The sequence below is a fragment of the Steroidobacter flavus genome, assembly GCF_042651805.1.
Taxonomy (GTDB): Bacteria; Pseudomonadota; Gammaproteobacteria; order Steroidobacterales; family Steroidobacteraceae; genus Steroidobacter; species Steroidobacter flavus.
Genome location: NZ_JBHSDU010000014.1, coordinates 863,151 through 920,821, shown reverse-complemented (window position 1 = coordinate 920,821; position 57,671 = coordinate 863,151). Strand labels below are relative to the sequence as shown.

General features: G+C 61.7%; 46 protein-coding genes (2 of these 46 cut by a window edge). 30 read left to right on the top strand and 16 right to left on the bottom strand.

What is annotated here, in order from left to right; translation table 11 throughout:
- The 12 genes from ACFPN2_RS26570 to ACFPN2_RS26515 form a co-directional block, all read left to right on the top strand.
- Nucleotides 1-465, top strand: the 3' portion of a protein-coding gene (locus tag ACFPN2_RS26570; RefSeq protein ID WP_380602280.1) for a hypothetical protein. The gene continues 357 nt to the left of window position 1, outside the view; only the last 465 of its 822 coding nucleotides appear in the window; the start codon falls outside the window, past its left edge; its stop codon occupies nt 463-465.
- A gap of 531 nt (nt 466-996) precedes the next feature.
- Nucleotides 997-1,281 (top strand): hypothetical protein, encoded by a 285-nt coding sequence (locus ACFPN2_RS26565; RefSeq protein ID WP_380602278.1) that lies wholly within the window; start codon nt 997-999, stop codon nt 1,279-1,281.
- Between the two features lie 705 nt (nt 1,282-1,986).
- On the top strand, nt 1,987-3,495 hold the full coding sequence (locus ACFPN2_RS26560) for an aldehyde dehydrogenase family protein (RefSeq protein WP_380602276.1): 1,509 nt from the start codon (nt 1,987-1,989) through the stop codon (nt 3,493-3,495).
- 7 nt (nt 3,496-3,502) lie between these two features.
- A complete protein-coding gene (locus ACFPN2_RS26555; RefSeq protein ID WP_380602275.1) occupies nt 3,503-4,423 on the top strand; it encodes an alpha/beta hydrolase in 921 nt (306 codons plus the stop codon).
- Between the two features lie 35 nt (nt 4,424-4,458).
- On the top strand, nt 4,459-6,891 hold the full coding sequence (locus ACFPN2_RS26550; protein ID WP_380602273.1) for a TonB-dependent receptor: 2,433 nt from the start codon (nt 4,459-4,461) through the stop codon (nt 6,889-6,891).
- A 4-nt stretch (nt 6,892-6,895) separates the two neighbouring features.
- Entirely contained in the window at nt 6,896-8,380 is a 1,485-nt protein-coding gene (locus ACFPN2_RS26545) for an acetyl-CoA acetyltransferase (protein WP_380602271.1), read from the top strand.
- Nucleotides 8,380-10,518 (top strand): acyl-CoA dehydrogenase family protein, encoded by a 2,139-nt coding sequence (locus ACFPN2_RS26540; protein WP_380602852.1) that lies wholly within the window; start codon nt 8,380-8,382, stop codon nt 10,516-10,518. The genes ACFPN2_RS26545 and ACFPN2_RS26540 overlap by 1 nt, the downstream gene beginning before the upstream one ends.
- A gap of 4 nt (nt 10,519-10,522) precedes the next feature.
- Nucleotides 10,523-11,644, top strand: coding sequence for an NAD(P)H-dependent flavin oxidoreductase (locus ACFPN2_RS26535; RefSeq protein ID WP_380602269.1), 1,122 nt, complete (start codon nt 10,523-10,525; stop codon nt 11,642-11,644).
- Nucleotides 11,645-11,654: 10 nt separating this feature from the next.
- On the top strand, nt 11,655-14,003 hold the full coding sequence (locus tag ACFPN2_RS26530) for an acetate--CoA ligase family protein (protein ID WP_380602267.1): 2,349 nt from the start codon (nt 11,655-11,657) through the stop codon (nt 14,001-14,003).
- Entirely contained in the window at nt 14,000-14,782 is a 783-nt protein-coding gene (locus ACFPN2_RS26525; protein ID WP_380602265.1) for an enoyl-CoA hydratase-related protein, read from the top strand. Before ACFPN2_RS26530 ends, ACFPN2_RS26525 begins: the two co-directional genes overlap by 4 nt.
- A gap of 88 nt (nt 14,783-14,870) precedes the next feature.
- Entirely contained in the window at nt 14,871-16,508 is a 1,638-nt protein-coding gene (locus ACFPN2_RS26520; protein ID WP_380602264.1) for a flavin-containing monooxygenase, read from the top strand.
- Nucleotides 16,509-16,525: 17 nt separating this feature from the next.
- A complete protein-coding gene (locus ACFPN2_RS26515; RefSeq protein WP_380602262.1) occupies nt 16,526-18,649 on the top strand; it encodes a PQQ-dependent dehydrogenase, methanol/ethanol family in 2,124 nt (707 codons plus the stop codon).
- 2 nt (nt 18,650-18,651) lie between these two features.
- Here the strand turns inward: ACFPN2_RS26515 and ACFPN2_RS26510 are convergent, their stop codons facing one another.
- Nucleotides 18,652-19,524 carry an SDR family oxidoreductase gene (locus ACFPN2_RS26510; protein WP_380602260.1) on the bottom strand — a complete coding sequence of 291 codons (873 nt, stop codon included), beginning with the start codon at nt 19,522-19,524 and terminating at the stop codon, nt 18,652-18,654.
- A 53-nt stretch (nt 19,525-19,577) separates the two neighbouring features.
- Here ACFPN2_RS26510 and ACFPN2_RS26505 point away from each other — a divergent pair, with 53 nt between their 5' ends.
- Complete coding sequence (locus tag ACFPN2_RS26505) at nt 19,578-20,270, top strand: TetR family transcriptional regulator (protein WP_380602259.1); 693 nt, start codon at nt 19,578-19,580, stop codon at nt 20,268-20,270.
- Between the two features lie 14 nt (nt 20,271-20,284).
- Here the strand turns inward: ACFPN2_RS26505 and ACFPN2_RS26500 are convergent, their stop codons facing one another.
- Nucleotides 20,285-21,148 carry an SDR family oxidoreductase gene (locus ACFPN2_RS26500; protein ID WP_380602257.1) on the bottom strand — a complete coding sequence of 288 codons (864 nt, stop codon included), beginning with the start codon at nt 21,146-21,148 and terminating at the stop codon, nt 20,285-20,287.
- Nucleotides 21,149-21,152: 4 nt separating this feature from the next.
- Between ACFPN2_RS26500 and ACFPN2_RS26495 the strand changes: the two genes are divergently transcribed.
- Nucleotides 21,153-21,335: a hypothetical protein gene (locus tag ACFPN2_RS26495; protein WP_380602255.1), complete on the top strand. Its 183-nt coding sequence runs from the start codon at nt 21,153-21,155 to the stop codon at nt 21,333-21,335.
- A gap of 192 nt (nt 21,336-21,527) precedes the next feature.
- Here ACFPN2_RS26495 and ACFPN2_RS26490 read toward each other — a convergent pair whose 3' ends face one another.
- The 7 genes from ACFPN2_RS26490 to ACFPN2_RS26460 are packed head-to-tail and all read right to left on the bottom strand — an operon-like array spanning nt 21,528 to nt 27,554.
- A complete protein-coding gene (locus ACFPN2_RS26490) occupies nt 21,528-22,691 on the bottom strand; it encodes a CaiB/BaiF CoA transferase family protein (protein ID WP_380602253.1) in 1,164 nt (387 codons plus the stop codon).
- Nucleotides 22,688-23,764, bottom strand: coding sequence for an aminoglycoside phosphotransferase family protein (locus tag ACFPN2_RS26485; RefSeq protein ID WP_380602251.1), 1,077 nt, complete (start codon nt 23,762-23,764; stop codon nt 22,688-22,690). Before ACFPN2_RS26485 ends, ACFPN2_RS26490 begins: the two co-directional genes overlap by 4 nt.
- 9 nt (nt 23,765-23,773) lie before the next feature.
- Complete coding sequence (locus tag ACFPN2_RS26480; protein WP_380602249.1) at nt 23,774-24,550, bottom strand: SDR family oxidoreductase; 777 nt, start codon at nt 24,548-24,550, stop codon at nt 23,774-23,776.
- Nucleotides 24,547-25,551: a quinone oxidoreductase family protein gene (locus tag ACFPN2_RS26475; RefSeq protein ID WP_380602247.1), complete on the bottom strand. Its 1,005-nt coding sequence runs from the start codon at nt 25,549-25,551 to the stop codon at nt 24,547-24,549. Before ACFPN2_RS26475 ends, ACFPN2_RS26480 begins: the two co-directional genes overlap by 4 nt.
- Nucleotides 25,548-25,952 (bottom strand): MaoC family dehydratase, encoded by a 405-nt coding sequence (locus ACFPN2_RS26470; RefSeq protein WP_380602245.1) that lies wholly within the window; start codon nt 25,950-25,952, stop codon nt 25,548-25,550. Before ACFPN2_RS26470 ends, ACFPN2_RS26475 begins: the two co-directional genes overlap by 4 nt.
- Nucleotides 25,949-26,389 (bottom strand): hypothetical protein, encoded by a 441-nt coding sequence (locus ACFPN2_RS26465; RefSeq protein ID WP_380602243.1) that lies wholly within the window; start codon nt 26,387-26,389, stop codon nt 25,949-25,951. Before ACFPN2_RS26465 ends, ACFPN2_RS26470 begins: the two co-directional genes overlap by 4 nt.
- A gap of 1 nt (nt 26,390) precedes the next feature.
- The gene (locus ACFPN2_RS26460; protein ID WP_380602850.1) at nt 26,391-27,554 is read right to left on the bottom strand and encodes an acyl-CoA dehydrogenase family protein; all 1,164 of its coding nucleotides are present in this window, start codon (nt 27,552-27,554) and stop codon (nt 26,391-26,393) included.
- Between the two features lie 122 nt (nt 27,555-27,676).
- On the opposite strand from ACFPN2_RS26460, the gene ACFPN2_RS26455 reads away from it, so the two are divergent.
- The gene (locus tag ACFPN2_RS26455; RefSeq protein ID WP_380602241.1) at nt 27,677-28,084 is read left to right on the top strand and encodes a PaaI family thioesterase; all 408 of its coding nucleotides are present in this window, start codon (nt 27,677-27,679) and stop codon (nt 28,082-28,084) included.
- A gap of 4 nt (nt 28,085-28,088) precedes the next feature.
- Here ACFPN2_RS26455 and ACFPN2_RS26450 read toward each other — a convergent pair whose 3' ends face one another.
- The 3 genes from ACFPN2_RS26450 to ACFPN2_RS26440 are packed head-to-tail and all read right to left on the bottom strand — an operon-like array spanning nt 28,089 to nt 32,863.
- Nucleotides 28,089-30,812 carry a winged helix-turn-helix domain-containing protein gene (locus ACFPN2_RS26450; RefSeq protein ID WP_380602239.1) on the bottom strand — a complete coding sequence of 908 codons (2,724 nt, stop codon included), beginning with the start codon at nt 30,810-30,812 and terminating at the stop codon, nt 28,089-28,091.
- 39 nt (nt 30,813-30,851) lie between these two features.
- Entirely contained in the window at nt 30,852-31,643 is a 792-nt protein-coding gene (locus ACFPN2_RS26445; RefSeq protein ID WP_380602237.1) for an ester cyclase, read from the bottom strand.
- An 8-nt stretch (nt 31,644-31,651) separates the two neighbouring features.
- Nucleotides 31,652-32,863: a cytochrome P450 gene (locus tag ACFPN2_RS26440; RefSeq protein WP_380602235.1), complete on the bottom strand. Its 1,212-nt coding sequence runs from the start codon at nt 32,861-32,863 to the stop codon at nt 31,652-31,654.
- Between the two features lie 152 nt (nt 32,864-33,015).
- Between ACFPN2_RS26440 and ACFPN2_RS26435 the strand changes: the two genes are divergently transcribed.
- The 6 genes from ACFPN2_RS26435 (at nt 33,016) to ACFPN2_RS26410 (ending at nt 40,906) form a co-directional block, all read left to right on the top strand.
- On the top strand, nt 33,016-34,575 hold the full coding sequence (locus ACFPN2_RS26435) for an acyl-CoA carboxylase subunit beta (RefSeq protein WP_380602233.1): 1,560 nt from the start codon (nt 33,016-33,018) through the stop codon (nt 34,573-34,575).
- Nucleotides 34,575-35,690, top strand: coding sequence for an NADH:flavin oxidoreductase (locus ACFPN2_RS26430; RefSeq protein WP_380602231.1), 1,116 nt, complete (start codon nt 34,575-34,577; stop codon nt 35,688-35,690). Before ACFPN2_RS26435 ends, ACFPN2_RS26430 begins: the two co-directional genes overlap by 1 nt.
- A 37-nt stretch (nt 35,691-35,727) precedes the next feature.
- The gene (locus ACFPN2_RS26425; protein ID WP_380602229.1) at nt 35,728-37,473 is read left to right on the top strand and encodes an acetyl/propionyl/methylcrotonyl-CoA carboxylase subunit alpha; all 1,746 of its coding nucleotides are present in this window, start codon (nt 35,728-35,730) and stop codon (nt 37,471-37,473) included.
- On the top strand, nt 37,470-38,168 hold the full coding sequence (locus ACFPN2_RS26420; RefSeq protein WP_380602227.1) for an SDR family NAD(P)-dependent oxidoreductase: 699 nt from the start codon (nt 37,470-37,472) through the stop codon (nt 38,166-38,168). Before ACFPN2_RS26425 ends, ACFPN2_RS26420 begins: the two co-directional genes overlap by 4 nt.
- Nucleotides 38,169-38,171: 3 nt before the next feature.
- Complete coding sequence (locus ACFPN2_RS26415; protein ID WP_380602225.1) at nt 38,172-39,800, top strand: class I adenylate-forming enzyme family protein; 1,629 nt, start codon at nt 38,172-38,174, stop codon at nt 39,798-39,800.
- A gap of 323 nt (nt 39,801-40,123) precedes the next feature.
- Nucleotides 40,124-40,906: an SDR family NAD(P)-dependent oxidoreductase gene (locus tag ACFPN2_RS26410; RefSeq protein WP_380602223.1), complete on the top strand. Its 783-nt coding sequence runs from the start codon at nt 40,124-40,126 to the stop codon at nt 40,904-40,906.
- 147 nt (nt 40,907-41,053) lie between these two features.
- Here ACFPN2_RS26410 and ACFPN2_RS26405 read toward each other — a convergent pair whose 3' ends face one another.
- From ACFPN2_RS26405 to ACFPN2_RS26395, 3 genes are read right to left on the bottom strand one after another with little or no spacing between them, the layout of a single operon-like run.
- Nucleotides 41,054-41,836 carry an enoyl-CoA hydratase/isomerase family protein gene (locus ACFPN2_RS26405; RefSeq protein WP_380602221.1) on the bottom strand — a complete coding sequence of 261 codons (783 nt, stop codon included), beginning with the start codon at nt 41,834-41,836 and terminating at the stop codon, nt 41,054-41,056.
- Nucleotides 41,833-42,663: an alpha/beta fold hydrolase gene (locus tag ACFPN2_RS26400; protein WP_380602219.1), complete on the bottom strand. Its 831-nt coding sequence runs from the start codon at nt 42,661-42,663 to the stop codon at nt 41,833-41,835. The genes ACFPN2_RS26405 and ACFPN2_RS26400 overlap by 4 nt, the downstream gene beginning before the upstream one ends.
- The gene (locus ACFPN2_RS26395) at nt 42,660-43,817 is read right to left on the bottom strand and encodes an epoxide hydrolase family protein (RefSeq protein ID WP_380602217.1); all 1,158 of its coding nucleotides are present in this window, start codon (nt 43,815-43,817) and stop codon (nt 42,660-42,662) included. The genes ACFPN2_RS26400 and ACFPN2_RS26395 overlap by 4 nt, the downstream gene beginning before the upstream one ends.
- 98 nt (nt 43,818-43,915) lie before the next feature.
- Here ACFPN2_RS26395 and ACFPN2_RS26390 point away from each other — a divergent pair, with 98 nt between their 5' ends.
- The 5 genes from ACFPN2_RS26390 to ACFPN2_RS26370 all read left to right on the top strand — a co-directional run bounded on the left by ACFPN2_RS26390 (nt 43,916) and on the right by ACFPN2_RS26370 (nt 52,109).
- Nucleotides 43,916-45,259, top strand: a complete 1,344-nt coding sequence (locus tag ACFPN2_RS26390; RefSeq protein ID WP_380602215.1) for a spinster family MFS transporter — start codon at nt 43,916-43,918, stop codon at nt 45,257-45,259.
- A 90-nt stretch (nt 45,260-45,349) separates the two neighbouring features.
- Nucleotides 45,350-47,563, top strand: coding sequence for a TonB-dependent receptor (locus ACFPN2_RS26385; protein ID WP_380602213.1), 2,214 nt, complete (start codon nt 45,350-45,352; stop codon nt 47,561-47,563).
- Nucleotides 47,564-47,572: 9 nt separating this feature from the next.
- Nucleotides 47,573-48,778 carry an acetyl-CoA C-acetyltransferase gene (locus tag ACFPN2_RS26380; RefSeq protein ID WP_380602211.1) on the top strand — a complete coding sequence of 402 codons (1,206 nt, stop codon included), beginning with the start codon at nt 47,573-47,575 and terminating at the stop codon, nt 48,776-48,778.
- A gap of 4 nt (nt 48,779-48,782) precedes the next feature.
- Nucleotides 48,783-50,948, top strand: coding sequence for a 3-hydroxyacyl-CoA dehydrogenase NAD-binding domain-containing protein (locus tag ACFPN2_RS26375; protein WP_380602209.1), 2,166 nt, complete (start codon nt 48,783-48,785; stop codon nt 50,946-50,948).
- Between the two features lie 3 nt (nt 50,949-50,951).
- A complete protein-coding gene (locus ACFPN2_RS26370; RefSeq protein ID WP_380602207.1) occupies nt 50,952-52,109 on the top strand; it encodes an acyl-CoA dehydrogenase family protein in 1,158 nt (385 codons plus the stop codon).
- 107 nt (nt 52,110-52,216) lie between these two features.
- Here the strand turns inward: ACFPN2_RS26370 and ACFPN2_RS26365 are convergent, their stop codons facing one another.
- Nucleotides 52,217-52,570: a hypothetical protein gene (locus tag ACFPN2_RS26365; RefSeq protein WP_380602205.1), complete on the bottom strand. Its 354-nt coding sequence runs from the start codon at nt 52,568-52,570 to the stop codon at nt 52,217-52,219.
- A 623-nt stretch (nt 52,571-53,193) separates the two neighbouring features.
- On the opposite strand from ACFPN2_RS26365, the gene ACFPN2_RS26360 reads away from it, so the two are divergent.
- From ACFPN2_RS26360 to ACFPN2_RS26345, 4 genes are all read left to right on the top strand, one after another.
- Entirely contained in the window at nt 53,194-54,135 is a 942-nt protein-coding gene (locus tag ACFPN2_RS26360; RefSeq protein WP_380602203.1) for a hypothetical protein, read from the top strand.
- Complete coding sequence (locus tag ACFPN2_RS26355) at nt 54,132-54,800, top strand: peptidase associated/transthyretin-like domain-containing protein (protein ID WP_380602201.1); 669 nt, start codon at nt 54,132-54,134, stop codon at nt 54,798-54,800. Before ACFPN2_RS26360 ends, ACFPN2_RS26355 begins: the two co-directional genes overlap by 4 nt.
- Before the next feature lie 156 nt (nt 54,801-54,956).
- Complete coding sequence (locus tag ACFPN2_RS26350; protein ID WP_380602199.1) at nt 54,957-56,975, top strand: phospholipase C/P1 nuclease family protein; 2,019 nt, start codon at nt 54,957-54,959, stop codon at nt 56,973-56,975.
- 617 nt (nt 56,976-57,592) lie between these two features.
- Nucleotides 57,593-57,671, top strand: partial view of a formylglycine-generating enzyme family protein gene (locus ACFPN2_RS26345; protein WP_380602197.1) — the 5' portion only. Its footprint extends 794 nt past the window's final position; 79 of the gene's 873 nt are visible here — the first part of the coding sequence; it begins with the start codon at nt 57,593-57,595; its stop codon lies off the right edge, out of view.

The following is a 57,671-nucleotide window of genomic DNA, read 5'->3' as shown; positions in this document are numbered from 1 at the left end:
GTGGCGGCGCACGACAAGATCGGTCGCGAGCTATTGAGCTTCGACAAGGATCTGCTGCAGCGATATCGCGCGCTGATATCGGTCTGTCCCTATCGCAGTTACGACTTCATGCCGCCGAACCTCGATGTCACGTTTCCGCGATACTGGCAGCTGTCGCCCTCCGCCTATGCGGCCGTCAAACAAGAGATCGAGGATGCCGCCAATCGATCCGCGCAACAAATCCGCGGCTGGCCGAAAGCGCGTTGTTATGAAGCGCGCAACTTCGGCGCGACCATTCTATCCAGCCTCGAGCTGCGGCTGAGGCCGTATGGGGAGGCGGGATGGGAAAACCTCCCGGCGCAGGAATTCAATAAATCTCTCAACCATGTTTTCAACGTTGCCCTGACTTTCGAAGAGACCGTGCATCCGAACGTCAGAAAGGCGGTTGAGGCGAAATGGGCGGAGTACGATAGGAAGATGCGTTGAGAGGCGCCTCGCAACCTCACAACTGCAACCTCACACCCGCGCTCTCGGCAAACTCAACGCGGTCCAGTTAGCCGAAGCAGGCTGCCTGCTGAGCTACGAGGAGATGCACAAGCTCTTCTCATTGTGTGGCGAAATATACGCGCTGGAGTATCTTGGTCTCCGGTCCGATGGATCGAGCCAGGCTCGTTTGGAAGCAGCCGTTCGGAGGCACTTCCGAGTCGAATGCAGAATGCGAAGTTGGTTGCCGAAGATCGTGCCGAGGGCTGGAGTGCGGACAGATGGTGGTTCAAGGCATTATCCAACTAACTTGTTCAAGCTCGTATTGATTATCCGGATCTGGATGAGCGGTAGATCTTCGAACACGTGAAGTACTTCTGTTCGTTCTGAGCCATTTTCCACTTTCAGCTGTGATACCTGTGGATCGATGTGTGCTCAGATTGTGCTCAATCTTCGTGAGTAGCAGCCATGTCCAGATCAGTTATCCCGGCGGTGCCAACGCTTCCGCATGACTCCGTTCCGAGCAGTCAGACCATGAGCCGCTTCCCAACTATCCGCCATATGCTGAGGACCGCATTCAACGTAGAGGATGGATTATCCGAAGACGTGGCGATACGCTTCTATCAGCGATCTGCCACCCGCGGGGACCTGGAAAAGCTGAAGCAGGAGCTGCAACTGGCATTCGCCGCCCCCGACTTCTCCTGGAGGGAAATGCTCTCGAATCAGGAATACGAAGTATTCGACGTCGACTCGGAGGACGAGGCTCGCGAGTACGCGCGGAGAATTCTTTGGAAGCCGATTTTCTACAATGAAAGATGAGTCGAGGCGTACGTAGGGTGTGAAAGCAACTCCGTTCCCACCAAATTCCCAATGGTCCGGGACGATCATGTATCGAGCTCAAGTATTGGAGTTGTGAACGAATGTGTCGTTGTTCCGGCGGCAGAGGGAGCAACGCCTTCCGTTGTGCGTATCGGAGAGACTTTGGGCTACTCGATCACTGGCAAGATGGATGGCAAGTGATTGGAAGTAGCAGCGTTGGCTTTTGAAGACGACGTCCTGCTGCGTGAGTTCGGCTACCTCGATCAGAAGATGGTCAAGATGAACGTCGATCGGATCGACGTGAGCTTTCTGTAGTACCGCCTATTTCCGTCGTAGGCCTGTTGATGGCGAAGCCTTCGTCAGCTACGTCGAGCGACCCGCCCAGGTCAATGCACTTCCACCAACCCAACGCACCTATCGAAAGATAGCCGCCCAGCCGCGCCAACACGCCGGCTGAGCGCGTCCTCCAAACATTCAGTTTCATCGAGAAAATCCCTGTTTCGCCGCGTCGATGTCGACGACTATCAAAATTGCATCGCGTTATACTTTTCTTGACCTGGCCGATGCAGATGAGTTAGAAATTGACTCGTCGAAAAGACAACGAACGGATCACGCCATCGTCTGCGCAGAACGGACGAGGTCGGGACAGGGAAAGAGAGTCGTTGATTTGCCACTGGCAAGACGATGATCGGCGGAGGGGGAAAGATGAGCACGCGAGCAGTCGGATCATTGCTGCAATCGTCGGCGGCACGACGCTTCCTGGAGCGCGAGCATGGCTTGCTCGTCGGGGATGTGCGTCCTGGATCCATCACTGGCGAGCGTTTCGAGACACGCAATCCCGCCACCGGTCAGGTCATCGCCACCGTGGCGAAGGCGGGCAGCCAAGATATCGATCGAGCCGTCGGCGTTGCGCGCGTTGCGTTCGAAAGCAACGAATGGCGCGGCATGTCAGCGGCTGCGCGAGCCCGGTTGCTGTTGCGATATGCCGATCTGCTCGAACAAAACATGGAAGAGCTGGTCGAGCTCGAAGTGCTCGACAACGGCATGCCGAAGGGCTTCGCGCAGTGGGGCGTCAGCGCTTCCGCCGCGTGGCTTCGGCACTTTGCGGGAATGACGAGCCGTGTGATCGGTCAGAACACGTCGGCGGTAACGTCCGGAGACGGCGCTCGATTCCATTCTTATTCGGCGCTGGAGCCGGTAGGCGTTGTCGGCCTGGTCATTCCTTGGAACGGCCCGATCGCCACCTTCATGATCAAAGTGGCGCCGGCACTCGCGGCCGGTTGCACTTGCATCGTCAAGCCGGCCGAAGATACGCCACTCACGGCACTACGACTGGGCGAGCTGGTGTTGGAAGCGGGGCTTCCACCGGGTGTGCTCAACGTCGTGACGGGCTTTGGCGATGCCGGCGCCGCGCTCGTTGCGCATCCTGGCGTCGACAAGATTTCTTTCACAGGATCCACGGCGACCGGCAAACATGTCTTGAAGTCCGCAGCCGATAGCATCAAGCGCGTGACGCTGGAGCTCGGCGGAAAATCGCCTTGCGTGGTCTTCGACGATGCGGACATGGACCGGGCGATTCCGGGCGCCGCGATGGCGATCTTCGCGAATTCCGGTCAGGTGTGTTTCGCGGGCTCGCGTCTCTATGTGCAGCGTCGCTCGTTCGATCGCGTTGTCGAAGGCGTCGCGAACTTTGCAAAGTCGCTGAAGGTGGGCTCGGGGCTGGACGCGGAGAATCAGATCGGGCCGTTGATTTCCGGAAAGCAGCTGAAGCGCGTCGCCGACTACATCGCGCTGGGCGAGCACGAAGGGGGCAAGGTCGTCACCGGCGGTAGAAGCGTGAGTGGCGATGGATTTTTCATCGAGCCCACGGTCTTCACGAATCTCACCGCCGGGGCACGCATGGCGCGTGAGGAGATTTTCGGGCCAGTGGTCGTCGCGACGCCGTTCGACGATTTCGACGAAGTGGTCGCACTGGCGAACGACACGAACTACGGCCTCGGCGCCGGCATCTTCACCAGCAGCCTCGACAAAGCGCATACGCTCGCGAGCCGGTTGCGCGCCGGCAATGTTTGGATCAATTGCTACGGCGTGACGCATCCATCCATGCCGTTCGGCGGCTACAAAGAATCGGGCATCGGCCGCGAAATGGGCGACGAAGGCTTCAAGGCTTTTCTGGAATCGAAAGCCGTATACGTCGCGCTCGGCAATCCTTGAGGCTCGCGTGGCTCACTCCAAATCAGTCGCTCCGGATGTGCGTGCGTTCCTCGACATGATCGCGGGGCAGCCGCCGTTTCGCTCGCTCTCAGTAGCCGACGCGCGTGCCGCTGTACGTCAGCTGGCTGCCGCCGTCGACTTGCCTGCCGATCTTTCAGTCGAGAGCGAAGACATCGTGCTCGACATCGACCGCACTCGCCAACTGGCGGCGCGCGTCTTTGTCCCGCCGGGAATCGCCGTAGCGGGGCCGACGATTGTTTATTTTCACGGCGGTGGCTGGACCACCGGCGATCTCGATAGTTACGACAGCCTGTGTCGATCCATTGCGGCGTGCACGAAGCTGCGGCTGGTGAGCGTCGACTATCGGCTCGCGCCCGAGGCCACATTTCCAGCGGCCTACGAGGATGCGCTGGCCGCGACGAAGCTCGTGCTCGCGGCGGCAGGCACACGTGGCGTCATCGTCGCTGGCGATAGCGCAGGCGGCGGGCTCGCGGCCGCTGTCGCGCACGAGCTTCGACGCGAGGGCGGCGTGCTTGCTCAGTTACTGCTGTATCCAGTGGTCGATGTCGCAGGACGCGGCGGATCGTATTCGGAATGCGCCGCGGGCTTCCTGCTCGAAGCGGCCGATATGGAATGTTTCATCGACAGCTATGTGCCCGATCGAGCGCAACGGCGGGACTGGCGCTGTTCGCCGTTGCTCGCCGAATCGTTCGAGGGACTGCCGCCACTGGTGCTGCTCACTTGCGGCTTGGATCCGCTCAGGGACGAAGGGCGCAGCTACGCCGCGAGCTGCGCGAAGGCGGGCGTCGATGTGCATTTCATCGAGGCCCCCGGTCACATCCACGGCATCGCGATGCTCAGGCGCGCGATCCCGTCGTCGCAGGGAATCATCGATCGCGCGTGTGCCGGACTGATGACACTGCTCTAGGCGATACATAAGTCAGCTGGAATGGGGGAGTAATCGTGAACATCAAGAACAAATTCAGATCGCAGCGGGCCGGTGCGTTGATCGCGTCGGCCGTGGCATGCGCGGTGGGATCGGCGCCGATCTCGGCACCGCTAGCGGCCGAAGGCGGTTCGGCCGACGCGCCGCTGGAAGAAGTCATCGTGACGGCGCGCCAACGAGAGGAAAGCCTGCTCGAAGCTCCCGTCGCGGTATCGGCGGTCACTGCCGAACAGCTGACGACCTTCGGCTCGAGAGATGCCCGCGATCTGGCGCGACAGGTCCCGTCACTGGCAATCGATCGCTCCTCGAGTGGCGGCGGTGGCGTCATCGTGCTGCGTGGTATCGGCTCCTCGCCGTCGAACGCCGGCTTCGATCAGGCCGTTGCGGTCAACGTCGACGGCGTGCAAACCGGTCGGGCTCGTATCATCGATTTCGGCATGCTCGATCTGAAGCAGGTCGAAGTGATGAAAGGTCCGCAAGCGCTGTTCTTCGGTAAGAACAGTCCGGCGGGCGTCATCAACATGACCTCGGCATCGCCGACCAGCAGCTTCGAAGGTTACGTTCGCGCGGGCTACGAGTTCGAAGCTGACGAATACATCACCGAGGGCGTGGTCTCCGGTCCGCTCACGGATTCCCTGTCCGGCCGCGTCGCCCTGCGCTACAGCGAGATGGACGGCTGGTTGAGAAACACGGCAGGGCAACTGAACAGCTCGCCTTTCGCCGGCCCCAATAATCTGCCGCAGGCGCCGGACACCGATCGGCCCGGCGACAAGAATTTTCTCGGTCGCGTCAGCCTCGCGTGGAATCCGGACGGCAGTCCTTTCAATGCCGAGCTGAAGCTCGCCGGCATGAAGCACTCCGACGACGGCCCGTCCGCGGGACAGGAAGTTATAAATTGCGGTGCTTACGCCACGCCGGTCGTCGTCTACGCCGGCATTCCCACGCCGGCTGTCGATCCGTACGGCGACTGTAAGCTCGACGGCAGGTATTCGAACGGCGGCTTGCCCAACGGCTATGCCAACAATTGGCCGACCGCCGAACAGTTCCCGTACACCGACACCAAGATGACGCTGGGCAGTCTGGCCATCAATTACGTCGGAGATCGCTTTGGCGCAGCGTCCGTGACGGGCTACTTCAACAGCGACACCCAATACTTCGACAACTACGATGGCACCGTCTACATGGCGTACGACGCGGCCGAGCATGAGAAGTTCGAATCGCTGAGCCAGGAGGTGAGGTGGTTCTCGAAGTTCGACTCGCCGCTCAACTTCATGCTCGGCGCGTACTATCAGGACACGACGCTCGATTTCACCAACACCGTGCTGATCGCGCCGTTGCCGGTCGATGCCGCCACCGGGAAATATCACACCTGGGAGAAGCCGGGCAGCACCAAGGGCGAGACGATCTCCGCATTCAGTCAGCTTACCTGGGACATCACGGATCACCTGGAATTGGCAGGCGGCGTTCGCTACACGCACGAGGAGAAGGACTCGTGGATGACCAACGCCTGGGTGCATCCGCCCCTCTCGGGCACGGCACTCGCACCTCAAGGCAAGATGTTCACGGACAACTTCAAGGACGACAACCTGTCTCCTGAAGCAACATTGACCTGGCGGCCCACCGCGGACTTCACTGCATATGTCGGTTACAGGACCGGTTATAAGTCCGGCGGCTTCGGCATCAGCACGAATCTGGTGCCGGCGACCATCACCGTCGATTCGATCCGCTTCAAGTCCGAAGAGATCGACGGCTTCGAAGGTGGCGTGAAATCGCGATTGCTCGATGGCCGCGTGGTGCTGACGAGCAACGTGTACACATACGATTACACCAACCTGCAAGTCACAGCGTTCAACGCGGCGACCACCAGCTTCATCATTTCGAACGCGGCCTCGGCCACGATCAAAGGCATCGAGGCTGAGGTGTCTGCGAAGCCGCTCGACTGGCTGACGCTCAACGGCGGGGCGGCGTACAACAAAGCTCGCTTCGACGACTACCTCGCGCAGTGTTGGGGTGGGCAGACCGCGGCCCAGGGATGCAACGTTCCGAACGGCAACGGCACGTTCTCCTGGCAGCGCTCGGGTCAGCCGCTGTCGCGTGCCCCGGATTTCACAGCGAATGCCGGCTTCGACGCCAAGCTGCCGCTCGGTGCCAACTACACGTTCACCATCGCCGGCAACGCGCGCTTCAGCGACGACTACATCGCTGCGGACAACGGCAATCCGTTCGGCGACCAGTCGGCGTTCTGGCTGTTCGATGCGAATCTGAGCTTCGGTCCCGCGGACGAGCGTTGGCAGCTCTCGTTGATCGGCAAGAACCTCTCGAACGAGTTCTACACGTCGTATGTCGCCGAAAAGCCGGGCTCGCCGGCCGCGGCGGGATCGACCGTGCAACTGCTCGGGCTCGCGAACCGCAGCCGTCAGGTGCTGTTCCAGGGCCAGTTCAAGTTCTGATCCGATGCAAGCCAACAGGATTCCGGTCATCGTCGGCGTCGGTCAGATCAACGATCTGACCGATCTCGACGTCATCGATCTGATACGAGCCGCATTGGCAAACGCAGATCGCGATGCGGGCGGCGGCGTGCTGACGCAGCTCGACTTCCTCGGGGTCGAGAATCACATGAGTGGCAGTGTCGCGCCGTGGCCGGGCACCGAGCCGTTCCTGCCGCCTCTGATCGAGGCGGCGGGGCTGACACCGAAGTCTTCGTTACTCACACCGCAGCCCAGCGGGGACGGTCCCGTCTATCTGTTGAATCACGCGGCCAATCTCATCGCGTCCGGAGAAATCGAAGTCGCTGCATTGGTGGGCGGCGAAGCGCTGCGCACTGCTGCGAAACGTAGCGCCGCGGAGAGCGGAAAGTCGCAGAACGCCATGCGACAGTTGCTCGACGCGACCGTCAAGCCGTTCTTGCGCAAGTACGGGCTGACGACGCCCACTGACGTTTATCCGTTGTATGAGTCGGCCACGCGAGCCGCGTGGGGACAAAGTTTCGCGGAGGCGCGACACGAAACCGGCGCAATGTGGGCTGCGTACTCGCGCGCCGCTGCCGAGAATGACGGAGCAATTATTCGCGAGCCGCTGACGGCCGAGCAGATTGCGACGGTGTCCGATCGCAATCGCATGATCGCGTTTCCATACACCAAGCTCATGGTCGCGAACAGCGCGGTGAACCAGGGGGCCGCTGTACTCGTCACGAGTCTCGATCGCGCGCGTCGCATGGGCATCGCCGAGGATCGCATCGTCCATGTCGGTGCTGGCGCGGCGGCCAGCGAAAGCGAAGATTTCCTCGCGCGCGATTCCTATGTTCACTCCCGCGCGATGGAGGTCTCGATCGGCAAGACGCTCGAGCTCAATCGACTTCGTGCCACCGACCTCGATTACGTCGAGTTGTATAACTGTTTTCCGTGCGTCGCAAAGATGGCCCGACGCGTCCTCGACTGGCCGCTCGAGCGCTCGCCCAGCGTGTATGGCGGGCTCAGTTTCGGCGGCGGTCCCATCGGCAATTGCATGATGCACGCCATCGTCATGATGACTCGCAAGCTGCGCTCGGGCGGCAAGCACGGCTTCATTTTCGCGAATGGCGGCTTCGCGACCCACAACCATTCGATCGTGCTTTCTCGCGAACCCACTGCGACGTTACCACGCGATTTCGATTTCGAAGCCGATGCACAGAGTCGTCGCGGACCCGCGCCGGTATTCGATGAAGAGTATGTGGGGCCGGGGCGCATCGAAGCCTATTCCGTGCCGTACGGGCGCGATGGGCGCCCGAGTTTCGGCACGATCGTCGCGCGTGCGCCCGACGAGCGGCGCTTCGTGTGTCGCGTTCCCCAGGACGATCAGGCGGGTCTGCAGTTCCTCGTGTCGGGCGAGGTCGAGCCTGTGGGGTCGCACGGCGTCTGCGTGCAGGCGGACGACGGATATCGCTACTGGAGGCGGATGTGATGAAGCAGGACGAGCATTCGGAGCTGCTCGCAGAATCCATTCGGCGCATGCTCGCAGGCGAAGCGCTCTGGTCCAACGTCATCGAGCAGGGGCTCACCGGTTTCTTCTCGGGCGAACATTCCGATTCGCTCGCGGACTTGCTCATCGTGATGACTGAGATGGGGCGGCGTGCGTCGGTGCTACCCGTGCTCGAATCGTCGATTGCAAACCGATATGGCCGCGGACTGACTGCGTCGAGCTCCCGCCTGGCGCTCGCGGTCGGTACCTTCGGTAGAAAAGAACATTCCGGCAATCTGGTGTTCGAGCCGGAGCGGGTGCTGGGCATCGCGCGCTTCGTCGAAGGCGCGGCCGACGCAGACGAGTGGCTGGTACTCACCGACGACCGTTATCTATGTGCTGTGAAGCGCGGCGCCGAGGGCGCATCGCTGGAGTCGACGCCGGCCCTTGCGCCTGGGTTCGCCAATCTGCATCTCTGGTCGCCGGCACGCGCGCGTCAGTTGACGTCTGAACAATGTGCCGAGCTCTTGGCTATCGTGCGTCTCGGTTGGGCGGCCCGCGCCTATGGTGCCGCGGTGGAAGGTTTTGAGTCGTTCCTTCGTTACGGCAAGGAGCGCAAGCAGTTCGGACAACCCATCGCGTCGTTCCAGGCGCTCCAGCACAAGATGGCAAATAGCCACATGGCGCTCGAAGGCTGTCGCTTGCAGCTCGCCGCTGCAGGCCGCGCGCACGATGAAGGCGCTGCGAACTGGCGTGCGCTGGCGGCGTCCGCAACGGCATTTGCCGCCGGCTCGTTGCGTAAAGTCGCGTTGGAGACTCAGCATTGTTTCGGCGCCATTGGATTCTCGGAAGAGCATCCAGCGCCGGCGTTGTTTCGGCGGGTGCACGCGGATCTGGTACGCCTCGGCGGCGTGGGCAAGGCGAGGACGGACGTTGCCGACTTTGTTCTGGAAGACGCAGCGGGCGTCGATGCGCTCTTCAGTCACGCCGACGATCCTGTCGCGCTGTTCCGTGCGCGCTTTCGCGCGTGGCTTGCGAAGAACTGGTCGTCGCAAGAGCGAGATGCATCGCGGGCCCGCTCGGTCGGCGATCGTGTCTGGGATCTGGAGTTCGCCGGGCGATTGGGCCGTGCGGGATGGAGCACGCTCAACTGGCCGAAAGCCGCTGACGGGCTCGACGCAACTCCGTTTGAACAGCTTGCCTACGCCGAAGAACTGCTCAAAGCCGGCGCCACCGATCATTCGCTGATCTGCAGTTGCCGAATCATGGCGCCGGAGATCATCGCGCACGGCTCGCAGACATTGAAAGAAACGCTGCTGCCAGGGATGCGCGCCGGCACGGTGACCGGATGCCTCGGCTACAGCGAGCCCGAGTCAGGTTCCGACCTCGCCAGCTTGCGAACACGCGCGGTTCGTGAGGGCGATACATACATTGTGAACGGGCAAAAGATCTGGACCACCGATGGCCAGCGCGCTTCGCACATGCTGTTGGCGGCGCGGACGCATCCAGATCCAAAGATGAGACATGCGGGCATCAGCCTGTTCATCGTGCCCATGAACACTCCCGGCATCACCGTGCATCCAATGGAAGCGATGTATGGACAGAAGTTCTGCAGCATCTTCTTCGACAACGTGCGCGTGCCGGTCGATTCGCGACTGGGCGAGGAGAACGCGGGCTGGTCGATCCTCGCGGGCGCGCTTGCCAACGAACGTATCGCGATGGGTGGCCTCGCTATTCGAGTGCAGGCACTGCTCGGGTCGATCGCACAGTCGGTGCGGCAGCGGCCGCAGCTCAAGCAGGAATCGCTCACCCGCGATCGCATCGGGCAACTCGCGGCGGAGATGGTCACGAGTCGTTTGCTCGTCGCGCAGTCGCTTGCGCCTACGTCGACGGGCCCCGCACAGCTTGCGCAAGCTGCGATGGCCAAGGTTTTCGCAAGTGAGCTCGCACAGTCGGTGTGCGAGTCGGCGCTCGATCTGCTCGGCACGGCTGCGCTGCTCGGTCAGGGCACGTCCGAGGTCCCGGCCGACGGCGAGATCGAGCTGCTGCTCCGGAGCACCATCATGTACGTGGTCGGCGGCGGCAGTAACGAGATTCAGAGAAACATCATTGCGCAGCGTGGTCTGGGAATGGGGCGATAAAACGATGGAACCTATCAAGAGTCTGGTCGGCGCGGAATTTCCGCTGTTCGCTTTCAGTCACTGTCGAGACGTCGTTGCCGCCGTCAGCCGTGCCGGAGGTTTCGGTGTGCTCGGTGGCAGCAGCTTCACCCCGGAATCGCTCGAGCGGGAATTGAAATGGATCGATGAGCATGTGAACGGGATGCCGTACGGAATCGACATCCTCGTGCCAGAGCATCAGTCCTTCGGGCCGGCAACGGACATGGCCTCACTCGCTGCGCAAGTCCCGAAGGAACACATCGACTTCGCTGTGGGGCTGTTACGTAAGCACGGCATCACCGTGCAACCCGAAGACGTGGTCGACAAGTTGCCGCCCGCGACGCTGCCGGAAGTGGGCGAGGCGCTGATGGACGTCGCGTTTCGTCATCCGATCCGGCTCATCGTCAACGCGCTGGGCATCGCTCCGCCATCGATGATTGAGCGTGCGCGGCGCCATGGCATTCCGGTTGGCGCACTGGTCGGCGCGAAGGAACATGCGGTCCGTCAGGTGAAGGCGGGCGTGGATCTATTGATCGCGCAAGGCGGAGAGGCGGGCGGTCATTGCGGTGAGGTCTCGACGCTCGTTCTCGTGCCCGAAGTGCTCCGCGCGATCAAGCCCATTCGCGACGTTCCCGTGCTCGCCGCGGGCGGCATCATGAACGGCGCGCAGATGGCCGGCTGCATGGCGATGGGGGCTGCCGGTGCGTGGACCGGCTCCGTGTGGCTCGCGACTGCCGAGGCGGAAACGTCCGAAACATTCAAACAAAAAATGATCTCTGCGAACTCGCGCGACACGATTCGCTCGAAGTCGCGCACCGGCAAGCCGAGCCGTCAATTGAAATCGAGCTGGCACGACGCGTGGGACGGGCCGGACAGTCCCGGCGCGTTGCCGATGCCCATCATGGCCATGATCAGCATTCCCACGTTTGCTCGCATCGACAAGGCGGCGGATTCAGGCAACGCGGCCGCGAAGGAACTCGTGAGTTATTGGGTGGGCCAGGGCGTCGGCCTCATCGATGCCGTGCGTCCCGCTGCCGCGGTAGTCCGCGAGTTCCAGCAGGAGTTCGCGGATGCGGTCGAGCGGTTGGCGGCGACGATTGAGAGTTGAGGTGCGCGAGATGAATGCCAGCATCGATGAATCCAGCGTCGGCAATTCCAGCCCCGATGGTTCGCGCGCCGACAGTAGCCACACTGGTAGCGGCCGAGCAGACAGCTCTCACGGGCGTGAGCATCGGCTGACCAAACTGTTTCGTCCGCGCAGCATCGCGCTCGTCGGCGCGACTGAGAAGTCCGCGTGGACCGGCTTCATCATGCAGAACCTGCGCGACTTCGCGTTCGACGGCTTTGTATGTGCCGTCAATCGCAACGGTGTCGACGTCATGGGCCTCAAAGGTCATCGATCCTGTCGCGATATCGGGCGCGATATCGATGTGGCGTTTATCTTCGTGCCGCAAGCCGCGGTCATCGAAGCGCTCGAGGATGCGGCTGCTGCGGGCATTCGCAATGCTGCCATTCTCACCTCGGGCTATGCGGAGATCGGCGAGCAGGGTGCGGTGTTACAGCAGCAACTGCTCGACAGGGCGCGCGAGCTCGGAATGAATATCTGGGGGCCGAACTCGCTCGGTTATAACAACGTCAGCGCTCGCACTCCGGTGTCGTCTGTGCCGGCGGTGCTGCCATTACTCGCTCCCCGCATCGCTATCGTTTCTCAGAGTGGGGCGACCGCGAGCGAGCTCAACGAGTTCGCGCATAGTCAGAATATCGGCACCAGCTTCGTCGCGGCGACTGGCAATGAGGCGCAGCTGAGCCTCGCCGATGTGATCGATTATCTCGTCGATGACGACGACACGCGCGCGATTGCTGTGTTCGCTGAATCGATCCGCAATCCGGCCGTCTTCGCCGCGGCGGCGGAGCGCTGCCGCGTGCGGCGCAAACCCGTCGTGATGCTCAAGATCGGTCGCAGTGAGCTCGCGGGTGAGGTTGCGAAGGCGCACACGGGATCGCTCGCTGGTAACGACAAAGTCTTCGATGCGATCTGCGAACGGCTCGGTGTGATTCGCGTGCATTCCGTTGAGGATCTGATTGTCACTGCTGGCCTGCTCGCAGCGACCGGTCCGCTGCCCGCGCCGGGGCTGGGTTTCATTTCAATCTCGGGCGGCGCGTGCACGCTCGTTGCGGACGGGGCGGAAGCTGCTGGCGCTAATGTTCCTCAGTTTCCTGCCGAGACGACGGCTGTTCTGAAGACTTTGATTGCGGACTTCGCCTCTTCGATGAATCCGCTCGATGTCACGGGCGCGGCGGTTCGCGATCCCTCTTTGCTGGAGCGGCTGATTCCCGTTGCCGCCGCCGCGCCCGGCATCGGCATCGTCGGAGTCAATATCGGCGTCCCGACCGTTGAAGGGGCAGTGGCGCTGCCGGCGGGTCTCGCTGCCATCGGGCGCGCGGTGAAGAAAATAAGTAAGCCGGCTGTGATGGTGCTGACGACCGTCAAGACGCTCACTGACGTTACTCGGCGCATGATTGCGGAACACGATCTGCCACATGTGGTGTGCGGCATCGATCCGATGTTGCGAGCTGTGGGTAAGGCGGCGTGGTGGTCACAACGAGTCGCAACGCCGTCACAATCGCTACTGTTGCCGTCCGCCGATGCTCGAGCCGCCCTACCTGCGCCGGTTCTCACGAAGACGCGCGATACCGCGACCATGCCTGGCCGTTCGAGCGAGCGCGGCGGCACGTCTATGTCCGGCCTCTCGAGCGAGCGCGGTGCTATGCCCATGCCTGGCCTTTCGAGTGAGCGCGGCGGCACGTCCATGCCTGGCCTCTCGAACGAACGAGCGGTCCTCGACTTTCTCGCAACCCACGGTGTGCCGGTGATCCCGGCGAAGATCGTCCGCTCGCGTAGCGAAGCGGAGTCGCTTGGAATGAGCGGGCCGCTGGCGTTGAAGATTCTCTCGCCCGACATCGCGCACAAGACCGAGGTCGGTGGCGTGCGGCTCAATGTCGCTGCGGCCGAGGCCGCCACCGCCTACGACGAAATATTGAAAGCCGTGAAGTCCCACAAACCCGAGGCGCGAATCGAAGGGGTGATTGCTTCACCGATGCGACAGGGTGGAGTCGAACTGCTCGTCGGTGTCCGGCACGACCCGACCTGGGGTCCAACGATAACGATCGGCTTCGGCGGGGTACTGGTCGAGCTATTGGCGGACGTTGCGATCGCGGCGTTGCCGGTCGAGCGCACCGAAGTGCTCGACATGCTCTTCCGCCTGCGTGGCCGAAAGCTCTTGCAAGGCTTTCGAAACTCCGCCGCGACCGACCTCGATCGCCTCGCCGACGTCATCGTAAACATCGGCAACGCCGCGCTTGCGCTGGGCCCGAAGCTCGATTCGCTCGAAGTCAACCCGTTGCTCGTGAGGGGCAATGAGATCGAGGCGCTGGATGGATTGGTTATCTGGAGATCCGAGGCATGAGTAACGCAGTCGAAGATGAGGTCCGGTTTGAGCGCATCGACGAGCACATCGCGTTAGTGACGTTGAATCGTCCGTCCGCGCGCAACGCGGTGAATGGCGCTGTCGCACTGGCGATCGAGCGTTTCACAAAGCAGATCGAAGAAGACAAATCGATTCGCGTTGCGGTCCTCGCGTCGACGGGAGACGTCTTCTGTGCGGGCCTCGATCTCAAGGCAGTGGCCGCCGGGAAAATGTGGGAAACAGTGACACCGGACGGCGGCTTCGCGGGCTTCGTGTACGCGAAGAAATCGAAACCCTGGATCGTCGCTGTGCAGGGCCCCGCCGCGGGAGGCGGCGTGGAGATCGCATTGTCGTGCGACATGATCGTGGCGAGCGAAGCGGCGAGCTTCGCGCTTCCCGAGGTCAAGCGGGGACTCATCGCTGGCGCCGGAGGCGCGTACCGCATCACTCGGGGGCTGTCTCGAGCCCTCGCCATCGAGATGGTCGTGACGGGCGAACCGCTGAGTGCAAAGCGTGCCTACGAGGCCGGCCTCATAAACCGTATCACCGCGAAGGGAGCGGAGCGCGAGGAGGCACTGGCCATCGCAGCCCGCATCGCTGCGAATTCGCCGATTGCAGTCCGCGAGAGCCTGCGTGTCACGCGATACGCAGCCGATCTTTGCGAAGCCGATCTCCGCGCCACGCAGGACGATGCCGTCAAGCACGTGCTCGCAGCGAGCGACTACCAGGAAGGCGCGAAGGCGTTCGTCGAGCGTCGCGCCCCCGTGTGGTCGAGCTGAGCGACCGAATCGAACAAAACACACCGGTGGGACCGAGCTGAGCGGCTGAGCCCAACAAATAGATTCGTTTATCGTCGAGAGAACCTGCATGTCTCAAGAGTCGTCGATCGAACCCGTTCTGGATGCACTCGTGCTTGGCGCGGGCTTCGCAGGGCTCCATGCTCTGTATCGCTTGCGCGAGAACGGGCTCAAAGTGCTGGCGCTCGAAGCCGCGCCCGACGTGGGCGGCGCGTGGTACTGGAACCGCTACCCAGGCGCACGCTGCGACGTCGAAAGCCTGGTGTATTGCTACACGTTCTCGCCGCTGCTCGATGAAGGTTGGCAATGGAGCGAGCGTTACGCGAAACGGGACGAGATTCAGGCGTACCTGAGCTGGGTGGCGAACAAGCTGGATCTTCGACGCGACATCCGCTTCAACTCCCGCGTCGTCTCCGCCGTCTTCGACGACCGGAAGAATCTGTGGACGATTCGCACGGAGCAGGGCGATACCTACCGTGCCCGACATTTCTTCTCCGCCGCCGGCCCGATCACGACGCCGATCATGCCCGATATCCCGGGGCTGAAAGACTTCAAGGGATTGGTGATCCACACCGCCCGATGGCCCGAGCGCTCACCCGACTTTGCAGGCAAGCGCGTGGCCATCATCGGCACCGGCTCCTCGGCAGTGCAGGCCATTCCAATCGTCGCGGAACAGTGCAAACAGTTGACGGTGTTGATGCGCACGCCGAATTTCTATGCGCCCGCGCGCAATCGCCCGTTGACCGCGGCGGACTACGAGTGGTGGGAAAAGAATCGCGAGCTGACGCGGCATCGGCTGCAGAACTGCCTGCGCTGGGGCGGCGGCGACATCATGCTCGACGATGCGATCAACGACGCGATGTTTCAGAAGGCCGGCGAGTTCACACCGGAGCGTCGACGCGAGATCTACGAAGCGCGTTACGCCAACGGTGGCGGCGTTGTAGGTTGGGCGTTCTGCGACGCCATGGCGGATCCCGAGGTGAACGAAGAGGCGGCCAATTTCCTGCGAGGGAAGATCGGCACGATTGTCACGAATCCTCGCATTGCCGAGAAGCTGACGCCACGCGGCTACGCTTACGGCACGAAGCGCTGCACGGTCGGCACCGATTTTTATGAAACATTCAATCGCGACAACGTCGAGCTCATCGACATCAAGTCCGAGCCGATCGAGCGCTTCACGCCCGAGGGTGTCGTGGTCGGCGGTCGCGAGATCAAACTCGATGTACTGATCTCGGCGTCCGGCTTCGATGCACTGACAGGAGCGCTGACCAGCATCGATCTGCGCGGCACGAGTAGCGAATCCTTGAAAGAGGGCTGGGCGCACGGCCCGCACTCGCATCTCGGTATCAGTGTGCATGGCTTCCCGAATCTCTACATGGTCGGCGGTCCCGGCAGTCCGTCGGTGCTGACCAATGTCGTCATGACGAACGAGATGCAGGTCGAGTGGATCGCCGCGCTGATCTCCCATTGCGAAAAACAAGGATTCCGACGTTGCGAGGCCACGCGCGAGGCGGAGGAGCAATGGACGCGTCACGTCAACGATCTGGTCAAAGGGACGCTCTGGGAGCATGCCAACAGCTGGTATGTCGGTGCGAATGTTCCCGGCAAGCCGCGCGTCATCCTCGCGTATGTCGGCGGCTATCTCACCTATCGAGAACGCTGCGAGCAGGAACGAAGTCAGGGCTACCCCGGCTTTTCCTTTAGCTGACTTGGGAAGATCGCATCATGAGCATTATAAGAAGCTGCGCGGCGCTGATCGTCGCGACACTGCTCGCCGGGTGCCAGCAGCAGAAAGCTCCTGAGCCGCGTACCTTCGCGAACGTCGACGATGCGCGCCTGGAGAGTGCAGAGTCGAATGCGGATGACTGGCTGAGTTACGGGCGAACTTATAACGAGCAGCGTTTCAGTGCTCTTGAGCAGATCAACGCTGGCAATGTCGGGCAGCTCGAGCTGGCATGGTTCCACGATCTCGATACCAATCGCGGCCAGGAAGCCACGCCCATCGTCGTCGACGGTGTGATGTACACGTCGACGGCGTGGAGCAAGGTGGTCGCACTCGATGCGGCGAGCGGCAAGGCGCTGTGGACCTACGATCCACAAGTGCCGGGCGCCACTGCGATCAAGGCTTGCTGCGACGTGGTGAATCGAGGCGTCGCGGTTTATCGCGGCAAGGTCTACGTTGGCACGCTCGATGGACGACTCGTCGCACTCGATGCCGGCACGGGCAAGGTGGTGTGGTCCGTCGAGACCACCGATCCGAAGGCCTCCTACACGATTACCGGCGCGCCCCGTGTAGTGAAGGGCAAGGTCATTATCGGCAATGGCGGCGCAGATATCTATCAAGTGCGCGGCTACGTCAGCGCCTACGATGCCGAGACAGGCAAGCTCGCGTGGCGTTTCTATACCGTGCCCGGCGATCCAGCGAAGGGCCCAGATAACGCCGCGTCGGATAAGGTGCTGGCCGAAAAGGCGCTGCCGACCTGGTTCGGTAAGTGGCACGAGTACGGCGGCGGTGGCACCGCGTGGGACTCGATCGTCTACGACCAGGAGCTCGATCAGCTGTACGTCGGGACGGGCAACGGTCTGCCATGGAACCGACGCATTCGCTCCGACGGCAAGGGCGACAATTTGTTTCTATGCTCGATCATCGCGCTACGGCCGAGCACGGGCGAATATTTGTGGCACTACCAGGTCAATCCCGGCGAGACCTGGGATTACAACGCGAATCAATCGATCACGCTCACCGAGCTGGTCATTGAAGGCCGCAAGCGCAAGGTGCTGTTGCAGGCCCCGAAGAACGGCTTCTTCTATGTGATCGATCGCGAGAGCGGCAAGTTGTTATCGGCACGCAACTTTGTTCCGGTGACTTGGGCCACAGGCATCGATCTCGAGACCGGTCGGCCGCAAGAAGTCCCCGAATCTCGCTACGAGAACACGACTTTCGTTGCGCAGCCGGGCGGCGCGGGCGCGCACAACTGGCATCCGATGGCTTTCAGTCCGGCGACGGGGCTTGCATACATTCCGGCCCAGGAACTGCCGATGGCCTATCGCGACGATCCCGCGTTCAGCGCACATCCGAAAACGCTCAACACCGGCATCGATTTCAGCCTGCTGGGCGCACCCGACGATCTCGCGCAACGCGCGGCGATTGCGACGATGTTGAAAGGTCGTCTGATCGCATGGGACCCGGTAGCGCAGAAGGAAGCCTGGCGTGTGGAGCACTCGGGCCCATGGAATGGCGGCGTCCTCGCGACCGCGGGCGATCTCGTATTCCAGGGCACGGCCGACAAGCAGCTCCAGGCATTTCGCGCGAGCAACGGTGAACGACTGTGGCACTACGACGTGCAGACGGGCGTGATCGGCGGGCCAGTGACCTATCGCGTCGGCGGTGAGCAATACGTCGCCGTCATGGCCGGCTACGGAGGCGCGGTGCCTCTAGCGCTGCCCGCACTGAAGCCCGCGTTCGCCGCGCCCAATGGCCGTGTGCTTGCTTTCAAACTCAAGGGCGGCGCGCGTTTGCCTGCATACACGCCAGTGCCGCTGCCAGCCGCGACGCCGACTAACGAACAATGGCCGCAGACACGCATCGACGAGGGGCGGGGATTATATTCCACCTATTGCAGCCGTTGCCATGGCGCTTCGTTGCTTTCAACAGGCATCCTGCCCGATCTGCGACGCTCGCCGATGACGGGCCATCAGGAATCGTTTGCGAACGTCGTTCTCAAAGGCGCGCTCGAGCCGCGCGGGATGATTTCATTTGCTGGCAGCTTGACGGCCGAGCAGGTTGAATCGATCCGCGCCTACGTAATTTCTTCCGCGCGAGTGCTTCAGAAGCAGGAAAGCGAGTAAACTCAATAGCCTTCGCCGAGGCGAGCAGGAACCATGCCGCCGTCGATACGCAGGTCAGTGCCGGTGATGAAGGACGCATCGTCTGACGCCAGAAATGCAGCTGCACGCGCTATATCCATCGCCGTGCCCCAGCGATGTAACGACGTTTGCTCGAGCACGATGCTCGCGGCCTGGCCGTGCTCGACCTCGTAGCGACCCATCGGAGTCCAGATGATGCCTGGAGAGATCGAGACGATGCGGGCGCCTTTTTTCGCCCAGGCCGCGGAGCGAAGGGCGGCCTCGCGGATCGTCGCCCGCTTCGACACTCCATACGCGGGGCCGCTCAGGCCGGAATATACGAACGAGCCATTCTGGCCCTGGGCCGCCGCGAGTCGGTTCAGATGCTGTTCCATCTTGCCGAGCAGTTCTTCCGGCGGTGTGTTCGATGTAAGCAAGGCATCGACCTCGCGATCGGCCGGCGCGAGATGGCCTGCGACGGACGCGATGAGCACGCCCACACTGCCTTTCGACAGGCGCGACTCGATGGCCCCGAGCAGCAAGCGGGTGCCAATCACATTCGTGCGCAGGATGCGATGCCATTCCGCCATGCCGGACGAGACACCCGCGGTGTGGATGAGCACACCGAGACGACCGTGCGAATCGATGGCCTGCATGAGCTTGTCGATCACGTCGGCGTCCGCCAGGTCTCCTGCCACGCAGTCGCGCACGATGTATCCTTCATCGCGAAGTTGCTCTTGCGTACGCGCGACTCGTTCCGCCGAAATGTCGGTGAGCAGCAGGTCGTGCGAGCCGCCGAATTCGCGGGCGCAGGCGATGCCCATGCCGCCGCAGCCGCCGGTCACCACCGCAAGTCTTCTGTCGATGGCTGGTTTCATGATGCCGTCCTTTGAAGTCGTAAGCTGAGTCGATCTCTATGCCGGAGTCCGTCGTGAAAAAAACCAAGAAAACTCCAGCCCGCGCCACGCGGAAGGTGCCTCGCACCTATCAATCCAAAGCGATGGTGGAGCGGCGGGCCCGCATCATCGCCGCCACGCTGGCAATCGTGGAGGAGAGCGGCATCGGCGCGGCGACCATCAGGAATGTCAGCGAGCGCGCCAACGTCGCGTTGCGCACGTTGTATCTGCACTTCGACAATCGCGAAACCATGATCGGCACGGCGATCAAGGAGTTCTTCTACGAATCCATCGCCGCGGAAGGTGCCGGCACCGGGCCGCAGAGCATCGAGGAAATCCTGAGCCGCATCGATCGGCTGACCCGAATCATCAAACGCAAGCGGGAATACTCGCGACAGCTCGCGCCGGTGTATTTTTCCTCGAGCCTGGACAGCGGCATCTATGGAATCCTGAGAGACATCGCGATCTCGCACGTCACGCCGTTCCTCGACAACCTCGTCGCCGGGGAGCGTAACCGGATCGGCAAGACTGAGCTGCTGCTCCTGCATACGCTGATTGCCAACGCCGAATATTCCATCATCGACGATGCGATGAACGGCCGATTGCCGGAGCAGAAGCTCGCCACGTTCCTGAAACTTGGCATGCTGGCGACCATCGCTGGTTTTATCCCCAATCCGCCGGAAGAGTTGCTTGCAACGATTCGGGAGTTGCGAGCGCTCGTCAGCTGAAGCTGCGGCCGTCATCACGGCGCGCCGACGCGGACGCCGGGAGGTGCCGGTGCGGCCGGATCGACGAACAAGTCGACAGCCAGCACTGCGGACGGATTACGCGAGTACCTGCTGAAATCCGTTACGCCCTCGGCATACAGGACTTCGTCATCCAAATAAAACTGTCCGGTGGCCGAGCGTGCCGGTCGACCGAAAATCGCATGAGCCGCGTCGGCCAGAATCTCCGGCGTACGTGAGCGCTCCATCAACTCTGCGCCGCCGGGCGCGAACTTTACCGCTGCCGTCGCAATCGTCGTACGTGGCCACAGCCCGTTGAAGGCGATTCCTTCGTTACGAAATTCTGCGGCCATGGCCATCATGTAAAGGCTCATGCCGTACTTCGATGCGGTATAGGCCGGATGCGCGGCGAACCATTCAGGGCGCAGATCGAGTGGCGGGCACAGTGCGAGCACATGCGGATTCGTTGCCGCCCGCAGGTGAGGAATACACAGGCGCGAGACCAGGAATGTGCCACGCGCGTTGACCTGATGCATCAGGTCGTAACGTTTCATGTCGGTCTCGAGTGTGCCGCTGAGGCTGATGGCCGACGCATTGTTGACACAGATATCGATGCCACCGAACCGGTCCACTGCCGCATCGATCGCAGCTTGCACCGATGCTTCATCGCGCACGTCCACCACGACCGGTAACGCGCGACCGCCGGCCGCCTCGATTTGTTCGGCAGCACTGTGAATCGTGCCTGCGAGCTTCGGATGCGGCTGCGACGTCTTGGCCGCAATCACGATGTTCGCACCATCCCGCGCCGCGCGCAGGCCGATCGCGAGGCCGATGCCGCGGCTGGCGCCGGTGATGAAGAGCGTTTTGCCTTTCAGGCTCATACGCTTGACGTTGCAGTTGCCGTTGCCATTGCCGTTGCCGTTGCCGTTGCAGTTGCCGTTGCAGTTGCAGTTGCCGTTGCCATTGCCGTTGCCGTTGCAGTTGCAGTTGCAGTTGCCATTGCCATTGCCATTGCCATTGCCGTTGCAGTTGCCATTGACGTTGCCATTGCCATTGCCTGTGCTCTAGCTCTAGCCCTGGCTCTAGCTCTCTAGCTCTAGCTCTACCCCTAGCCCTAGCCCTGGCGCTAGCTCTAGCTCTCTAGCTCTACCCCTAGCCCTAGCCCTAGCTCTACCCCTAGCCCTAGCTCTACCCCTAGCTCTAGCTCTAGCTCTAGCTCTAGCTCTAGCTCTAGCTCTAGCTCTAGCTCTAGCTCTAGCTCTAGAGCCGGCTGGCGCCGGCTAATCTTTCGATCGCCGGCGAGGGAAGGCCCCAGCGTTCACCTAACGCAGTCACGGCCTGCGATCCTTGCTCGGCATGTCGCGGATGTGAAGTCGGCGTTCCGCTGAAGCGAGGTGCGGGCGCATTCTGCAATTGACCGCCGACATCAACGAAAGCCTGGCGTGCCTGGTTGTGCGGATGAAAGGGCGCCTCAGACAACGACAGCACCGGCGCAAAACAAACATCCGTGCCTTCGAGCAAGGCACACCATTCATCGCGCGTCCGCTTGCGGAAGATCTCCGCCATGCGCGGCTTCATTGCCTTCCAAACATTCGAATCGAAGCCCTGCGCGCTGGTCATGCCGGTCTGCGCCATGTCGCTATCCGTCAGCTCCAGCTTCTGCATGAGCAGCGCGAAGAACTGCGGCTCGAGCGAGCCTATGCTGATGTATTTGCCGTCACTGGTTTCGTAGGTGTCGTAGTAGTGAGCCGCGCCCGACAGGATGCTGCTGCCGACGCCATCCGGATGGGTGCCACCTGCTTTGAAGCCGATGCTCATGGCCATGAGAGCGATGGCGCCGTCGACCATGGCCGCGTCCACGACCTGACCTTTTCCGGAACGCCGAGATTCGAGTAACGCGCAGACGATGCCGAATGCCAGCATCATTCCGCCGCCGCCGAAATCGCCAACGAGATTGAGTGGCGGGACCGGCTTCTCGCCGCTGCGCCCGATTCCATGCAGCGCGCCTGTGAGTGCGATGTAGTTGATGTCGTGCCCGGCGGCGCTGGCCAACGGGCCGGTCTGGCCCCAGCCGGTCATGCGGCCGTACACGAGCTTGGGATTGCGCTTCAAACAAACGTCCGGTCCGAAGCCCAGGCGCTCGGCGACGCCGGGGCGATAACCTTCGAACAGCACCTCGGCGTGCTCCACCAACCCCAACAGCATTTCACGGTGTGCGGCGTTCTTCAGATCGAGCGCAAGCCGCGTTCGATTGCGGGTCAGCGGCTCGAGGCGCGTATCGTTCGCGGTGCTGCGCTCGATAGTGAGCACGTCAGCGCCCATGTCCGCGAGCATCATGCCGCAGAAGGGGCCCGGGCCGAGACCGGCGACTTCGATGATGCGGACGCCGCTGAGCGGTCCGCCGCGCTGGGTTGAATGATTCATGAGATCGCGAGAAAGGCGTCGTGGTCGGCGATTGCAACGGCGAAGCGCGTGCAAACGCTTTCGATGGCATCTTCGGGCTGCGTGCCGGGCGGCACCACCGACCAGACCATGCCGTAAAAGAGCTGGGCTTGATACAACTGCCACGCGACTTCGAACGTCGGCGCTTCGCCACCAGCCTTGCGCAGCTCGTCCAGATAGTGGGCAAGCAAGTCGCGCTCGTGAATGCGGCGATCGGCAACGCCGAGGAAGCCGCACAGCGTGTACGCCACATCCCAGATCCACGGGCCTCGCATCATTCGCTGCCAGTCCAGGAACCCGATGCCGCCATCCGCCGGGAAATACATGTTGCCGAGATGGGGATCGCCGTGAAGAAAACATTCAGGCAGCTGATCGTTCATCGCCAGCATCTTGTGAATCGCATCGTGCACTCGCGGGCCGTCGCGCAGGGCCGGCGGGATGCCGCGGGAGCGTGGCATCGACATGGCGGCGTTCCAGCTCGCCGGCGCCATGAGTCGATCGATTACGCCATCGGTCCGCAGCGAGCCGCCGCGCTCGCCGAATCGTTTCAGGTCCGGGCTTTGCCACCAGCGTGCGTGCAGCTGTGCTTCCATGCGCAGCGTACTCGCGACCAACTCAGGCGGCGCGGGGTGAACAGGATCGCCGAACGACGTATGGCTCGCCAACAAGTCCTCCATGAGCACGATGCCCTGGCCAGCGTCGACATCGCTCTCGGCGAAATATGCTTTGGGACAGCGAACGATGCCGAGCGGCGCGACCTCACGATAGAACAACACTTCGCGCTGAAACGCGGCACGAATGTTCCTGGCGTATTCATGCAGCGCGCCTTTGATCCACATCGTCGCGGGCAACCGTGCCGCGTGGCCCGCCGCGTTGTAGTCGAGCAGCAGCCGGACTTTCATGCCGGTGCCGGCAATCTGCGTGCCGAAGAACACCGAGTTGACCTTGACGCCTGGATAACTGGAGGCGAGCGCAGCGGTCAGCCATTCGGCCGTAATGTCTTCCAACGAGGCGGGTAAGCGTTGCGCTGTCACGCTCTCGAGCATCGTGACCATCGGATCTCCTCAGCGGCAACCGCTCATGCCGCCGTCGACGTAGAGCTCGGCGCCCGTCATGTATCGACCGGCACGCGAGCACAGGAAAATACACAGGCCCGCGATGTCGTCCGCGTGGCCGAGACGGGCGAGGGGAATGCGCTCGAGCAGCTCGTGAGTTTGATCCTCGTCGCTGCGAATGTGCGCCGTCATCTGCGTGGGGAAGTAGCCGGGCACGACGGCATTGACGGTGATGTGACGTTCCGCCAGCTCCGCCGCCAGTACTCGGGATAGATGATGAATCGCCGCTTTGCTCGCTGAGTAGGAGAACGCATCGATGCGCTCGACTACGCTGCCGGCGAGCGATCCGATGTTGATCACTCGCGACGGATCGTCCTCAGAGCCGGCCGCCTGGAGCAATGGCAGCAACTCGCGAACGAGCGTGAACGGCCCTTGCACGTTCACGGCAAAGATCGGATTCCAGGCCTTGTCGGGAAACTGCTCGAGCGGCGCACCCCACGTTTTGCCGGCGTTGTTGATGACGGCATGCAGACGGGGCTCGCGCGATTTGATTTCATTGGCGAGCGCGACGGTCGCTTCCGCGTTCACCAGGTCGGCGGCGAGAGCGACGCAGTCGCCGAGTTGTCGCAACTCAGTCTCGGCGGCAGCGGCGGCGTCGGCCTTGCGAGAGGTGACATACACCTTCGCGCCGGCTCGTAACATGCCTTCGGCGATCATGCGGCCCAGGCCGTGCACGCCGCCGGTGATGAGGATGGTCTTACCGCGGATGTCGAATAGATTGCTCATGACATGCTGACGACGATCTTGCCCATGTCATGACTGCTTTCGAGTGCGAGCAGGGCGTCCCGTGCTCGAGCCAGCGGGAAGCGCTGATCGATGACCGGGCGCAACCGGTGCTGTGCCACGAACGCAATCATGTCCCGGAAATCCGACGGCGTGCCCATGGCGGTGCCGAGCAGCGTCGCATGACGTAGAAACAAATCAGGCGTGGAGAATTGAGCGTCGACGCCACCGGTCGAGCCGTAGATCACGACGCGAGCGCCCATGTTCAGACAGCGAACATATTGTGAGAGCGAGCTGGCGGGCGCGCCGTCGACGACGACATCGATGCCGCCGGCCAGCTTGCCGAGCGCCTTGCCCCACTTATCCTGCTTGTAGACGACACCGCCCGCGGCGCCAAGCTGCTCGGCCCGACGAATCTTCTCCTCGACGCTGCTCGTCACAAACACTTTGCCACCCATGGCGACCGCGAATACGCAGGCCGCGACGGCAACACCGCCGCCGATACCGGTGATGAGGACCGATTCGCCCGCGGCCAAGTTCGCTTTCACGCGCAGGGCACGCCAGGCAGTGAGGCCGGCAGTGGGAAGACAAGCGGCTTCTTCGAAGCTTAGCGAGGCGGGCTTATCCAACGCGTTCTCGACCGGCACACAGATATATTCTGCGAGCGTGCCCGGCAGCGGCATGCCATAGAGCGCGAAGTTCTTGCCCGGATATTTCGGATTGTCGCCCCAGCCCTGACCGGGATAGAGCACGACCTCGCGGCCGACCTGCGCCGAATCTACGCCAGCGCCGACGGCATCGATGACGCCCGCGCCGTCTGCCCCAAGACCCGAAGGCAATTTCATGCCGGGGTATTGACCGCGACTGATCCACAGCTCGCGATAGTTCAGCGACGCCGCTCGAAGCGCGACACGGACTTCGCCCGGGCCAGGCGTCGGCCGATCGATGTCTTGCAATTCGACCGAGCCGGGACCTTCGGACTTCGTGAGTATCAGGGCTTTCATGGGCTCGTTCCAAGAAGCAGCTGTGCCTGAGCGCTCACAGCGGGGCCGCGTCCGTCGACGTTGAGCCAGGTGTCACAAGAGATGCGGGTTCCGCCGTCTGCAATCGCAGTGACGCGTCCACCGGCTTCGACAGCGTCACCGCCAAAGACGTTGGCCAGGAAGCGGGCATCGAGCTGGAGCAACTGCGCTCCAGGAAACGCGGCGTGAAGCATATTGACGATGTACGCGAGGTTCGCCGGTCCTTGATTGATCACGCGATCGCCGAGGCCGAGCTTGGCCACCGCCGCGGGATCGAGATGAATCGGATTGGGATCGCGCAATGTTTCGGCCAGCCGTCGCATGTTCGCGGGACTGACGGCGTCGATGCGCCACGCAGGCAGGGCGTCGCCAATCGAGATCATGAGAGATTCCGCCGGGGCAGGATCCAGGTATTGGTCACTTCCAACACAGGTTCTCCGGAAGCGCGAGTCAGGGTGAGTCGGTATTCGAGCACGTCGATGACACCGAGCTTTTTGCTTTGCTTGCGGTTGAGGCTGAGGATCTCGCCGCTCACTCGATAAGTTTCATCGGTGCGCAGGGGGCCGAGGTAACGGGCGTTGCTGCTGCCGAGCATCGGGCCGTCCGCCGCGTCGAATTCACAAATCGCGAGCAAGCCGTCGACACTCACGCCCATGCCGGACTGCGTAGCGATGTATGAATAGATCTCGTGCGCGCGTCCATCGCTGGCCGGCTTCGTATGCAGCGCTTCGCACAGCGCACGATTCTCCTCGGCCGTGATCCGATATTCGCCGCCGGGCAGGCGGGTACCAGCAACGGCCGGCGGTTGTTCGCCGCTCATGTCAGAACGAACGCGGCAGGCCGAGGCTTTCGGCGACCACGTTGCGAGCCATCTCGTTGGTGATGGGGCCGATGCGCCACAGACGGGAGTCGCGCCAGTAGCGCTGCATATCCGTCTCCGCCGAGTAGCCCATGCCGCCGAGAATCTGAATGCCGAGGTCGGCGGCGCGATTCGCGTATTCGGAAGCGGTGATCTTCAGCATGCTCGACTCCATGTGAGCATTGCGGCCGTTGGTCTGTAGCCAGGCACAATGAAGCATCATCAACTCGACCTGCTGACGCCAGATGGCGATGTCGGCGATGTAGTGCTGCAGGGCCTGAAATTCGCCGATGAGCTTGCCGAACGCTTTACGTTGCTTGACATAGTCGAGTGCATCCTCGAGCACGCCATCCAGCACGCCCAGACAGAATGCCGACACCATGATGCGCTCGTTGTTGAGCGTGGGCAGCAGCATGTACCAGGCGTTGCCCGGCTCGCCGAGCACCAGCTCGTCGGGAACAAATACATCCTGGAAATGGACGGTGCACGAGCCCATCGAGCGCATACCGAGCTTGGGGAGCGGAGTGATCTTCACGCCCGGCGACTTGGTCGGAATCCAGAACAGGCTCACGCCGTGATGACGCTTGCTCACATTGCGGTCGGTGCGAGCGAGCACCAGCATGTAGTCGGCGACATGCGCCGATGAGCTCCAGATCTTTTCGCCATTGACAATCCATCCGCCATTACCGCGAACGCCCTCGGTGCGCAGGGCGCCGAGCACGTCGGTGCCGCCACCGGGCTCGGTGAAGGCGATTGCCGCTCGCAGCTTGCCGGCCGTGATCTGAGGCAGGAACTTTTCTTTCTGCGCGTCCGTGCCGTAGACGCCGATGGATTTGCCGCCGGCGAAGGAAGTGATGCCCCAGATCCAGGCCAGGCCGCCGAGCGAGCGCGCCAGCTCGCGGGCCAGGATCATTTGCATGAACAGGTCGCCGCCCTGGCCGCCGTAGCGCTCGTCGATGCCGATGCCGTGAAAGCCGGCCTCGGTGAACTTGTCCCACAGCTCGAATGGATATTTGTGCTCGTCCTGCTCGAGCTTGCGTGCCCAGCTCTTGGGCACTTCCTGGTCCACCCATTTGCGGACCATGTCGCGAAAGCTCAGATGTTCTTCCGATAGTTCGAAGTTCAACACGCTGATCCCGACCTGCGTAGTTGTTGCGATGGTTGCAGTGTCGAGGCGCCGGCGGGGGCCCATCACCTATCGAAAGATAGCGCTCCCGCCGGCCGCGGGATTAGGGTTTAATCGAGGCCATGAGCGAATCAGTCATGACTCTGGATGCGATCAACGAGCGCCTGGCCGCGGCGCCGTTCAATCGCTGGCTGGGCATTCAAGCGGTGGAAGTCTCACCTCAGCGAGCACAATTGCGCATGCCCTGGCGTGCCGAGCTGGAAGGTGGGAAAGGGATGACTCATGGAGGCATCTTCGCTTGCATGATCGACGCCGGTGCGTTTGCGGTCATCCTGGCCGCGAAAGGGCAGAGCGGCCCGACCATCGATATGCGAGTGGACTTTCACGCCAACGCCATCGAGGGCGACTTCACGATTACAGCGGAGATGCTGCGCGCCGGGTCCAGAATCGTCACCGTGGACGTTCGAGTCCACAGCGCGGCGGGCAAGTTGCTGGCGAGCGGCCGCTGCGTTTACGCGGCCGCCCGTTGAATTCTCACGAAGCGATCAACCCGAACTGCCGCGCTCGTTCCACGGCGCGTTGCCGGCGACGCGTGCCGATCTTGTCGTAGACCTGCTGCAGATACCATTTGATGGTGCCTTCGGTCATGCCGAGACGTTCCGCGACTTCCTTATTGCGCAGACCCGAAGCGACCAGACTGAGAATTTCCCGCTCGCGCTGACTGAACCGGCCGTACAGACCTTCGTCGGTGGTGGCGTCGTCGGGCGCTCGTTGCGGGCGAGGGTCGCCACCGTCGAACAGGTTCAGCAATTCATCGGCGAACGCGTCGGTGGGATGCGTCGACTCCGACGGCTCGACGGTTTCGAGCAGGGTCCGCATGATCGCGCCTTCGTCGATGAAGCTGCGGACGCATCGCACGTTCGCACCGTGCGTGAGCGCTTCGCGAAGCGCACGTTGGGCGGCGAGCTTGTTGCCACTGGTGAAGTGGATGCAGGCGAGCAGAATGTCCCAACGGACCAACGACAGCGTCGCGCCACGAGCCGCGCAGAAGCTGCGCCACTGACGTGCCACCGTCGTCGCTTCGAACAAATGATCGGTCGCGCACGCCACGCGTACCCAGATGATCGCGCGATATTCATCGCGAGTCGTCACGGCGTCGCCCGGCGTTGGAGCGCGATCTGTCACCGAGATTCCGTGAAGCGCCGCGTGACGCGTAGCTTCGTCGGGCTGACCGATCTCGATCAACAGACGCACGCGCTCGGCGAGCAAGGCCAGCTTCAAGCGTTCCAGGTCGCGCTCGACCGCGATGGTCATGCCATCGTCCAAAGTTTGTAGCGCTCCGGACATGTCGTTCCGAGCATGCAGGATACGCGTGCGAGTGACGAATGCGGAGACGAGCTGATCGACGAATCCGTAACCCACTGCCGATGGCATGGCCTCATCGACCAGTTCCGCCGCCAGATCGACTTCGTTGTTTTCGTAAACGACTTGAGCGAGCGGCAGCGAGCACACTGCGGTTGCTGAAGAATGGCGGCCGCTATAGCGAACGCCTTCATCCCGGCCCTGTTCCAGCAACGCCCGCGCGGCCGCGGTCTTGCCCGCAAGAAACTGAAATGGACCGATGCCCGCCTGCAAACCGACCGCGGCGAAGCTGTAGACGGAGCGCTTCAAAATTCCCTGCGAGGTCGCGAACAGTTTCTCGTAATCCGACAGCTTGAATTGATCGCGCCGAGCGGCCAGCAGATGACCGTAGATCGTGCCTTTGAGATACGGATGCTGTTCTTCCGGATACTCATCGAGCAGATGCTGACAGCGACGCTCCACATCGGCCATGCGATCGCGCGCGGCGGTGAGCACCATCTCACGATGCAAATGCAGATAGCGCAGACGCCGCAGCTCCGCGGGCGGCACTTCGTTTGCGGCGGCCATTTGTTCCAGGCGCGTGCCGGCGATGCGGATCAGCTCATCGGCTTCTTCGAAGTGCAGGGCGCGCGTTTGTCGCCAGGCCACGGTGAGAAGGACGCCGGGATAGCGATGCAGAATCGCCTGCGGAATCTGTGCCGCGAATTTCGCGACGAGCCGAATCTTTCCGACGTACGTGAGTTCCTGGCAGCGTCGCTCCAGAAGCTCGGCGGCGCGCTCCGGCGCTTCGGCCTTGAGGGCGTGCTCGATCGCGTCGACAGGCGAGCCAGTTTCCCAGAACCAGTCGCTCGCGCGCAGATGCAGATCACGATGCGCCAGTGCGTCGTACTCATGCAGGCGGCGCTGCAGGAACGTCGCGAATAGATGATGATAGCGGTGCCAGTGGCGCTCCTGGTCCAGCTGCAACAGGAACAACCCTCGTTCCTCGATTTCATACAACTGGCGGCGTGCGTCCGCCTGACCGGTGACGGCTTCGCACAGGGCCGGGCAGAAGCGATCGAGCACCGAGGTCTTGAGCAGGAACTCTCGCACCGATTCGGGCTGTGACGAGAACACTTCTTCGGCGAAGAAATCCGAGACCGAACGATTGCTGCCGCTGAACGTCGCGAGCATTTCTTTCGGCGCGGTGCCTCGACGTAGCGCGAGCGTGGCGAGCTTGAGGCCAGCGATCCAACCCTCGGTGCGCTGTTGTAGTGTTGAGAGATCTTGCTCATCGAGCGCCGAGTGATCGCCTCCGGCGACGAAGTGCCGCGTTTCGTCGGGCGTGAACTTCAGATCCTCAGCCTGCACTTCATGCAAGTGGCCACGCGCGCGTGCGCGAGCGAGATGCAGATCGGGAAGCGAGCGTGAGGCGGTGATGAAACAGGTGGTCGGCGGCGCTTGCTCGATCAATCGACCCAATGCATGAATCGGCTCGGGTGCGAGCAGATGAGCGTCGTCTATGAACAGATAGACGGTGCCGCCATTGCGCTCCAGCGCTTCGATGATCACGTTCGTCAGGAATTCGCTGGACGGGAATACGTCGGTGCGCAGGATGCGTTCCAGTCGCGGCTCGAGCGACACGCCTGCATCGGACAAGGCGGCTGCGATATACGTGAGCATGCCGACGGTGTCGCCGTCGGAAGGATCGGCGGTGAGCCAACCGCACGCGCGACCCGACGAGACCAGCGTGCGATACCACTGTGCCAGCAGCGTCGTCTTGCCATAACCCGCAGGCGCCAGCACGACGGTGAGGCCGGTATGCTCGATTTCTTCGAGCCGTTTCAACAGCCGCGGTCTGGCGATCAGACTGGCGGGCTCGGTCGGCGGTGTCAGCCGCGTTCGAATAATTCCCACAACGGCTCCCCCCGGATACCGATGTCGATCATCATAGCCTCAGTGCTGGCTGGCATGAAGCCTTCGATACAATCCGAGTCGATCTCGAATCACGCGACCGCCGACGATCTGCCCGTCGCGCACCGTGACGATGCCGGTCATGTGCAGAAACGCCGACGTGCCCACCTGCGCACTTTGCGCGAAATCCGCCAGCACCCTTCCCGACTGAGTGATACGAAACGCAACTTTGTCGCCCGCCGAGAACAGGTCGTCGATGACAGCGCCGTCAGGTTGCAGCACCTTCTGTAAAGGCGCGCCGGTCCACGCGTCGTCGAACTCGATGCCCGGTGTTGCCGTGAGATCACCATGGCTCAACACTTTGCGAACGATGCTCTCCGCCTCGCGATTTTCGGGCTGCGCCGTCGTGTCCCAAGGCGCGAGCGCCGGTGACTCGACGGGCTTCGGTTGACCGCTCGCGAGCTGTTCGCGCCGCGAGTAGTAGTCCTGTTCGACATAGTTTTCGGTCAGTCGTTCACCGTCCCATTTATACAAGCCGATGCCGCCCCACGCAGCGAGTGCCCCGTTGTGACGCATAGACGCGCCATGCTCCGAAAAACGCAGGCTCAGGCGCGTGCCATTGGTGATGATCTCGTTGACGGTCAAGCTCAGTCCAGGAAATTGCTGGAACTGTTTATGGGTGGCGGGCTTGTAGTGGGTGTCGCGTCCGGTCAAGTCATAGGTGCCCATGTGCAGCGTGTAGCCGGGCACCATGATCTCGTCGCAGACCGCGAAGTCGTGGCGATTGGTGTAGTCGTAAACGTAACGGCGCATCAGCGCCACGAACTTGTTCATTCAAGATCTCAGCTGTCGAAGCGCACGTGCAAGGGACGGAACGAGCGCATGAATAGATTCGCGAAGCGCGGCGGCTCGGCGTTCGGGTCGGAACGGACATTGGGCAGACGATCGAGCACGCCATGCAACGCATCTTTCATTTCGATGCGCGCCAGCCCCATGCCTACGCAGCTGCGCGGGCCGTAGTTGAAGGTGAGGTGATCGCGCAATCTCGGTCGCGCCAGATCCGGCGTGGCAGGGCATTCGCCAAAGCGCTTGGGATCGCGATTCGCCGCGCCATGGAGCAGCACGATCATCTGATCTTTCTTCACCTCGACGCCGCCAAGCTCGCAGTCCTGATTGGCGCGGCGATAGCGCCACTGAGGTGAGCCGAAGAGGCGCTGCGCTTCTTCGATCACGCCCGCGATTTGTTCCCGGTCGCGCTCGACGGCCGCGCGCATCTCGGGATTCCACAACAGCAAATACAGCGAGTTCGCGATGCCGTGCACGGTCGTATCGGCGCCGCCAAGATAGAGCTCGCGACAGATGGCGAGCGCGTCGGCTTCGGAGAGTTCGCCGTATTCGTGCGGGGCTTCGCGCCACACCCGGCTGATGAAATCGTCCTGCGGCCGCTCACGACGCTCGCGAATGAAGGGCAGCAGAATTTCATTGATCGCGGCCGAGGCGGCGCGGGCATCGCGAACGCTGGCTTCGTCGTAGTAGCCGCGCCCGATCCATTTCATGATTTCTTCGTTGAGCTCGAGCGTCTTGCGAATCAGCCCCTCGTCCTGCCAGGGCATGCCGAGCAGGGCGCAGATGACTCGCGGCGGAATTTCATCGCCGAAGTCGGCGGCCAGATCGGCCGAGCCGCCTTTGGCGAGCACCCGATCGAGCATGCCCTGAATGATGGGCGTGACGAACTGGTCGCGATAGGACTGCAGCGCCTTGGGCGAGAGCAGGGTCTGGTGAAAGCGGCGCATGCGTTGATGCTGCTCGCCCTGCGACACCGTGATGTTGGCGGCCCCGCCTTTCAGCTCGACGATGAGCGGATCGGCGTCGGCATACATGTTCCGGAACTGGGTGGCTTCGTTGAATTCGACGTGCCGGCACAGGTCGAAGTCCAGCACCAGCCAGCCCTTGAGCGACTCGTCCCAAACCACCGGGCCCTGCGAGCGCAGCGTCTCGTACGCCGGAAACGGATCGGCGTTCTCCAGCGATCGCATCGTGATCGGGCAACTCATCGCATCCCCCATCGCATGCCGGCGGACAATGATCCGCCATGCTGGAGCACAGCCTGCGATCCGGGCCTCGGAGGGGCACCTATCGAACGATAGGCCCTCCTTTTGCGGGCCTGCGGTTAGCGTCCACCTCCATGAACAGGCCAGATAACAGCGTGAATCGCCCCGATTCGGGCGGTATGCAGGCGAAAGTCGCCGACTTGCGTGCCCGGCAACTGCGCGCACGGGAAATGGGCGGCGAAGAGGGATTACGCCGGCATCGGGCGTCCGGCCGGCTGCCGGTCCGCGAGCGGGTCGAGATGTTGGTCGACCACGGTTCGTGGTTTGAGATCGGCGCGCTCGGCCTCCCGGAACGACGGACTGAACGTCATGTGCCGGGCGACGCGGTCGTCACCGGATTTGCGCGGCTCGACGGCCGGCGCGTCGGGGTCATCGGTATCGACTCGAGCGTGCTCGCCGGGACCACTGCGCCCACCAGCATGCGCAAGCAAGGCCGGCTGATCGAGATGGCGCAACGTTTCGGCTTTCCGTTGGTGTTGTTGTGTGATGCCGATGGCGGGCGCATTCCCGACGTGATGGGCTGGCGTTTCAGTCATCTGCCGCTCGATTTCAAGACGTTTGTGAAATCGCCCGAAGGCCAGGCGCCGGTGCCTCGCGCGGCGGCGATTCTGGGGCCGTCATATGGCGACTCAGCGCTGCATGCATCGACGGCGCATTTCGTGGTGATGGTGAAGACGGGCTCGGTCGCGCTGTCCGGGCCGTCGGTGGTCTCGGCGGCGATTGCTCAAGAAGTCACCGATCAGGAACTCGGTGGGCCGGCCGCGGCGCTGTCGGTTGGCAATGCGTTGCTCGCGGTCGATAACGAGCGCGAGGCGATGGATGCGATCGCCGCTTTTCTTTCTTTTCTCCCTGCGAATGCCTCGCTGCCCGCGCCGGTCGCTCCGGCCCGTGCCCCGGCGCGTCCGCCTGGCGATCTCACAACGATCGTGCCGACCGGATCGAAGTCTGCGTACGACATGAATCAAGTGATCGAAGCCATTGCCGACGAAGCCAGCATCCTGCCGTGGGGCGCGGAGTGGGGGCCGAGCTTGATTTGTTCGCTGGCTCGCATCGATGGCCACCCGGTCGGCATCGTCGCGAATCAACCGTTGGTCGGCGCCGGCGCGCTCGATCCGCATGCGTTACGCAAGGAACATGATTTCGTGCATCTGTGCGACACGTTCAACCTGCCGTTGGTGTTTCTGCATGATGTGCCGGGGTTGTTGATTGGCACGGAAGCGGAGCGCAACGGCATTCTGCATGCGTACGAGAAGTTGGTATCGCGCATTGCCGATGCGAAGGTGCCGAAGATCGGTGTCGTGATTCGAAAAGCCTACGGCGGCGGCCATTTCGCAATGGGCGGACGACCCACGCATCCGAGCTTTCAATTCGCGTGGCCCACGGCCGAGATGGGTTTCATGGCGCCCGAGGCCGGCGTGCAAACCGTGTATCGACGCCGCTTGGATCAAGTGGCGCGAGAGCAGGGCGAAGCTGCGGCTGCCGAGCTCGCGGCACAACTGATTCAAGAATGGGTGACGGAGTCGGAGCCTTGGGAAGCTGCCGCGCATCTGTCGCTCGACGATGTGATCGAGCCGGCGCAGACGCGCGATGTGATTTCACAAGCCATCGACATCGCGTGGGGCGATCGGCCGGTGCGAGTGACGGGGCGTTGGTGATGAGCCGACCGGTCGACGCGTTGTTTCAACCGTTCACCTTGAACGGACTGCGATTGCCGAATCGCATCGTCATGGCGCCGATGACGCGCTGGCATTCACCCGAAGGCGTGCCCGGTGCGGATGTCGCGGCTTACTACCGGCGGCGTGCCGCTAACGATTGCGGACTCATCATTACCGAAGGGACGACGGTGGATCATCCTGTCGCGTCCTATTCGGTGCGCGTTCCTCAGTTTCATGGCGATGCTTTGCCTGCGTGGCGTCGCGTGGTGGAGGAGGTGCATGACGTCGGTGGCAAGATCATGCCGCAGCTCTGGCACGTCGGGATCTCTCGGCATCCGTCGCAGCAGTATCCGAATAAACATCTGCCGAGTGTGAGCCCGTCAGGATTGTTTCTGCCGGATAAGCGTGCGGTTGCGCCGCCGGCCAGTCAGGAAGAGATTCGCGGCGTGACTGAAGCGTTCGCTCGTGCGGCTCTTGCGGCTCGTGAGTTGGGGTTCGACGGTGTGGCGATTCATGGCGCGCATGGTTATTTGTTCGATCAGTTTTTTTGGGCGCCGATCAATCGGCGCGATGACGAATATGGCGGTGACCTCGCCGGTCGCACACGGTTCGCAGTCGAGACGCTGCAAGCGATTCGTCGCGAGGTCGGCGCCGATTTCCCGCTCATGTTCCGTATCTCTCAATGGAAGGAGCAGGACTACACCGCCAAGCTGGCGCGCACTCCCGAGGAGTTGGGCGAACTGTTGCAGGTGTTGGCCGCCGCCGGCGTCGATGCCTTCGATGGCTCGCAGCGGCGCTATTGGGAGCCGGAGTTCGCCGGCTCCACGCTCAATCTGGCGGGGTGGGCCAAACGGCTCACTGGCAAGCCCGCGATGACTGTTGGCAGCGTCGGGTTGTCCAAAGAGCTGGTCACGCGCGGCGATCAAGCGCTGGGTCAGCATGCGGAGGTCGCGAACATCGACAAGCTGATCGATCGCCTTGAAGCAGGTGAGTTCGATCTGGTCGCCGTGGGGCGTGCATTGCTCGCCGATCACGAATGGGCGCGTAAGGTGCGCGAACAGCGCTTCGACGAGCTGCGCCCGTATTCGCCGCAGGTGCTGGAGAGTTTGTTTTGATGCGTCCGTACACGTGGCCGGAGTTGGAGATGTTGGCTTGAAGTTGCTCATTGCCAATCGCGGCGAAGTGGCGGTGCGCATCGTTCGTGCATGTCGCGAGCTTGGCGTTCGATCCGTTGCCGTTTACAGCGATGCCGACGCCGGCGCCTTACACACGCGTCTCGCTGACGAATCACATCGACTCGGTCCCGCGCCGGCGCGCGAGTCTTATCTCGATATCGACAAGATCGTCTCAGTCGCGCGCGAGTGTGGAGCGGACGCCGTCCATCCTGGATACGGACTGCTCAGTGAGAACGCCGAGTTCGCCCAGGCCGTCATCGAAGCGGGCCTGATCTTTGTGGGGCCACAGCCGGGCACCATCGCGCAGATGGGCGACAAGGTTGCAGCTCGCGATGCTGCTCGCCGGAGCGGCATGCCACTGCTGCCGGGCTCATCGGGCACGATCAAAGACGCATCCAGTGCAATGGAAATCGCCGAACGAATCGGCTATCCGCTGGTCGTGAAAGCGTGTTTCGGCGGTGGCGGTCGTGGCATGCGCATCGTGCGTGGGCCGGAAGAACTCGCGGCGGCTCTGCAATCGGCAGGCCGCGAGGCCAATGCCGCATTCGGTCGGGGCGAGGTGTACCTGGAGCGTTACATCGCATCCGCGCGCCATGTAGAAGTGCAAGTACTCGCGGACAGCCACGGCAATGTGGTGCACCTGGGCGATCGCGATTGTTCGGTTCAACGTCGACACCAGAAGTTGATCGAAGAAGCGCCGGCACCCGCATTGCCCGCATCCCTGCGTGCCGACGTGGCGATGTCGGCCATCCGACTGGCGAAAGACGTGGGATATCGAAGCGCAGGGACCATCGAGTTCCTGGTCGATGTCGCAAATGAGCGCTTCTACTTTCTCGAAATGAACACGCGCCTGCAGGTCGAGCACGGCGTCACCGAGCTGGTCACGGGCATCGACATCGTCGCTGAGCAGATTCGAGTCGCTCGCGGCGAGCCACTGCGCTTCTCGCAATCGGACGTGAACATTCACGGCCACGCCATACAAGCAAGGATCGCCGCCGAAGATCCGTGGGAAGGATTTCAGCCCCGGCCCGGCCGCATCGAAACGATGTCCCTGCCGCAGGGACCCTGGCTCAGACTTGATTTCGGCGTCGAGGCCGGCGATACGGTAGTCGGTCACTACGATTCGATGTTCGGTAAGGTGCAGGCCTGGGGCCCGGATCGAGAGACGGCCCGCATTCGCCTGAGCGCCGCGCTGGCGGCGTTGAATGTGAGCGGTGTCATGACCACCGCGCCCTATCTGCGACAGGTGTTGGGTCAATCGGAGTTCATCGCTGTCACGCATGACACTGGCTCGGCGGAACGCAGCTGGCGTCCGGAGGAGGCCACGCGCCCGGAGATACCGAACAGCGCTGCGCCGGTGGCCACCAGCACCGAGCGCAGGGTGCGTCTATCGACGTCTCAGGGAGCGATTGAGATTGCCGTCTTCGGTCCGCGACGCGAGCAGCGTACTGTGCGGGCAGCGAGCGGCACGGCTCGAGTCACGGATCAGAAAAAGCCGGAAACAGAACCGGTGGCGCCCATCGCCGGAGCGGTGGTCGCGGTGTGTGTCAAAGCCGGCGAGGCTGTCGCCAAAGGCGCAGTGCTCGTCGTTCTGGAAGCGATGAAGATGGAACTGCCGGTCGTCGCACCGCGTGCGGGTACAGTGGACGCTGTGCTCGTGGCCGCCGGGGATGTGACCGCTCGGGGCAGTTTGTTGGTGCGGCTTTCGTCGGGGGAATCATGAGTTCGGTCAGAAATGCGCTCGTTACCGGAACCAGTGGCGAACTGGGCGCAGCCATCGCCACGCGGCTGGCCAACGATGGCTATCGAGTCGTGGGCCTGGATTTGCGCGCCCCGACCGTTGCAGGCCCCTGGCAGCATTATTCGAGCGATCTTTCCAGTATCGCCACACTGAGTGCGACACTCGACCAGATTCATCGCGAGGTTGGGCCGTTACGCCTATTGGTGAACAACGCGGCTTACTACAATCCGGTGTCGCTCTGGGATCTGACGCCGGAGCAGATCCAACGCACCATGGCTGTGAACGTGACTGCTGTGATGTATCTGTGTCAGCAGGTCGCGAAGCAGATGAAGGACACGGGCGGTGGCAATATCGTCAACATCGCGTCCATCGCCGGTCGCGGGGGCAGTTCGCAGATCGACTACGGTGCATCGAAGGCGGCGGTCATCAACATGACGGCGACGTTCGGGCGGCTGCTCGCAGAACACAACATCCGCATCAATGCCATCGCGCCGGCGCTGATCGACGCGGGCATGGGTAAGGTCCTGCCACCTGCGGTGAAGGAAAAGTATTTGCAGACCACGCCGCTGAAACGCGCCGCGCATCCGCGCGAGATCGCGAACGTCGTGGCCTTTCTCGCCAGCGACGAGGCGAGCTATATCACTGGCAGCACCGTCGATGTGAATGGCGGATTGTAAGCAATGAGCAGACCCGTCAATTCCATTCCGCACGGCGCGCTGTTACGACAGCAGGCGGCGATCCACGGTGAGCGCGTTTGTATCATCGTCGACGATGAGACGATGACGTATCGGGAGCTGCTGAGTCGAGCAACGGCGCTTGCCAAGGGGATGTACGCGCGCGGCATTCGCAAAGGCGATCGGATCGGCGTCTTCATGCCGAACTGCGTCGAGTTCTTTGTCGTGCACTTCGCGATTCAGTTGCTCGGTGGCATCACTGTTACGATCAATGCGCGGTACAAGAGTCATGAGCTCAAGTACGCGGTCGGGTTTTCGGACATTCGCTTGTTATTCACCACGGATCGCATCGATGAGCATGTGAACTTCGGCGATTTGTTGTGGGAGACGCTGCCGGATCTTTCTGGCGGGCGTCGCAACGGCCGCTTACAGCTGGCCAGCGCGCCGCGTCTCGAGAACATCATCCTGGTTGGGAACAGTGAGCGGGCGCCGTTTGTCTCGCTGGAATCGTTCACGGCGGAAGGCAGCGGTGTGCCCGACGTGGCGCTGGAGGAGTGCGCGGCTTCGGCAACGATCGACGATATCGCAGTGATGCTCTTTACGTCGGGTACGACGGCTGCACCGAAGGCATGTCAGCTGACTCATCGGGGCATCTATGCAACCTGGGTGAACACTTATCCGTACGCGGTGGACTTGCAGCCCGGTGAGAAAGTGTGGGTGCCGATGCCGTGCTTTCATGTCGGCGGCATCGGGCTCACGGCGACTGCCGTTTCTCGTGGTGCTGCCTTCGCGACTTCGATTCATCATCAGGCAGCGGCGGCGCTGCGGTTGATTCGGAACCATCGCATTGAGCATTTGTATCCGGGGTTCTTTACCTTGATCTTGCCGGTGCTGCGTGAGCCGGACTATGACAAGGCGGCGTTCGCGAACGCGCGGAGCATGGTGGCGGTCGCGCCGCATGAGACTCACAAGCTGATGCAGGAGTTTCTGCCACCGGGCATCTTGACGCTTCAACTCTTCGGCATGACTGAAGCTTGCGGATACGTGTCGTTTACTCGTGCCGACGCGGCCGAGGAAAAGCGATTGCGTACGAATGGCACGCCGATCGAAGGAGTCGAAGTGCGCATCATCGACGAGGCCGGCAACGTCGCGTTGCCGGGCGGGCAGGGGGAGATTCAGTTTCGTGGGCCGAATTCGTTCCACTCTTATTACAAGGACGAAGCGGCGACTGACGCGACTATTTTGGAAGGTGGTTGGGTGCGCACCGGCGATTGCGGCATGCTCGATGCCGATGGATTTGTTTACTTTCTGGGTCGCATCAAGGACATGCTCAAAGTCGGCGGCGAGAACGTCGCAGCCGCGGAGATCGAAGCGTTCCTCGGTCGTCACCCTGCTGTGAAGATGACGCAGGTCGTTGGGAAGGCGGATGAGTATTACGGTGAAGTGGCCGTTGCGTTCGTGGAGCTGCTACCCGGTAAGCAGGCGGATGCCGCTGAGCTGATTGCGTTCTGCAAAGGTCGCCTCGCGAGTTTCAAAGTGCCGCGTGAGGTGCGCTTCGTCACTGAGTGGCCCATGTCGGCTACCAAGATTCAGAAGTTCAAGTTGCGTGAGCAGCTGCGGACTTCTGGAGCTTGACGCGTCATGCGAGAGATCACCAGTGCGAGTGGGATCGCCTTCGCTGTTGCGCGGGGCTTGCCGTTGGATCTTGACGCGTCATGCGGAAGATCATCACCAGCGATGCGAGTGGGGTCGACTTGGCTGTTGCACGACTGCTTACCGCTGGAGATTGACGCGTCATGCGAGTGATCGTCACCAGCGATGCGAATGGGATCGACTTGGCTGTTGCGTGACTGCTTATGGTTGGAGCTTGACGCGTCATGCGAGTGATCATCACCGGCGATACGAGTGGGATCGGCTTGGCTGTTGCGCGACTGCTTATGGTTGGAGCTTGACGCGTCATGCGAGTGATCATCACCGGCGGTGCGAGTGGCATTGGTTTGGCGACTGCGCGATTGTTGGCCGCTGAGCCGTGGAATGGGCGGGCTCAAGTGCTCATTACCGGGCGTAATGCGGAGGCGCTTGAGACAGCTGCGGCTCAGTTGCGCGATGACGGCGCTGAAGTGGTCACTGAGGTTGCAGATCTATTAGATGTTGAAGCGCCGGCGCGCATCGTGCGTAAGGCGAACGATGCATTCGGCGGGTTGGACGGGTTGGTGAGCAACGCCGGCATGATCAAGGTCGGGCCGTTGGCGTCGCTGTCGGTCGCTGACTATGACCAAGTGCTCGCACTGAATACCCGCGCGACGCTGCTGCTCGCCCAGGCGGCTCGTCCCTTGTTGAAAGCATCGCGCGGCTCGATTGTCGCAACTTCATCGCTCGCGAGCATCATGCCCACGCCGCCGTTAGGAATGTACAGCGCGAGCAAGGCAGCGCTGGTCATGTTGATTCAGCAGATGGCGGTGGAGTGGGGCGGCGATGGCATCCGCTGCAATTGCGTCTCACCCGGCTCGACGCTCACGCCGATGACGGCCAAGGTCTACGCCGATTCAGCCGAGCGCGCGAAACGCGAGCGCGCCATTGCGCTTCATCGGATCGCGCAACCTGAGGAGACCGCGCAGGCCATCGCGTTCTTGCTCGGCCCACGGGCTAGTTTCATCAGCGGTGTGAATTTGATGGTCGACGGTGGCGCGAACCTGATGTTCATGACGATGACCGGCGCCGGCAGTGCGCACGACGTTTGATAGAGACGATGGCTCGGGGCCGGCAGCGCACGACGTGTGATTGAGACGATGGCGAGTGCCGGCAACGAGCGACGTGTGACAGGTCGGTCGCCGGCGGTGTATAGGCGGATGCGAGGTGCTGCCGGCAACGGAAACGATTAGGCTCAATTACTTCTTCCGCCGCTCAAGAAACCCTCTTACCCGCTGCTGTGTCTCCGCCGAGCTTTGCAGCACCGTCAGCGCTTCAACCGAATAATCGAACTCCGCCCGCTCGATGCCCCGATTGATCAGTCGCTTGCCAACGGCATGCGCCATCGATGAATTGCTCGCGACCTTCTCGGCCAGAGCCAAAGCTTTCGGCAGCAGGTCTGCATGTGGAATCACTCGCTGCACGAGCCCAGCTTGCAGGGCCTGTTGGGCGTCGAGGGTTTCGCTGGCCATGACCATGAGTTTGGTCATCTGCCGGCCGATGACATGCGGTGCTCGAAGCACGCCGTAGCCAGGCACCAAGCCGAGCGCGGCCTCGGGCATACCGAAGGTCGCGCGGTCGGAGGCGAGGACGATATCGCAGGCCAGCGTCAGCTCGCAGCCGCCGCCCAGCGCTAAGCCGTTGACCGCAGCGATTACAGGAAGCGGACAGTTCTCCAATGCGGCGAAACCGTTCATCGCATCGATCTGATAAGCACGTTTGCTTTCCAACGTCGTGAGCGTGGCGAAGCCGGCGATGTCGCCGCCGGCACAGAACGCCTTGTCGCCAGCGCCGGTGAGCACGATGGCGCGTGTCTGCTGATCGGCCTCAAGCTCGGTAAGCACGCGGCGCAGGTCGCCCCAAAACTCAGCAGTCAACGCATTGTGCTTGTCGACCCGATCGATCGTCAGCAGCGTGACCGCGCCATGGCGGGCGATATCGAGTTGGCCGACGCGGCGGTTCAAGTTGTCTGGCAGGCTCATGAGGATTTCAGGAAGTGGAGCACGGCGGCGCTGAAGGCATCGTTGCGGTCGCCGGCCACCATGTGGCCGGCGCCGGCGACGTCCACGTATCGGGCACTGGGAATCAGGTCCAGAAAATGTCGCACGTTCTCGGGCGACACGAGTTCGCTTTGCTGACCCCGAACGAGCAGGGCAGGCACGCGCACATTCCGGGCAGCCGCTTCATAGCGAGCCGCTTGAAATTGAGGGCTGGCTCGCAGGCGATCGAACAGTCGTGGATCCCAATGCCAGTAGTAACGGCCATCCGAACGCAATCGAAGATTGCGTTGTAGACCGGTGGTACTCGACGGGCGCGGTCGGTGCGGCAAGTAAGCAGCGACAGCATCGGCCGCCTCTTCAACGCTGGAAAAGCCTTGCGGATAAGCTGTCATGAACCCAAGCACGCGAGCTTCGCCTTCGGGATCGAGCATGGGAGTCACATCGACGAGCACGAGCCGACTCGCGACGAGCTCAGGTGTTTCGCCGACTGTCAGTAGCGAGACCAGACCGCCCAAAGACGCACCGACCAGCGCCGGTCGGGAGGGCAGTTGTTTCAATACGGATCGCAGGTCGGCCACTTGCAGGTCGAGAGAGTAGTCGCCATTCGGATCCCACTCGCTATCGCCGTGCCCGCGCAGATCGAGCGAGATCACGTACCAGCCCGCTTCGATCAAGGCACGCGCGGTGCTGCCCCAGGCATGTCGAGTCTGGCCACCTCCATGGAGCAGCACGACGGCAGGCGATGTCGGATCGCCGCCGACGTCGGCGGTCATCTGCAGGCCGTGGCCTTGGAAACGTTGCGTCTTCACTTGAGCGAGCGCAAAGGACGGAAGAACTCGCGAATCTCCTGCGCGAGCGCGGCGGGTTCTTCGATGGCTGGGAAGTGTCCGCCGGCGGGCATATCGCTCCAGTGTTGAATGTTGTAAGCGCGCTCGGCCAGCGAGCGGGGCGGATGCAGCGCGCCCTCGGGAAAACGAGTGTACCCGGTGGGGACTTCGACGCGCGTTTGTTCGGACGGCTTGAGGCCGCCATGGCGGATCGAGTGATACAAACCGAAGGAGCTGTTGATGCAGCCGGTGAGCCAATAGAGCGTGATCGTATCCAGCAACGTGTCTTTGTCGAAGCGACGTTCGATGTCGCCATCGCAGTCGCTCCACTCACGGAATTTCTCCACCAGCCAGGCCGCGAGTCCGACCGGCGAATCGGTCAATCCATACGCCAGCGTTTGTGGACGCGTGCCCTGAATCACGGCGTAACCCGAGTCTTCACGATTCCAACGCGTCACAGTGTCGACGTACAAACGCTCTTCGTCAGATTCGACAACTCGCGGACGTGGCAGCACCAACATCGTGAGATGAATACCCAGTAAAGCCTGCGAGTGTGCCTGACCGAGTCGCGTGGCGATGTGAGCGCCCCAATCGCCGCCATGAGCGCCGAAGCGTCGATAGCCAAGCGTCTCGCGCATGAGCTTGGTCAGCGTGGCCGCGATCTGCGCGATATCGAACCGGGGCTGATTCGGACGAAACGACAGCCCATAGCCGGGCAGCGAAGGCACCACCACGCTGAACGAATCGTCCGGATCGGCGCCGAAGCGGGCGGGATCGGTGAGCAGAGGAAGGACCCGCTCAAACTCGATGAACGAGCTGGGCCAGCCATGCAATAACAACAGCGGCAACGGCGAGCGGCCGACGCCGGGCTGATGAATGAAGTGCAGATCGATGCCGTCGAGCGACGCGCTGTAGTTGGGCAGCCCGTTCAGCGCCTGTTCGCGGCGGCGCCAGTCATAACGGTCGCGCCAGTGGGCCGCCAGCTCTCTTATATAAGAGAGGTCCGTCCCCTGACGCCAACCGGAAGCGGCCGCCGGCTGGTCAGGCCATCGGGGGCGGGCCAGCCGCGCCTTCAGGTCGCGCAGATCCTCATCGGCAAAGTGGATTTTCAGCGGTTCCGGCATCGTGGCCACCATGCCAAGCCCCACCGCCGCTGTTGCCTATCTAAAGATAGAAGACCCGGACCGGCGCCCATCCGCATGGTGAGTCTGGGTTTCCAGCCGTGGATCGCAGTTTGAGCTCCATCACTCCCACCGAAGCGGCGCTCGTGCCGACGCGAGATCGCGGCAGCTATGCCTGGTATGTGCTGTTCCTGCTGACGTTCGCGTACACGGTGGCGTTCATCGACCGACAGGTATTGAACCTGCTGGTGGAGGATATTAAGCGCGACCTGCTACTGACGGACACGCAGCTGAGTCTGTTGCAGGGAATTGCGTTCATGGGCTCGTACATCGCGTTCTCGCCCTGGTTCGGGCGCTGGGCCGATGTCGGCAATCGACGCAATATCCTCGTGTTCGGCGTGGGCACCTGGAGCATCTTCTCCGCGCTGTGCGGGCTTGCGGAGAACTACTGGCAACTGTTCCTGACGCGCGCCGCTGTCGGCGCGGCGGAAGCGTGTCTCGCTCCGGCAGCGTGGTCATTGATTGCGGATTACTTCAATCGCGAGCGATTGCCCCGAGCGATGAGCATTTATTTGATGGGACCGTATATCGGTGGCGGGCTCGCGATGATCGCCGGCGGGATGGTGATCGGTTCGATGGGCTCGTTGCGCGAACTTGCGCCGGTGCTGGTGAATCTGGAACCGTGGCAACTCACATTTGTCATGATCGGGTTGCCTGGCGTCATTCTCGCCATTGCTTTGCTCACGATTCGCGAGCCGGCGCGGGGCGCGCAGTCCATCGGCACTCGAGATCGTAACTTCTCGATCCGGGAAGTCATCGAGTTCCTGTGGCAGGGGCGCGCGTTCTATGTGCGCTTCTATCTAGGCATGGCGTTGATCGTCATCGTGCTCTACGCGCTGCCGGCGTGGATGCCGTCATTCTTGATGCGTGCCCATGGTGCCGATCCCACGACGGTGGGCCTGCGATACGGTGTGCTGGTGTTGATCATGGGATCGGCGGGCGTGTTGAGTGGGCCGTTCGTGGATCGATGGTTGGCGCGGCGGGGTCATGCCGACAGTCCTATTCGCGTCGCTGCCGTCGCAAGCATTGGATTGGTGATCTTCACCGCGATCTTGCCGTTGATGCCAGGCTTTGCCGGAGCGCTGATCGCGGCGGCGGGCGGCACCTTCTTCTTCAGCTTGCCGCAGGCGATGTCGGCGACGGCTTTGCAATTGGCGACACCGAATCGGATGCGAGGCATCGTCGCGTCGCTGTATTTGTTCGTGCTGTCAGTCATCGGTTTGGGTGCGGCACCGACCGTGGTGGCTGTCGTCACCGATCGCGTGTTCGGCGATCCGTCGAAAGTGGGATTGTCGCTCGCTGTCGTTTGTGCGAGCAGCGCTGCGGGCGCCGCTGTTTTATTGTTCTCGGCGCTACCGCACTATCGTCGCGCGCTGGAGCAGAGTCGACAACTGTAGGGAAGGCCTATCTTTGGGTAGGTTTGCTGGCGGCAGGGAGGGACTAGTTTCATATCCGATACAAAGTCACGTTTCGTCGAGGGGTGGGGGATGAATCAATACAACAAACGCAATTTCCAGCATCGCGTCAGCGCCGCGGCCTGGAAACTCGCCACTGCGGCTGTTGCCGCGTCGATGGCCCCGGTAACTCTGACGCACGCTCAAGGCGAAACGGAATCCGCCAACGCGCCGACGTCGGTGTTGCTGGAAACAGTGTTGGTGAGCGCTCGCAAGCGCGCCGCCGACGAAGCGGTCGAAGATACGCCGCTCGCGATCTCGGCATTCGGTGCGGCTCAGCTCGAAGCTGTGTTCGCCGACAATCTCGACGACATTGGCAAGCTCGCGCCGAGCGTGGGCCTGAAGCCGACCAGTCAGGTCGGCGGACAGAACTTCACCATTCGCGGCATGGGCGTGTCCGGCACGACCGCGTCCGACGAGCCGGCGGTGGGCATCATTCAAGACGGCGTTTACTGGGGTTCCAACTACGGCGCCATGCTCGACACGTTTGACGTCGAGTCGGTGGAAATTCTGCGCGGTCCGCAGGGCACGCTGTTCGGTCGCAACGTCACGGGCGGCGCAGTGCTGGTTCGCACGGCGCGTCCTTCGGGCGATTTCGATCTGGCCGCGCAGACCGTCGTCGGCAATTACGGTCGTTTCGATATCTCCGGTAAGATCGAAGGGCCGGTGATCAAGGACAAGCTGGCGGTGAAGCTGTCCGTGCTGGATCGTAATCTCGACGGTTATTACAAGAATCTGGCGAACGGTAAGGATTTCGGCGAGAACAACTCGACGTTGATTCGCGGCACGATTCTGGCGACACCGACCGATAATTTCACGGCGTCGTTGATCCTGGAAAACTATCAGCAGGATGGCGACTCCACCGCTGCTGTCGGTGTGGAAGTCCCGGGCAACGGCCCCTATAACGACGGCTTCCGGCAGCCCAAAAACTTCTGGGACGTGCAGCTCGACAACCCCGGTTACTCCAACATCGAAGTGAACTTCGGCGTGCTGGAAATGAACTGGGAAGCGCTCTCGGGCAAGTTCACGTCCATCACCGGGGTGCGGGATGTCGAAGTCGCGAACACCACCGACTATGACGGCTCGCAGTTCAGTTACTTCAATCAGTCGATCGGCTTCGAGCAGGATCAATTCAGCCAGGAGTTGATCTATTCGTCCGAGTACGACGGCCGCGTCAACTTCACCGCGGGCCTGTACTACTTCAAGCAGGACTACACGCATACGGAAGGTCGCGACCTCAATCGCCACGCCACGCTGACGGTGACGCGCGCTCATCTGGATCAGGAGTCGTACGCGGCGTTCGGCGAAGTCGACATCAAGCTTGCCGACCGTTGGACCTTGACGCTCGGCGGCCGCTACACCGAAGAAACGAAGGAAGCGAAGAGTGTGCCGTTCACGTCGGCGCTGACCCTGTGCGCCGATCGTTCGATCTACGGCTTCAACGATTGCACCTTCACGTACGGTGCCAGCGACGACCACACCTGGAGCGATTTCTCGCCGAAGGTCGTGCTGGGCTTCAAGCCGACGGACGATCACCTGGTCTATGCAAGCGCGACGCGCGGCTTCCGTAGCGGCGGCTACAGTCTGCGCGGCAACGTGATTTTCGAACCGTTCGATTCGGAAGAGGTGAACGCGTTCGAGGTCGGCTACAAGGGTGAGCTGTTCGACGGCACGGTCCGGTTGAACGCCGCCGGTTACGTGAACAAGTACAAGGATCTGCAACGTACCGTGCTCGGTGTCGACCCGGTGTACGGCGTGGTGCAATCCACGTTCAACGTGGCCGACGCGACCATTCAAGGCATCGAGCTGGATGTGGTGGCGCAGGCCACCGACCACTTGGTGCTGACGGCGGGCTATGGCTACACCGACGCCAGCTATGACTCGGCGGTCGCTGGCTTCGATACCAGCCTTGATTTCGTGCGCGTGCCGGAACAAACATTCGCCGCGAGCGCGACGTATACGTTCGATCTGGATCAGATCGGGCAGCTGTCATTGCGCGGCGGCGTTTCGTACACCGACAAGGAATTCTTCAACGACGCCAACACGGTCTCCGGTCCGGCCTACACGCTGGTCGATGCGAGCATCGACTACGTGAGCCTGAACCACAAATGGAAGGTATCGCTGTTCGGCAAGAACCTCACCGAGGAAGAGTATTCCTACTGGGGCTCGACCCTGGGCGCGCTCGGCGCGAATCGCTTCATTGGCGCGCCGCTCACTTATGGCTTGCGTATCGGCTACGACTTTTAGTTCATCGACATGACTGACGCATTTATTTTCGATCACGCGCGGACACCGCGCGGTCGTGGGCGACCCGATGGGTCGCTCCACGAAATCACTTCGGTGCAGCTGGCGGCGCAGGTGTTGCAGGCACTGGCGGAGCGCAACGGTCTGGACACGGGCCTGGTTGACGACGTGGTGCTCGGCTGCGCGCAGCCAGTGGGCGAGCAGGGAGGAAACATCGGCCGAGCGGCGGTGCTGGCGGCGGGTTATCAGCAAAGCGTCGCTGGTCAGCAGGTCCATCGCTTCTGTGCTTCGGCCCTGGAAGCGGTGAACGCAGCGGCGGCGCAAGTGATGACCGGCGCTGCCGATGCGGCGATCGGTGGTGGCGTCGAGTCAATGTCACGCACTGTCATGGGCGCAGACAGCGGTGCCTGGTCGGCCGATCCGTGGTTCGCGTATCACAACTACTTCGCGCCGCAGGGCATCGGCGCGGACATGATTGCGACGTTAGATGGATTCACTCGAGAAGATGTGGACGACTACGCCGTGGAAAGTCAGCGGCGCGCCGCCTTGGCCTGGCAGCAGGGGCGCTTTAGCAAAGCTGTCGTTCCGGTGCGCGATTTGATTGGCGAAGTGGTGCTGGATCGCGACGAGCACATGCGGCCTGACACGACTCGCGAAGGCTTGGCCAAGCTCAAGCCTTCGTTTGTCGGTCTGGGTCAGATGGGCTTCGATGCCGTCGGCATTCAACGGTATCCGCAGATCGAAGCCATTCAACACGTGCATCACGGCGGCAATTCCAGCGGCATCGTCGATGGTGCCGGTGCTGTGCTCGTGGGCAACAAAAGCTTTGGCGAACGTGCGGGCATGAAGCCGCGCGCGAGGGTGAAGGCATTCACGTCCATCGGCAGCGAGCCGACCATCATGCTGACGGCGCCTTCGGCCGTGACGCATAAGCTGCTCAAGCGTTGCGGAATGTCATTGAAGGACATCGATCTGTTCGAGATCAACGAGGCGTTTGCAGCGGTGGTGTTGCGATACATCCGTGCGCTCGATCTCGATCCGCAGAAAGTCAACGTCAACGGCGGCGCCATTGCGATGGGACATCCGCTCGGCGCCACGGGCGCCATCATCCTCGGCATCGTGCTGGATGAGCTGGAGCGGCGCGGACTGGGTACGGCCTTGATCACTTTGTGCGCAGGCAACGGCCTGGGCACTGCCACGATCATCGAAAGGGTTTGACGGGATGAAGACGTTACGGCTCGACGTGGATGCCGACGGCATCGCTTTGATCACGCTGGAGGCGCCCGACAAGCCGATGAACGTGGTGTCGCCGGAGTTGATCGACGACATGATCGCCGCGATCGAGCGGGTGGCGGCGGATGCGTCGATCAAGGGCGCCATCGTGACTTCGGCCAAGCCCGCGTTCATGGCGGGCGCGGATCTCAAATACATTCTTGGTATCGCTGGCGGCGCGCTCACGCTCAAGCAGGCGTATGCCTTCAGTCAGAAGCCGTCGGTACAGATGCATCGGCGGTTGGAGACTTGTGGCAAGCCGTTTGTTGCCGCCATCAATGGACTGGCGCTGGGCGGCGGTTATGAACTGGCGCTGGCCTGTCATCACCGCGTCATCGTCGATGATCCAAAGGCGGTGGTGGGGTTGCCCGAAGTGACAGTGGGATTGTTGCCGGGCTCCGGTGGCACGCAACGTTTGCCTCGTATGGTGGGCTTGGAAAAGGCAACGGCGTTGTTGTTGGATGGTCGCAGTGTTCCGCCGACGGAAGCGTTGCAGTTGGGCATGGTCGATCAAGTCGTGCCGGCCGCGCAGTTGCTGGCTGCCGCTCGTGCTTGGCTACTGAATACGCCGAATCCCGTGCGTGCGTGGGACGTCAAAGGCTATCGCAGCAGCAACGGTCTGCTGAATCCCGCGGTCGTCAAGGTGATGAGCGAACGCCCGGCGCAGATCGCGGCGCAGACTCGTCGCAACTATCCCGCGCCCATCGCCATTCTGGATTGTTTGTTCCATGGCTTGCTGTTGCCGTTCGACAAGGCGCTGCAACTGGAGTCCAAGCATTTCGCTCGATTGCTGTGCGATCCGGTGGCTAGAAATTTGATCCGTACGTCGTTCGTCAATCGTGGCGAGGCCAGCAAGTTGGCTCGTCGGCCGCGCGACATCGCGAAGTCATCTGTGACTCGTCTCGGTGTGCTCGGCGCCGGCATGATGGGATCGGGCATCGCGTACGTGGCGGCTCAGGCCGGCGTCGAAGTCGTGTTGATTGATAGCTCGCTCGAGCTGGCCGAGAAGGGCAAGCAGTATTCCGTGAAGCTGCTGGATAAAGCAGTCGAGCGAGGCAAGCAGAGCCGAGCTGCGGCCGATGCCATCCTGGCGCGGATCAAGCCGACGACCAGTTATGAATCTCTGGCCGGCTGCGAGCTGGTGATCGAGGCGGTGTTCGAAGACGTGGCGGTGAAGGCCGAGGTGACGAAGCGGGCCGAAGCGGTGTTGAGCGCGTCTGGCATCTTCGCCAGCAATACTTCGACGCTGCCGATCGGTCGGCTGGCTGAGGCGTCGAGCCGGCCGGCGCAGTTCATCGGGCTGCATTTCTTTTCTCCCGTCGATCGCATGCCGTTGGTAGAAGTGATCGTCGGGGCGCGCACCAGTCAGGAGACGCTGGCGAAGTCTCTCGACTTCGTCGGGCAGTTGCGTATGACGCCGATCGTCGTCAACGACTCACGAGGCTTCTACACCAGCCGCGTGTTTCAGACCTTCATTCACGAAGGCATGCGCATGCTGGAGGAAGGCATCGAGCCTGCGCGCATCGAGAACGCGGCGATGGCTGCCGGTTTCCCGGTCGGCCCGCTGGCGTTGCTCGATGAGGTGACCATAGAACTGCCTTGGAAGATCGTGCAAGAGGCGGAAGCCGCGCTCGGTGCGAACTTCAAACGGCCGTGTGCGTACGATGTGATGAGGCGCATGCTCCATGAGATCAAGCGCCCCGGGCGTCGTCATGGCGGTGGCTTCTATGACTATCCCAAAGACGCGCCGAAACATTTGTGGCCCGGCTTGTCGGCTGCGTTTCCTCCGGCGCGCAAACAACCGGGCGTCGAAGAGATTCGAGATCGGCTGCTGTATATCCAGGCGATCGAGACCGCGCGTTGTCTCGAGGAAGGCGTGATTACCCATCCGGCCGATGCGGACGTGGGCGCGCTGCTGGGCTGGGGCTTTCCGGCGTGGACCGGTGGGCCGCTGTCGTTCATCGAGACCGTGGGCATGGAGAAGTTCGTGGCTGAGGCGGAGCGGATGGCGTCCACTTACGGCGCTCGCTTTGCGCCTTCGGATTGGCTGCGAGCCCGAGCGGAACAGGGCGAGGCTTTCTATGAAACTGCGTTACCGCGCACCGCTGCCGCCTGAATCATGCGCCGATTGATTTTCGAGCCCGAGCACGATGCGTTCCGCGAGACTGTCCGCCGTTTCTTTCGTAACGAGATAGGCCCGCACGCAGCCCGCTGGCGCGAGCAAGGTCACGTCGATCGCTGGGCTTATACGAAGGCCGGCGAGCAGGGCTATCTGCTGATGTGGGCCGATGAGAGATACGGTGGCGCCGGCGTCGAGGACTTTCGTTACGAGCAGATCGTCTACGAAGAAAACATCCGGCACGGCGAGCCGGGCTTTTACATCAATCTGCATTCGGGGCTGGTCGCGCCCTATATCGACGGATTGGGCGATGAGGAGCAGAAGCAGCGCTGGCTGCCGAAGTGCGCGAGCGGCGAGTCGATTCTTGCCGTCGCCATGACGGAGCCCGGCGCGGGCAGCGACCTCGCCGGCATGAAAGCCACCGCGGTGGATCGTGGCGACCACTGGCTGCTCAACGGTTCGAAGACTTATATCTCGAATGGCCAGCTGGCCGATCTGATCATCGTCGCTGCGCGCACGGTGCCCGATCAGCGGTACGGCATCGGACTGTTCGTCGTCGAAGCCGACATGCCCGGCTTCAAGCGCGGCAATCGCTTGCACAAGATGGGACTGAGAGCTCAGGACACATCCGAGCTGTTCTTCGACAACGTCGCCGTTCCAAAGCGCAACGTGCTCGGCGATGCCGCCAAAGGCTTCGGCTTCCTGCAACAGTTTCTGGTCGGCGAGCGCCTAATTGCGGCGATCGATTCGATGGCGGCGGCACAGACAGCTTTCGATATCACCCTCGAGTTCATTCAAAACCGCCGCGCATTCGGCCGGCCGGTGGGAATGTTTCAGAACAGCCGCTTCGTGATGGCCGGCCTACGCGCCGAGATCGATTCCGCGCAGACGTTCGTCGATCAGTGCGTACTCGAATACAACGCGGACCGGCTCACCGCCGACGAAGTCGCCGGCGCCAAGCTGGTCGCCAGCGAGGTTGAAGGTCGAGTCGTCGATGCCTGCGTTCAACTCCACGGCGGCGCGGGCTACATGGAGGAGTACCGCATCAGCCGCATGTACACCGAAGCTCGCGTTTCCCGCATCTTCGCAGGCAGCTCGGAGATCATGAAAGAGATCATCGGCCGCAGCCTGGGGCTGGATGAGCGGAAGCTGAAGTAGCGAGTGTCCTCAGGCGGAGCGATTCCGGTTCGAACGCTGAACCACTCCTGCAACAACGGGCATACGTCGTTCCCCCGGCTCAGCCCGGGCTGTGGTTTCCTGCAACGTCAGCTGCCGATGACTGCGCCATCCAGCAGCGCCGAATCAGTGACGTGACAGGCACCCGTCGTGTACAGCATCACGGTTCGACCGGCTGCTTGTGCTGCCATGAGCATGGCGAAAATGCGTTTATGCCGATCGTTGCTCACCGCGAAGTGGAACGTATTGCCCGTGGAGCAGCCACTCGGATTGGTTCCGGGTGCCAGAATAACGAAAACGAGTTCCGAGGCGTTGGTGCCTGCAGCCGGTTGCTGATTGAGTTCCTGGATCTGACGGAACTGTGTCCATCCCGCCGAATGCGCTTGTGAAAGTGGCAGCGCGCAGGCCAGGACCATCGACATGACTGCAAAGATACGCATCATTCCTCCTCAATCTCGAGTTACATCCAACAACATTCAGTTTAAACGGCGTTCGGCAGCGCGGGATTCGAACTCGGCTACAGCGAATAGCGCAACGGCCTGAATCAAACGAACCCAAGAGGGTGGCAACGACGTGTTGCAGTTTCATGAGATCCATTCGTGGGCACAGTGCGGGCTGTGTCGTTCTTCCGCTGAGATGAGGTGGCGAAGTTGCTACAGGCGTGCGCCGTTGTCAACGAGTCCGTTGATCGCTCTACAGTGCACCACGTTGCTTTCGGTGAAACCCTGATTCTGAATATCAGAGACCGAAAGAATATTGACAGTAGTACGGAAACAATTTCAAACTGAATGCAGAAGAATCAGTCGCGGGCCGAAGTCATGGATGATTCACGTGAGCTAGGGATCGGCGTTGACGGGGTCACCGCACGAAATCTCCTTTAGTCATTTCCAATCGTAGCCGGGCTCGCACTCGATGGCGCATGCCTGTTGCCAATTATTTGGGGTCCACTGATGAGTTGGAGTGATGCGCAGAGCGGGGCGTATTCCCGAATTTCCTGGGCTCAAGGCAACGCGCAGTGACGGCTGGAATCCGGTAGCCGCGTCATTAACTCGAGATCTGGCATATCATGGCAGGCAAGATACAAGCGTTTCGGAGATCTGGGTGGCTCGCCGCTGCGCTCGCGTTGGGCGCGCAAGCGACCCTTGTGAGCAGCGCTGTAGCGCAGCCCGATCCGCGGCTTGCTCTAAGGTCGGCCGGCTACACGACGTACATCGGCGACATCGATCACGACGGCGATATCGACGTGCTGGTAAAGGCGAAGACGCGATTCGTGATGATCGATTTGGAAATGGCGGTGCCGATCGTGGTGAAGCCCAGCAGCCCGACATTTCTGCTGAGGGCGGCCAGTGGCGGTTACTCGATTGAGGTCGATCCACCGCGGAGTATTACAAATGATGCGGCGTGGACCCCCGGCAACTTCGACCTGACTTTTGGCGATGTCACTGGCACCGGTGCGCAGACACTGTTGCTCCGAGGGCGTACGGCGGGAGCGACCAGCTTTCTCATTACGCCGTCCCTCAGCACCGGGCAGCCACAACTGCTGCAGACGCTGACTCCCGCAGCTTTGGGTGTGGATCTGGGCGGAGCGGCCAGTGAAGTTACGCTCGAAGACAAAGACTCGGACGGGCAAACAGATCTGGTTGTACGCTCCAACGGCACGGTGATCGCGGTGCTCATCGCCCGAGATGATGGTACTTTTGCAAAGGACACCAGTTCCGAAGCAGGGCCGCTCATGGCGTGGCGGGTTTTTTGCGCGTCGCTCGATGACGGTAATATCGAGGCGGCGTTGGCGAATATCGCCACCTCCAGCCGCGGCCAGTATCAGACCGCCTTGGTCAATCTCGGCACTGCGATTACAGGGCTTACTCAGAACTGGGTGGGAATCAAGACGGTTGAAGTTGCGCCGACTTATGCAATCTTAAGCGTGACGCAGAGTCTCGGCGAGAATCTTCAGTACCAAGTCGTCATGGTGAAAGAAGACGCGCAGTGGCGAGTGGACCTGTTTTGACAGTAGTGACGCGCAAGCCGCTTGCAATTCTAGTGGCCGTCGGCGTGGTCGCGTTGGTCGCGAACTTTGTATATCCGTTTGTTTGGTACTCACCGGCGATCGATGGCCGCGTCATTGATGCTACCACTGGTCGTCCCGTACCGGGCGCCGTCGTTCTAATGACGTGGGAGAAAACGGGTATTCAAGGCACGACGCTGGGTGTCGTTGCCATCGAAGAGGTGGCTGCCAGCGAGAGCGGCGAGTTTCATATACCGGCTTGGGGGCCGCGCATCTCGTTTCACGGGACGGTGAAAGACGGTCAGCCCACGACGCGCGTGCTTCATCGGGACTACGCGCCGTTGGCTTTCTTCAACACGTCGCCGATCGCCTCCGGACACGATCCGCGGTTCATCCGGATTCCTTACCATCATGATGACAAGCCGATCGCGCTGTCCGCACCGGCCACTGCAGTCGACGAGGAGGTGGCCGCACTCGCGGCATTTGTATCGACGATGTGGTTTGCCTACGCCGGCAAGCAGTGCGAGTGGACGCATGCTCAGCGCTCGCTGGCCATCATCGATGATATGCGTACTAGCTTGCAGGGAACGACCGACTCCGGTCGCCTCGACGAGGTCATGCCGCTGGATCTCGTGCGAAAGCAAGGAAACTGCGAGAGCCAACGATAAATAGAGGTCAACGGAATGAATCGGAATGTGCTGTCGCTGCTCGGCTGCATCGGCCTGCTACAGGTGTCGCAGTCATCGTGCGCTTACAACACCGACATACATCGTGTGCTGACGCTCGAGGCAGTGGCGAAATCGACGCTGTCCAGCGCGGCGTTCGTGCAGGATCTCGGCGCGTCGGCTGGGGGATACACTGCCACGGACGGAACAACAAATCTTTCGCTCGCGCAGCTGATGGCTCAAGGAGCACATCTCGAGGATGAAGCAGATCCCCAAGTTCATCCGACCGAAACACGCCGGTTCTGCAATCACTTTTTCGATCCTCAGTTTGCCAGTTTCACGGGACGGGGATTGGACGACTTCGGCGGGCGTGGCCTTCCATCCCCTGACTGGGCACTCGAGGATCGCTTCACAGTGACGACTGTTGTAGACGGAGGGCTGTGTAACAGCGCCGGATCGTCACCCTCCCAACGTCCGCAGGATTTTTCCTATCGGGATGCGTTGGATGCAATGTACAAGGCGTTGACTTACAGCGATGCCGGCGTACGCAGTCAGCAATTCGGGCGCACGTTTCAGATACTTGGTCAGGTAGTCCACCATCTTCAAGACATGGCGCAGCCACAACACACGCGCAACGAAGGGCATGCTTGGCCGACCTGGCTCAACTGGTATGAGGCGTATACCACCAGTCATGTGACCGCGCAGCAGATTCATGATTGGGTAGTGGCCAATCCGTACGCTCCTCCGAGTCTGCCGACCGCCAGAAATTATTGGACCTCGACCATCCATCCGAGCTTCATCGGCATGGCCGAGTTCACTTCGCAGAACTACGCCAGTCCGAATCATATGTTCGCCGTCTATCCCAACCCACAGGGCCAGCTGGTTATCGACAGTAATCCTGCGTTCCCCTATCCCAGCGGCCAGAATCCCGATGGCTCGAGAAAGCATATCGAAGTCATCAACTATCCTCAGCGGTTGAGTGACAGCTCGACGCGAAACATGCCGGTACGAACGATCCTTGGCGACGTCTTCGACGGCCACACCGGTCAGACCTATAAGGATCGGAAGCTCGCTGCCTGGTCGCTGCTTGCAGCCCCTTATCTCAATCAAGGCATGGGGCTGATGGCGCTTACTACGCCGCCGCTGGTAGTCGATGACTACTATCCAATCTTGCTGCCACGCGCGGTTGCTTTCTCGGCGGGACTCGTCAATCACTTTTTCCGTGGGCGAGTCGACTTGCAGCGTAATTCTGCCGGTTCGGGTTGGCTGATCAAGAACGTCAGCAGCGCGGATCAAGGTATGGATGGCACATTCACTATTTACTCGGAAACGGCGGCGGGCGTGCGCCAGCCAATCCCTGGAGCTGTGTTCGTTCGCAATCTCGCGGCCGGACAGTCCTCGATCGTGACTTTTACCGAGCCAGCGACGACAACGAGTCGTCTCGTCGTCGTATTCACAGGACAGATTGGTGCCGAAGTTCCCGCCGATTCGGGTTTTCAAAGTATCGCGGGTAAGGTCGTGACGTACTCTCCGCCACTGGTTCCTTGCGGGCAACCGCTTTCCGCGGGAGGTTCGTCCGAGGGATTCAATCAGGTCATGGAGATGGGGTCTGAGGCCGGACCGGTGCAGATCGAGTTCGAAGCCTACTCGATTCCCGACAAGTTCGAGGTCCGTGCAGAGAGTTCCGCCGCGCCTGTACTGGTCACCACCACGAATCAGGTCAGTGGCTGGCATACCTGGACGTATCAGTTCAATCCAACGTCGCTCGGTACATCGAAGTTTCGCATCCGGGTCACGGGGAACTCCGATCCGGGGACGCTCTGGACCGCGACAGTGTCCTGCCCGAACAAGACCCTCACGAACTCAGATCGTATCCAGGACAGAATTGCCATCACATTCGGCGTCGGTGCGACAGTCGGTGCCGGCTGTGATGCGGGTTATATCAATGTGATGCTCAATGGCAAACAGGCCACGAGGCTCAACTTCAGTCCTGGCGTTGGGGATAGTGGGACTGTGACTGTCACTGCCGGTACGCACCAGCGGGTCGAGTTGCTCCCGACGATCACGAGTCAAGGTACGCCTGGCTTTACTTGCCAGGGCAATGGGACTGTGTTCTGGACGGACCGTGCGGGCCAACACTACGTAAATGGCAGTCCGACTTGGATATCCATTCAATGATTGTTACCCCTCCCACGGGCAAGGAGGAGGACTGGGCAGTACTGGCCGAGAAGGCTGTGGCCGTCTATGGCAACGGCAACGCTTCGACATGGCAGATCGAGTCGAATCGAATTCTTATAGATTACGGCTCGTAATGAGGCGAGGCACAGGATGACTTCTCTGAATTTTGTCAGGAATCTGAAAGGAGGATGTATGTCGCCTGATCTCTCTCGCTCTGTTATTCGGCTGTGTGCAATCGAACTTTGCGTATGGAACTGCCGGGCACGGTGACGGTAGAGGGATGGTTTTCTTTAGCCAGTCGATCAGTAATAGTGGCCTGCCTTGCGTGCAAGGTGCGTACGCCAACGCACTCGTCTTCGACTCCAGAACAGACGGTAAGAGCATTCTTGCTGCTGCACTGACTGCGAAGGCACGGGTGACACGATCTCCGCCGTTGGTACAGAAATTGCTTTCTATGCGGGGAGGCATCCGTCGAGCACTGGTTATACGGGCTTGTTCTACTGGTTGAGACGCGCAGCTGGTGCTGGGTCGACACCAGCCGGAATCCGTTGGCACCCACGCGGGTCCGTGCCTCGATCAGACTTCCCAGGGTAGAACGAATCCTGGGGAGAGTTCGAATGCGCCATTCTTGGCTCGCGATCCTGATCGTAGCGTTGTCGTCGATCGCGTACGCCGATGCGTCGGAAGTCATTCGCG

Excerpts from the sequence above, each read along its gene's own strand:
- ACFPN2_RS26365 (WP_380602205.1), bottom strand. The coding sequence starts at position 52,570 with ATGATGCGTATCTTTGCAGTCATGTCGATGGTCCTGGCCTGCGCGCTG.
- ACFPN2_RS26360 (WP_380602203.1), top strand. The coding sequence starts at position 53,194 with ATGGCAGGCAAGATACAAGCGTTTCGGAGATCTGGGTGGCTCGCCGCT.
- ACFPN2_RS26430 (WP_380602231.1), top strand. The coding sequence starts at position 34,575 with ATGAGCCGACCGGTCGACGCGTTGTTTCAACCGTTCACCTTGAACGGA.
- ACFPN2_RS26445 (WP_380602237.1), bottom strand. The coding sequence starts at position 31,643 with ATGAACAAGTTCGTGGCGCTGATGCGCCGTTACGTTTACGACTACACC.
- ACFPN2_RS26465 (WP_380602243.1), bottom strand. The coding sequence starts at position 26,389 with ATGAGCGGCGAACAACCGCCGGCCGTTGCTGGTACCCGCCTGCCCGGC.
- ACFPN2_RS26380 (WP_380602211.1), top strand. The coding sequence starts at position 47,573 with ATGACTGACGCATTTATTTTCGATCACGCGCGGACACCGCGCGGTCGT.
- ACFPN2_RS26535 (WP_380602269.1), top strand. The coding sequence starts at position 10,523 with ATGGAACCTATCAAGAGTCTGGTCGGCGCGGAATTTCCGCTGTTCGCT.
- ACFPN2_RS26395 (WP_380602217.1), bottom strand. The coding sequence starts at position 43,817 with ATGGTGGCCACGATGCCGGAACCGCTGAAAATCCACTTTGCCGATGAG.
- ACFPN2_RS26455 (WP_380602241.1), top strand. The coding sequence starts at position 27,677 with ATGAGCGAATCAGTCATGACTCTGGATGCGATCAACGAGCGCCTGGCC.
- ACFPN2_RS26565 (WP_380602278.1), top strand. The coding sequence starts at position 997 with ATGAGCCGCTTCCCAACTATCCGCCATATGCTGAGGACCGCATTCAAC.
- ACFPN2_RS26520 (WP_380602264.1), top strand. The coding sequence starts at position 14,871 with ATGTCTCAAGAGTCGTCGATCGAACCCGTTCTGGATGCACTCGTGCTT.
- ACFPN2_RS26540 (WP_380602852.1), top strand. The coding sequence starts at position 8,380 with ATGAAGCAGGACGAGCATTCGGAGCTGCTCGCAGAATCCATTCGGCGC.
- ACFPN2_RS26490 (WP_380602253.1), bottom strand. The coding sequence starts at position 22,691 with ATGAATCATTCAACCCAGCGCGGCGGACCGCTCAGCGGCGTCCGCATC.
- ACFPN2_RS26410 (WP_380602223.1), top strand. The coding sequence starts at position 40,124 with ATGCGAGTGATCATCACCGGCGGTGCGAGTGGCATTGGTTTGGCGACT.
- ACFPN2_RS26530 (WP_380602267.1), top strand. The coding sequence starts at position 11,655 with ATGAATGCCAGCATCGATGAATCCAGCGTCGGCAATTCCAGCCCCGAT.
- ACFPN2_RS26385 (WP_380602213.1), top strand. The coding sequence starts at position 45,350 with ATGAATCAATACAACAAACGCAATTTCCAGCATCGCGTCAGCGCCGCG.
- ACFPN2_RS26480 (WP_380602249.1), bottom strand. The coding sequence starts at position 24,550 with ATGAGCAATCTATTCGACATCCGCGGTAAGACCATCCTCATCACCGGC.
- ACFPN2_RS26485 (WP_380602251.1), bottom strand. The coding sequence starts at position 23,764 with ATGGTCACGATGCTCGAGAGCGTGACAGCGCAACGCTTACCCGCCTCG.
- ACFPN2_RS26515 (WP_380602262.1), top strand. The coding sequence starts at position 16,526 with ATGAGCATTATAAGAAGCTGCGCGGCGCTGATCGTCGCGACACTGCTC.
- ACFPN2_RS26415 (WP_380602225.1), top strand. The coding sequence starts at position 38,172 with ATGAGCAGACCCGTCAATTCCATTCCGCACGGCGCGCTGTTACGACAG.
- ACFPN2_RS26525 (WP_380602265.1), top strand. The coding sequence starts at position 14,000 with ATGAGTAACGCAGTCGAAGATGAGGTCCGGTTTGAGCGCATCGACGAG.
- ACFPN2_RS26560 (WP_380602276.1), top strand. The coding sequence starts at position 1,987 with ATGAGCACGCGAGCAGTCGGATCATTGCTGCAATCGTCGGCGGCACGA.
- ACFPN2_RS26375 (WP_380602209.1), top strand. The coding sequence starts at position 48,783 with ATGAAGACGTTACGGCTCGACGTGGATGCCGACGGCATCGCTTTGATC.
- ACFPN2_RS26405 (WP_380602221.1), bottom strand. The coding sequence starts at position 41,836 with ATGAGCCTGCCAGACAACTTGAACCGCCGCGTCGGCCAACTCGATATC.
- ACFPN2_RS26370 (WP_380602207.1), top strand. The coding sequence starts at position 50,952 with ATGCGCCGATTGATTTTCGAGCCCGAGCACGATGCGTTCCGCGAGACT.
- ACFPN2_RS26510 (WP_380602260.1), bottom strand. The coding sequence starts at position 19,524 with ATGAAACCAGCCATCGACAGAAGACTTGCGGTGGTGACCGGCGGCTGC.
- ACFPN2_RS26470 (WP_380602245.1), bottom strand. The coding sequence starts at position 25,952 with ATGATCTCGATTGGCGACGCCCTGCCTGCGTGGCGCATCGACGCCGTC.
- ACFPN2_RS26420 (WP_380602227.1), top strand. The coding sequence starts at position 37,470 with ATGAGTTCGGTCAGAAATGCGCTCGTTACCGGAACCAGTGGCGAACTG.
- ACFPN2_RS26440 (WP_380602235.1), bottom strand. The coding sequence starts at position 32,863 with ATGAGTTGCCCGATCACGATGCGATCGCTGGAGAACGCCGATCCGTTT.
- ACFPN2_RS26475 (WP_380602247.1), bottom strand. The coding sequence starts at position 25,551 with ATGAAAGCCCTGATACTCACGAAGTCCGAAGGTCCCGGCTCGGTCGAA.
- ACFPN2_RS26500 (WP_380602257.1), bottom strand. The coding sequence starts at position 21,148 with ATGAGCCTGAAAGGCAAAACGCTCTTCATCACCGGCGCCAGCCGCGGC.
- ACFPN2_RS26545 (WP_380602271.1), top strand. The coding sequence starts at position 6,896 with ATGCAAGCCAACAGGATTCCGGTCATCGTCGGCGTCGGTCAGATCAAC.